This is a genomic window from Candidatus Didemnitutus sp., from assembly GCA_019634575.1.
GTDB lineage: Bacteria > Verrucomicrobiota > Verrucomicrobiia > Opitutales > Opitutaceae > Didemnitutus.
Genome location: JAHCAY010000001.1, coordinates 1091469 through 1149139, shown reverse-complemented (window position 1 = coordinate 1149139; position 57671 = coordinate 1091469). Strand labels below are relative to the sequence as shown.

The 57671-nt window shown below is 66.8% G+C and carries 50 protein-coding genes, 1 tRNA gene and 1 other RNA gene (2 of these 52 cut by a window edge); 32 read left to right on the top strand and 20 right to left on the bottom strand.

The window, feature by feature from the left end:
* Positions 1-54 carry the 5' portion of a heavy metal response regulator transcription factor gene (locus KF715_04755; GenBank protein ID MBX3735979.1) on the bottom strand. Its footprint begins 624 nt before the window's first position, so the window shows 54 of its 678 coding nt (coding positions 1-54); it begins with the start codon at positions 52-54; the stop codon falls past the left edge of the window.
* A 173-nt stretch (positions 55-227) separates the two neighbouring features.
* On the opposite strand from KF715_04755, the gene KF715_04750 reads away from it, so the two are divergent.
* The 11 genes from KF715_04750 to KF715_04700 all read left to right on the top strand — a co-directional run bounded on the left by KF715_04750 (position 228) and on the right by KF715_04700 (position 11818).
* Positions 228-815 carry a sigma-70 family RNA polymerase sigma factor gene (locus KF715_04750; protein ID MBX3735978.1) on the top strand — a complete coding sequence of 196 codons (588 nt, stop codon included), beginning with the start codon at positions 228-230 and terminating at the stop codon, positions 813-815.
* Positions 812-1108, top strand: coding sequence for a hypothetical protein (locus KF715_04745; GenBank protein MBX3735977.1), 297 nt, complete (start codon positions 812-814; stop codon positions 1106-1108). Before KF715_04750 ends, KF715_04745 begins: the two co-directional genes overlap by 4 nt.
* A complete protein-coding gene (locus KF715_04740; GenBank protein MBX3735976.1) occupies positions 1105-1605 on the top strand; it encodes a hypothetical protein in 501 nt (166 codons plus the stop codon). Before KF715_04745 ends, KF715_04740 begins: the two co-directional genes overlap by 4 nt.
* A 93-nt stretch (positions 1606-1698) precedes the next feature.
* Positions 1699-1797: signal recognition particle sRNA small type (ffs, locus tag KF715_04735), an RNA gene on the top strand.
* Positions 1798-1923: 126 nt separating this feature from the next.
* Complete coding sequence (dnaX, locus tag KF715_04730; GenBank protein ID MBX3735975.1) at positions 1924-3066, top strand: DNA polymerase III subunit gamma/tau; 1143 nt, start codon at positions 1924-1926, stop codon at positions 3064-3066.
* Positions 3067-3164: 98 nt separating this feature from the next.
* Positions 3165-3446 (top strand): hypothetical protein, encoded by a 282-nt coding sequence (locus tag KF715_04725; protein MBX3735974.1) that lies wholly within the window; start codon positions 3165-3167, stop codon positions 3444-3446.
* 187 nt (positions 3447-3633) lie between these two features.
* Positions 3634-5805, top strand: a complete 2172-nt coding sequence (locus tag KF715_04720) for a glutamine synthetase III (GenBank protein MBX3735973.1) — start codon at positions 3634-3636, stop codon at positions 5803-5805.
* Between the two features lie 277 nt (positions 5806-6082).
* A complete protein-coding gene (locus tag KF715_04715; GenBank protein MBX3735972.1) occupies positions 6083-7999 on the top strand; it encodes an O-antigen ligase family protein in 1917 nt (638 codons plus the stop codon).
* Between the two features lie 18 nt (positions 8000-8017).
* The gene (locus KF715_04710) at positions 8018-9091 is read left to right on the top strand and encodes a FecR domain-containing protein (GenBank protein MBX3735971.1); all 1074 of its coding nucleotides are present in this window, start codon (positions 8018-8020) and stop codon (positions 9089-9091) included.
* Positions 9092-9186: 95 nt separating this feature from the next.
* The gene (locus KF715_04705; GenBank protein MBX3735970.1) at positions 9187-11445 is read left to right on the top strand and encodes an adenylate/guanylate cyclase domain-containing protein; all 2259 of its coding nucleotides are present in this window, start codon (positions 9187-9189) and stop codon (positions 11443-11445) included.
* 103 nt (positions 11446-11548) lie between these two features.
* Positions 11549-11818 carry a 4-oxalocrotonate tautomerase family protein gene (locus tag KF715_04700; protein ID MBX3735969.1) on the top strand — a complete coding sequence of 90 codons (270 nt, stop codon included), beginning with the start codon at positions 11549-11551 and terminating at the stop codon, positions 11816-11818.
* Positions 11819-11837: 19 nt separating this feature from the next.
* On the opposite strand, the gene KF715_04695 is transcribed toward KF715_04700, so the two are convergent.
* Both KF715_04695 and KF715_04690 read right to left on the bottom strand, forming a co-directional pair.
* Complete coding sequence (locus tag KF715_04695) at positions 11838-12461, bottom strand: superoxide dismutase [Mn] (protein ID MBX3735968.1); 624 nt, start codon at positions 12459-12461, stop codon at positions 11838-11840.
* A 133-nt stretch (positions 12462-12594) separates the two neighbouring features.
* Positions 12595-13125, bottom strand: coding sequence for a nucleoside deaminase (locus KF715_04690; GenBank protein ID MBX3735967.1), 531 nt, complete (start codon positions 13123-13125; stop codon positions 12595-12597).
* 121 nt (positions 13126-13246) lie between these two features.
* Between KF715_04690 and infA the strand changes: the two genes are divergently transcribed.
* Positions 13247-13513 carry a translation initiation factor IF-1 gene (gene infA, locus KF715_04685; protein ID MBX3735966.1) on the top strand — a complete coding sequence of 89 codons (267 nt, stop codon included), beginning with the start codon at positions 13247-13249 and terminating at the stop codon, positions 13511-13513.
* Between the two features lie 62 nt (positions 13514-13575).
* Positions 13576-14544 carry a site-specific tyrosine recombinase XerD gene (gene xerD / locus KF715_04680; protein MBX3735965.1) on the top strand — a complete coding sequence of 323 codons (969 nt, stop codon included), beginning with the start codon at positions 13576-13578 and terminating at the stop codon, positions 14542-14544.
* A gap of 75 nt (positions 14545-14619) precedes the next feature.
* On the opposite strand, the gene KF715_04675 is transcribed toward xerD, so the two are convergent.
* Entirely contained in the window at positions 14620-15903 is a 1284-nt protein-coding gene (locus KF715_04675) for an MHS family MFS transporter (GenBank protein MBX3735964.1), read from the bottom strand.
* A 132-nt stretch (positions 15904-16035) separates the two neighbouring features.
* Here KF715_04675 and KF715_04670 point away from each other — a divergent pair, with 132 nt between their 5' ends.
* The gene (locus tag KF715_04670; GenBank protein ID MBX3735963.1) at positions 16036-18483 is read left to right on the top strand and encodes an ABC transporter permease; all 2448 of its coding nucleotides are present in this window, start codon (positions 16036-16038) and stop codon (positions 18481-18483) included.
* Here KF715_04670 and KF715_04665 read toward each other — a convergent pair whose 3' ends face one another.
* A complete protein-coding gene (locus KF715_04665; protein MBX3735962.1) occupies positions 18484-19419 on the bottom strand; it encodes an AraC family transcriptional regulator in 936 nt (311 codons plus the stop codon).
* Positions 19420-19579: 160 nt separating this feature from the next.
* Here KF715_04665 and KF715_04660 point away from each other — a divergent pair, with 160 nt between their 5' ends.
* The 4 genes from KF715_04660 (at position 19580) to KF715_04645 (ending at position 26113) form a co-directional block, all read left to right on the top strand.
* Complete coding sequence (locus KF715_04660) at positions 19580-20341, top strand: SDR family oxidoreductase (GenBank protein ID MBX3735961.1); 762 nt, start codon at positions 19580-19582, stop codon at positions 20339-20341.
* Between the two features lie 173 nt (positions 20342-20514).
* On the top strand, positions 20515-22218 hold the full coding sequence (locus tag KF715_04655; protein MBX3735960.1) for a nucleoside kinase: 1704 nt from the start codon (positions 20515-20517) through the stop codon (positions 22216-22218).
* Between the two features lie 120 nt (positions 22219-22338).
* On the top strand, positions 22339-25191 hold the full coding sequence (gene rapA / locus KF715_04650; GenBank protein ID MBX3735959.1) for an RNA polymerase-associated protein RapA: 2853 nt from the start codon (positions 22339-22341) through the stop codon (positions 25189-25191).
* An 88-nt stretch (positions 25192-25279) separates the two neighbouring features.
* Entirely contained in the window at positions 25280-26113 is an 834-nt protein-coding gene (locus tag KF715_04645) for a purine-nucleoside phosphorylase (GenBank protein MBX3735958.1), read from the top strand.
* A gap of 222 nt (positions 26114-26335) precedes the next feature.
* Here KF715_04645 and KF715_04640 read toward each other — a convergent pair whose 3' ends face one another.
* On the bottom strand, positions 26336-26641 hold the full coding sequence (locus KF715_04640) for a hypothetical protein (protein ID MBX3735957.1): 306 nt from the start codon (positions 26639-26641) through the stop codon (positions 26336-26338).
* A gap of 133 nt (positions 26642-26774) precedes the next feature.
* Between KF715_04640 and KF715_04635 the strand changes: the two genes are divergently transcribed.
* On the top strand, positions 26775-28667 hold the full coding sequence (locus tag KF715_04635) for a gamma-glutamyltransferase (protein ID MBX3735956.1): 1893 nt from the start codon (positions 26775-26777) through the stop codon (positions 28665-28667).
* A gap of 148 nt (positions 28668-28815) precedes the next feature.
* Positions 28816-31044, top strand: coding sequence for a hypothetical protein (locus KF715_04630; GenBank protein ID MBX3735955.1), 2229 nt, complete (start codon positions 28816-28818; stop codon positions 31042-31044).
* Positions 31045-31234: 190 nt separating this feature from the next.
* Here the strand turns inward: KF715_04630 and KF715_04625 are convergent, their stop codons facing one another.
* Both KF715_04625 and KF715_04620 read right to left on the bottom strand, forming a co-directional pair.
* A complete protein-coding gene (locus KF715_04625) occupies positions 31235-32587 on the bottom strand; it encodes a sigma-70 family RNA polymerase sigma factor (protein ID MBX3735954.1) in 1353 nt (450 codons plus the stop codon).
* A gap of 8 nt (positions 32588-32595) precedes the next feature.
* Positions 32596-33009, bottom strand: a complete 414-nt coding sequence (locus tag KF715_04620; protein ID MBX3735953.1) for a hypothetical protein — start codon at positions 33007-33009, stop codon at positions 32596-32598.
* A gap of 233 nt (positions 33010-33242) precedes the next feature.
* On the opposite strand from KF715_04620, the gene KF715_04615 reads away from it, so the two are divergent.
* The 3 genes from KF715_04615 to KF715_04605 are packed head-to-tail and all read left to right on the top strand — an operon-like array spanning position 33243 to position 34606.
* A complete protein-coding gene (locus tag KF715_04615) occupies positions 33243-33662 on the top strand; it encodes a DoxX family protein (protein MBX3735952.1) in 420 nt (139 codons plus the stop codon).
* 28 nt (positions 33663-33690) lie between these two features.
* Complete coding sequence (locus tag KF715_04610) at positions 33691-34221, top strand: SRPBCC family protein (GenBank protein MBX3735951.1); 531 nt, start codon at positions 33691-33693, stop codon at positions 34219-34221.
* A gap of 22 nt (positions 34222-34243) precedes the next feature.
* Positions 34244-34606, top strand: coding sequence for a DUF1428 domain-containing protein (locus KF715_04605; GenBank protein ID MBX3735950.1), 363 nt, complete (start codon positions 34244-34246; stop codon positions 34604-34606).
* Positions 34607-34757: 151 nt separating this feature from the next.
* On the opposite strand, the gene KF715_04600 is transcribed toward KF715_04605, so the two are convergent.
* Positions 34758-36188 carry a hypothetical protein gene (locus KF715_04600; GenBank protein MBX3735949.1) on the bottom strand — a complete coding sequence of 477 codons (1431 nt, stop codon included), beginning with the start codon at positions 36186-36188 and terminating at the stop codon, positions 34758-34760.
* Between the two features lie 82 nt (positions 36189-36270).
* On the opposite strand from KF715_04600, the gene KF715_04595 reads away from it, so the two are divergent.
* Both KF715_04595 and KF715_04590 read left to right on the top strand, forming a co-directional pair.
* Positions 36271-36927 (top strand): hypothetical protein, encoded by a 657-nt coding sequence (locus KF715_04595; GenBank protein MBX3735948.1) that lies wholly within the window; start codon positions 36271-36273, stop codon positions 36925-36927.
* A gap of 216 nt (positions 36928-37143) precedes the next feature.
* The gene (locus KF715_04590; protein ID MBX3735947.1) at positions 37144-37983 is read left to right on the top strand and encodes a ParB N-terminal domain-containing protein; all 840 of its coding nucleotides are present in this window, start codon (positions 37144-37146) and stop codon (positions 37981-37983) included.
* Positions 37984-38179: 196 nt separating this feature from the next.
* Here KF715_04590 and KF715_04585 read toward each other — a convergent pair whose 3' ends face one another.
* From KF715_04585 to purL, 4 genes are all read right to left on the bottom strand, one after another.
* Positions 38180-38974, bottom strand: coding sequence for a class I SAM-dependent methyltransferase (locus KF715_04585; protein MBX3735946.1), 795 nt, complete (start codon positions 38972-38974; stop codon positions 38180-38182).
* A 12-nt stretch (positions 38975-38986) separates the two neighbouring features.
* The gene (locus tag KF715_04580) at positions 38987-40156 is read right to left on the bottom strand and encodes an isovaleryl-CoA dehydrogenase (protein ID MBX3735945.1); all 1170 of its coding nucleotides are present in this window, start codon (positions 40154-40156) and stop codon (positions 38987-38989) included.
* A gap of 149 nt (positions 40157-40305) precedes the next feature.
* Positions 40306-40911 (bottom strand): DUF4339 domain-containing protein, encoded by a 606-nt coding sequence (locus tag KF715_04575; GenBank protein ID MBX3735944.1) that lies wholly within the window; start codon positions 40909-40911, stop codon positions 40306-40308.
* Between the two features lie 87 nt (positions 40912-40998).
* Positions 40999-45072: a phosphoribosylformylglycinamidine synthase gene (gene purL / locus KF715_04570; protein MBX3735943.1), complete on the bottom strand. Its 4074-nt coding sequence runs from the start codon at positions 45070-45072 to the stop codon at positions 40999-41001.
* Between the two features lie 272 nt (positions 45073-45344).
* Between purL and KF715_04565 the strand changes: the two genes are divergently transcribed.
* Both KF715_04565 and KF715_04560 read left to right on the top strand, forming a co-directional pair.
* Positions 45345-47258 carry an amidophosphoribosyltransferase gene (locus tag KF715_04565; GenBank protein ID MBX3735942.1) on the top strand — a complete coding sequence of 638 codons (1914 nt, stop codon included), beginning with the start codon at positions 45345-45347 and terminating at the stop codon, positions 47256-47258.
* An 84-nt stretch (positions 47259-47342) separates the two neighbouring features.
* On the top strand, positions 47343-48449 hold the full coding sequence (locus tag KF715_04560) for a phosphoribosylformylglycinamidine cyclo-ligase (GenBank protein ID MBX3735941.1): 1107 nt from the start codon (positions 47343-47345) through the stop codon (positions 48447-48449).
* A gap of 62 nt (positions 48450-48511) precedes the next feature.
* On the opposite strand, the gene KF715_04555 is transcribed toward KF715_04560, so the two are convergent.
* A complete protein-coding gene (locus tag KF715_04555) occupies positions 48512-48940 on the bottom strand; it encodes a transposase (protein MBX3735940.1) in 429 nt (142 codons plus the stop codon).
* A 159-nt stretch (positions 48941-49099) separates the two neighbouring features.
* On the bottom strand, positions 49100-50266 hold the full coding sequence (locus KF715_04550; protein ID MBX3735939.1) for a threonine synthase: 1167 nt from the start codon (positions 50264-50266) through the stop codon (positions 49100-49102).
* Positions 50267-50519: 253 nt separating this feature from the next.
* On the opposite strand from KF715_04550, the gene KF715_04545 reads away from it, so the two are divergent.
* The 3 genes from KF715_04545 to KF715_04535 all read left to right on the top strand — a co-directional run bounded on the left by KF715_04545 (position 50520) and on the right by KF715_04535 (position 53521).
* Entirely contained in the window at positions 50520-52313 is a 1794-nt protein-coding gene (locus KF715_04545; protein ID MBX3735938.1) for a DEAD/DEAH box helicase, read from the top strand.
* 19 nt (positions 52314-52332) lie between these two features.
* Complete coding sequence (locus KF715_04540) at positions 52333-52842, top strand: cupin domain-containing protein (protein ID MBX3735937.1); 510 nt, start codon at positions 52333-52335, stop codon at positions 52840-52842.
* Positions 52843-52903: 61 nt separating this feature from the next.
* Positions 52904-53521: an HNH endonuclease gene (locus KF715_04535; protein MBX3735936.1), complete on the top strand. Its 618-nt coding sequence runs from the start codon at positions 52904-52906 to the stop codon at positions 53519-53521.
* A gap of 205 nt (positions 53522-53726) precedes the next feature.
* Here KF715_04535 and KF715_04530 read toward each other — a convergent pair whose 3' ends face one another.
* The 5 genes from KF715_04530 to KF715_04510 are packed head-to-tail and all read right to left on the bottom strand — an operon-like array spanning position 53727 to position 57205.
* Positions 53727-53927, bottom strand: coding sequence for a hypothetical protein (locus KF715_04530; protein ID MBX3735935.1), 201 nt, complete (start codon positions 53925-53927; stop codon positions 53727-53729).
* A complete protein-coding gene (locus KF715_04525) occupies positions 53924-54250 on the bottom strand; it encodes a cupin domain-containing protein (GenBank protein ID MBX3735934.1) in 327 nt (108 codons plus the stop codon). Before KF715_04525 ends, KF715_04530 begins: the two co-directional genes overlap by 4 nt.
* A gap of 17 nt (positions 54251-54267) precedes the next feature.
* Complete coding sequence (locus tag KF715_04520; GenBank protein MBX3735933.1) at positions 54268-56016, bottom strand: GAF domain-containing protein; 1749 nt, start codon at positions 56014-56016, stop codon at positions 54268-54270.
* A complete protein-coding gene (locus KF715_04515; protein ID MBX3735932.1) occupies positions 56006-56359 on the bottom strand; it encodes a four helix bundle protein in 354 nt (117 codons plus the stop codon). The genes KF715_04520 and KF715_04515 overlap by 11 nt, the downstream gene beginning before the upstream one ends.
* 45 nt (positions 56360-56404) lie before the next feature.
* The gene (locus tag KF715_04510; GenBank protein ID MBX3735931.1) at positions 56405-57205 is read right to left on the bottom strand and encodes an ACT domain-containing protein; all 801 of its coding nucleotides are present in this window, start codon (positions 57203-57205) and stop codon (positions 56405-56407) included.
* 152 nt (positions 57206-57357) lie between these two features.
* Between KF715_04510 and KF715_04505 the strand changes: the two genes are divergently transcribed.
* Positions 57358-57433, top strand: a tRNA-Gly gene (locus KF715_04505).
* A 116-nt stretch (positions 57434-57549) separates the two neighbouring features.
* On the top strand, positions 57550-57671 hold the 5' portion of the coding sequence (locus KF715_04500; GenBank protein MBX3735930.1) for a UDP-N-acetylglucosamine diphosphorylase. 559 nt of this gene lie beyond the right edge of the window; 122 of the gene's 681 nt are visible here — the first part of the coding sequence; the start codon lies at positions 57550-57552; the stop codon falls past the right edge of the window.

Sequence of the window (57671 nt, the reverse complement as noted above, 5' to 3'; positions counted from 1 at the left end):
ACGCTGGAGAAACGCGGCCGCCTTGGGCTCGTCCTCGACGATCAACGCTCGCACGTCGCGGAACGTGGCGCGGTCCACGCGGTTTGGCAAGCGGGCGGCGAATTCGCTTGGTGCGTGCGGCGCCGTGGGTTACGGGTCGAGGGTGGCCGGAATCAAGGTCCAGATCGTAACTGCGCGGGAGGGCTGCGCGTCTCCGATGACGTGCATTTTCCGCTCCCATGCTCCTCATGGCTGACGAAACGTTCGATTTGGCTGGTTGCCTCGAGCGCGTGCGCGTGCGCGACCAGGCGGCGGCGCGTGAGCTCGTCGAGCACCTTTACCCGTTGGTCATCCGCATCGTCCGCTCGCACCTCCCGCGCCGCGTGGCCGAGGAGGATCTCGCGCAGGATGTCTTCCTGAAAATGTTCACCCGCCTCGCACAGTATCAGGGCAACGTGCCGTTCACCCACTGGGTGTCGCGCATCGCCGTGACCACGTGCATCGACCAGCTCCGCGCGCAGAAACGCCGCCCGGAGTTCCGCTGGGCCGATCTGTCGGAGAATGAAGCCGAAGTGCTCGACAACGTCCTCAGCGACACGACCGCCGAGACGCCGAGCGACTCGATGGCGGCGCGCGAACTCGTGGGCAAGCTCCTCGACCAGCTTTCTCCCGCCGACCGCACCGTTATCCAGATGCTGGATTTGGAGCAGAAGTCGGTCGCCGAGATCTCGGCCCTGACCGGCTGGGGCCAGTCGATGATCAAGGTCCGCGCCTTCCGCGCACGTCGGAAGTTGCAGAAACTCTTTCAAGAACTCAGAACACAGGAGAAGTCATGAACCCGCACAATCAGCAATGGCTGCGCCTCATCGCCGCCGCGCGCTCAGCCCCCAACGATCGCGATGAATCCGCGCCGTTCGGCTTTGCCACGCGCGTCGCCGCGCTCGGCCTCATGGCTCCCGCCGCGGTGCTGCCGCGCGCGGTGTTCGAGAAGTTCGCGTTGCGCGGACTGTTCGCGGCCTGCGCGCTCAGCGCCGCCGCGGCGGCCTTCGGCTATTCGGCTTTCACGAGCGAACAGGAGACCGAGGCGGTCGCCGGCGATACGGTCACCGAGGTCCTCGCCCAGTCATGACCGACAAGCCTTGGAAACTCGTCCTGCTCCTGACCGGCATCTTCCTCGCGGGCGGTGTGGCGGGCGGCTTCGTGACGCTCGAGGTCGGCAAGAACATGCTCCGCAAGCGCCTCGCGCCCGAAACGTGGGGCCCGGCGCGACTGAAGAAACTCGAGGACCAGTTGAATCTCACGCCCGAGCAGATCGAGCGCCTCAAGCCGATCGTCCGCCGCGACGTGGAGGACATGGGGCGATTGCGGCAGCAGGGTTTCATGGAAACGCGCCGCATCCTCGAACGCATGGAGAAGGACATCGCGGCGGTGCTGACGCCCGAGCAGAAGGTGAAATTCGAGAAGCTCAATGAGGAGATGCGCGAACGCGCACGCCGCCTGATGGAACGCCGTGAACGCGGCGAGAAAGGCGAGCGCCGCGGCCCGCCGCCGGAGGGGAAAGACGGCCCGCCGCCACCGCCGCCGGAGGGCAAGGGCCCGGGCGGCGATGAAGCTGCCGAAGAGTGATTTTTGCGCCTGCGCTGAGTCGCGGGCGCGTTTGTTTCCGGCTCCGGAGATTTATTGGTTGCGCGACGAAGGGTGCGACCTACGGTCCGCCTTGGCCAGGTGCCATGCATGGGCAGGCGCGTGAACCCCGCCAGGACCGGAAGGTAGCAACGGTGACGACGTTCTCCCAGTGCCGTGGAGTGCCTGGCCACTTTTTTTGTCTTCGCCGACGATCGGCGAAAAAACCCAGAGCAGGGAGTCCAGAGCTGAGAGAACATCGGGTCGGCGGAATTTTGCTTTTCTCTCAGCTCTCAGCTCTCAACTCTCAGCTCCTCTTCCATGTCCGGCGCCTACCAAGTCATCGCCCGCAAGTGGCGGCCCCAAACCTTCGACGACGTCGTCGGCCAGGAGCACGTCGTCCGGACGCTGAAGAACGCCATCGCCCGCCAACGCATCGCGCATGCGTATCTGTTCGTCGGCCCGCGCGGCACTGGCAAGACGAGCACGGCGCGTATTTTCGCCAAGGCCCTCAACGTCACCAACGGCCCGAAAGCCGATTTCGATCCCGAAGATCCGATCGCGAAATCCATCGCCGAGGGATCGTGTCTCGACGTGATCGAGATCGACGGTGCCTCGAACAACGGCGTCGAGCAGGTCCGCGAGCTGCGCGACACCGTCCGCTACGCGCCGGCGCAAGGGAAGTTCAAGGTCTACATCATCGACGAAGTGCACATGCTCTCGGCCGCGGCGTTCAACGCCCTGCTCAAGACCCTCGAAGAGCCGCCGGAGCACGTGAAATTCATCTTCGCCACGACCGATGTGCAAAAGGTGCTCCCGACGATCATCTCGCGTTGCCAGCGCTTCGACCTGAAGCCGATCCCGACCGAGCTCATCGTCCAGCGCCTCAAAAAAATCGCCGGCGCCGAGAAGATCAAAGTCAGCGACGAAGCGCTGCACAGCATCGCCCGCATGGCCGACGGCGGCATGCGCGACGCGCAGTCGATCTTCGATCAGATGATTTCGTTCTGCGGCACGGAAATCGGCGAAGCCGACGTGCTCGACGTCTACGGTCTCGTTTCCGCCGCGACGATCGCCGACCTCGGCAGCGCGCTCGCGGCGGGCGACCACAAGAAGATCGTGCGCATCGTCGACGAGTGCGACGAGAACGGCCGCGATCTTTACCGCATGCTCGTCGACTTGCAGGCGCACCTGCGCACGGCGCTGCTCGATGCGATCGCGAAGGGCGGCTCGAGCGAGGCGCTCGGCACGCCGATGTCGACGGAGCAGCTCACGCGCTTGCTCGACGCGCTCCGCGAAGGCGAGGGTGGCGTGAAGCACGGCCTGTCCGAGAAGATCAATTTCGAAGTCGCGCTCCTCAAGGCCGTCGAGGCCAGCCGCGCGCGCGCCATCGACAGTCTGATCAAGGAAATCGCCACGCTCGCCGAGAGCCTGCCGGACGACCCGGTAAAAAAAAACGACTGAGGCCCGCGCCTGACGGCGTTGCCGCGCCAGCGGTCAGCGATCAGCGGGCAGCGGTCAGCTCGTCGGGTGGGGAAGAGGACGCGCCCGCCAGTAGTGTTTTGACTGAGAATCCCGGCGCGCCCGTCGACGACGGCGCGCCGGTCGGCCCGACCGACGGCGAAGAGGCTTCGTTCATTGCCGAGCAACGCGAACAGGGCTTCTCCGCGCCCGCAGCGGCACGTGCGGCCCCCGCCGCCGAGCCGGACGACAAGTCGCCGCTCCCGCCGCTCGACGATCTCGTGAACCGCATCCCCGCCGCGACCCGCGAGCTGATGGACGAACTTTTCCGGGCGAAGTTCATCACCGTGAAGCGGGTGCCGCGCAGCGCGTTGAAGAATTGACCCTGCATCGCTGGCCGGAGAGCGGCACCTCAGTGACCGGCCGGATGAGCCGCGCGTGTCACCTGCACATATTTCTACCGTCGCCGAACGAGGCTGGCACGGAACCCGCTTTCTACGCGCGCGAGCACCCGCCGGTTTGGGCGGGCGTTCACCGACACAAAACTACCCTGCGTTCCCATCCCACACTATGAGCGTTAGTCCCTCTCGCCTCGCGGCGATCTCTGCGGCCAACAATTACCGCACGACGAAGACCGTGGCTTTCAATGAAAGCCACTCTGCCGGCCTCTTCGGCAAAAACGTCTTCAACGACAAAATCATGCAGCAGCGCCTCCCGAAGGCAGCCTACAAGTCGTTGAAGAAGACCATCGACACCGGCGCGACCCTCGAGGCTGGCGTGCTCGATATCGTCGCCACCGCGATCAAGGACTGGGCGCTCGAGCACCACGCCACGCACTACGCGCACGTTTTCCAGCCGCTCACCGGAATCACCGCGGAAAAGCACGACAGCTTCCTCGAACCCGACGGCCGCGGTGGCGCCATCGCCGAGTTCTCCGGCAAGCAGCTCGCGCAAGGCGAGCCCGACGCCTCGTCGTTCCCCTCCGGCGGCATCCGCGCGACTTTCGAAGCCCGCGGCTACACCGCGTGGGACGTCACCAGCCCGTGCTACCTCGTCGAGAACGCCAACGGCGTCACGCTCTGCATCCCGACCGCGTTCGTCTCGTGGACGGGCGAAGCGCTCGACCTCAAGACCCCGGTGCTCCGCTCGATGAAGGCGCTCGATCAGCAAGCGCGCCGCATCCTGAAGCTCTTCGGCCACTCCCAGATCGCGATGGTCACCGCCACCGCCGGCCCCGAGCAGGAATACTTCCTGATCGACCGTAATTTCTACCTCAGCCGCCCCGACCTCCTCACCGCTGGTCGCACGCTGTTCGGCGCCAAGCCGCCGAAGGGCCAGGAGTTCGAAGACCAATACTTCGGCGTCATCCCGGACCGCGTTCTCGCGTGTATGCACGAGTGCGAAGCCGAGCTCTACAAGCTCGGCGTGCCGGTCAAGACCCGCCATAACGAGGTCGCGCCGTCGCAATACGAGATCGCGCCCATTTACGAGAACGCGAACATCGCGGCCGACCACCAGCAGCAGGTCATGATCACGCTGAAGCGCGTCGCGCGGAAGTATGGTCTCGAGTGCCTCCTGCACGAGAAGCCCTTCGCCGGCGTCAACGGTTCCGGCAAGCACCTCAACTGGTCGCTCGGCAACGCCACGCAGGGCAACCTGCTGGAACCCGGCAGCACGCCGCACGCGAACATGCAGTTCCTCGTGTTCTGCGCCGCCGTCATTCGCGCCGTCCACAAGCACGGCGCCCTCCTCCGCGCGATGGTCGCCTCCGCTTCCAACGACCACCGCCTCGGCGCCAACGAGGCCCCGCCCGCCATCATCTCGATCTTCCTCGGCGAGCAGCTCGCCGACGTGTTCGAACAGCTCAAGAAGGGCAAGGCCAAGTCCTCCAAGTCGGCCGGCACGATGCACCTCGGCGTCGACACGCTGCCGCTCCTCATGAAGGACGCCGGCGACCGCAACCGCACTTCGCCGTTCGCCTTCACCGGCAACAAATTCGAATACCGCGCCGTCGCCGCCAACCAGTCCATCGCCGCCCCGCTGGCCGCGCTGAACACGATCATGGCCGAGTCCCTCGACTACATCGCGACCAAGCTCGAGAAGGCGCCGAAGTCCAAGAAGTTCGAGGATGTCGTACAGGACGTGCTGACCGAAATCGCCAAGGAGCACAGCGCCGTCATCTTCAACGGCAACGGCTACTCCGAAGAGTGGCACAAGGAAGCCGCCAAGCGCGGTCTCCCGAACCTCCGCACCTCCGTCGACGCCATTCCGGTGCTCGCCGCGAAGTCCACGATCGCCGCCTACGAAGCCTACGGCATCCTCACGAAGCGCGAACTCGAGGCCCGCCGCGACATCGCCTTCGAGCAATACGTCAAGGCCATCGCCGTCGAGGCCAACGTCGTCACGGAAATGGTGAACACCAAGTTCATCCCGACCGCGATTTCCTACCAGACCGCGCTCGCGCAGAACGTCGCCGCCCTCCGCGCCGCCGGCGCCAAGGCCGACACCGGTCTGCTCGACAAGGTCACCGGCATCCTCGACCAGCTCACCGCCGAACTGGCGAAGCTCGAAGAGATCCGCGCCGATCACGTCTCCGGTCTCGAAGCCGAGGCCGCGCACATGTGTCACGAAGTGCTTCCGCAGCTCCTTGCCATCCGCAAGGCCGTGGACGCGCTCGAGGCCGTGTGCCCCGACGAGTCGTGGCCGCTGCCGACCTACGAAGAGATGCTCTTCATCCGCTGATTTTGGGGTAGAACGCACACCAACAACGCCCGGCCCGCGCAAGCGAGCCGGGCGTTTTTTTCGCATCGGCTCCGCCCGATGCGAATCCGCCGTAGCTCGCAGAGCGAAGGCGAATCAAATGCGTTCGCATTCAGCATCTGCGACCAGTGGGCAGCGCGCTCGCGCGCGCTGGTCCGTCCGTTTCGAAAACGTCGAGGCGCGCGCAAGCGCGCTGCCCACCGCCTGCGGTCGCACTTTCGTGTAGCGCACGGCGGCGCGTTGCGGTTGAACGTCCTCAATGCCGAACGCCTCCGCCAACGCGCCCGCCGCCGAATCTCCGGCGGTGGCGCGCATCGCCGATACGGGCGAATGGCTGCTCACCCTCGGACTCGCGGTGACGCTTGCGTGGACGACGCTTTGCCTCGGCGGCTACCTGGCGGGGACCGTGCTCTGGTCGGCGCGCGCGACGTGGGGACTGGTGGCGTTCGCGTCGCTGTTGCTCGTGCTGCGGCCACGGCCGCTCGATGGGCGGGCGTTGCTGCCGGTGCCGTTTCTGTTGTTCGCCCTGGCGAGCGTGGTCTGGATCGCGCCGGCAAAGTGGCTGGCTTGGCGCGAGTGGCTGTTGTGGTTCCAGATGTGGCTGTGGTTCGTGCTCGCGCTGCATTTTGCGCGGTCGCGTGCGCAGACATGGACGCTGGTCGGCACGGTTTTGACGTTGGCGCTGACGGGCGTGGCAATGGCGGCCTATCAGCGTTTCGTCGACCCGAAGTGGATCATGCTTGGCCGGACGCAGGCGGAGCAGTTCTGGACGCGCTCGGCGGGCATGTTCGGCATCCCGAACAGCCTCGCGTGTTTGTTGGAATTCTCGCTGCCGTTTGGGCTGGTGGTGCTCGGTGCGAGGTCAGTTTCGGTTACGGCCAAGATTCTGTGTGGCTGGCTGACGCTCGTGTTTCTGTTCGGCCTCGTGCTCACGGGCAGTCGCGGCGGGTGGATCGGCGCGGCCGCGGCGCTGGCATTGTGGCCCGTGTTGACGAGTCGCACTGTGCGTCGCGGGGCGTTGGGCGCGGTGGCGGTGTTGGCGATTTTCTGCGGCGCGCTTGTGACGCTCTATTTCTCCAGCCCAGCGGCTCGCCAGCGCATCGAGCCGTTTCTGACCGGGGAACTGGAGTCGAGCCGTCCGATTCTGTGGCGTGCGGCTGTGCGGCTCTGGCAGGAGGCGCCGTGGCTCGGCACGGGCGCGGCATCCTACAATGTCATCTTCGATCGCCTCCGCCCGCGTGGCTTCATCGACGAGCCGGATTGGACGCACAACGACTACCTCAACACGTTGAGCGACTACGGCGCGGCGGGCTTTGTCTTGTGGGCGGGGGCGGGGGCTGCGGTGCTGATTCTCGGGTGGCGCGGGGTGCGGGCGGCGAGGCGGGAGACGGCGGGCAACGCGTCCTTATTTTTCTTCGGCTGGCGCTGGCGGCTCGCCGGCTGGCTGGGTCTGGTCGCGTTCGCGGTGCACTTGTTTGTGGATTTCCACACGAAGATTCCGGCTCTCGCTTATCTCGCGGGCTTGGTCGCGGCGTTGGTCTTGCGGAAACCGGAGGGCGGCGATTCGCCGGGCGTCCGGTCACGCATCGGGAGCGCGGTGCTCGCTCTGGGCTTGGTCAGCGTGGTGGTCTGGTGCGCGTGGCGCGGCGAACGCCTCTATCGTGCCGAAGCGTTGCGTTTCGATGCGCGGTGGGAGGTCGACCATGTGGCGCTGGGCAAGGGGCGGCTCGCTGACGCGGTGCCGTTCGCGCTCCTGAATCTTCAAGAAGCGGTAAAAGTGGATCCCACCAACGGCCGGGCTTGGGCGGACCTTTCCTACGTCCAAGGGCTGTCTTGGCACGTGACGCGCGGCAATGCTGTCGCCACCGGTCGGCGGGCCGCGGAGTCGGCCGCGCGCGCGATCGCGTTGTGCCCGCTCGTCGCGGAATCTTGGGTGCACCAAGGTGTAGCGCTCGACATGCAGGGGCGGAGCGCGGAGGCGGAGCCGTCGTTCGATCGCGCGATCGAACTCGCGCCGACCGTGGCGCGGTGGCGCTTCTATCGCGCGTTTCACTTCAGCATCGACCCGGGCCGGAAGTCGGAGGCGTTGGCGGAGCTCGAAACCTGTTTATCACTTGACCCCTATTTTGCCCAGGCGAAGGCTCTGCGCGCCCGCCTGAGCGCGGGACGTCAGTAGTTTTCACCCCCGGCCACCATGAAATCTTCGGTCCTTCGTTTTGTTTTCAGCGCGCTTTTTGCCATCGGTTTGTGCCTGCAAGCCGTCGCGCAGGGCGCGGCGCCGGCCGGGACGATGAAACCGGGCGCGATCAAGGTCGGCAAAGTGCAGGGCAAGGTGACGCGACTGGCCGCCGATTCGCAGACGAGCGTCCTCAAGGTCGGCGACACGCTCATCGAAACCGACACCGTCAAGACCGATGCGGGCGCGCTGGTCGTCCTCGTTTTCGCCAACGGCGCGTCGATCAAACTCGGCAGCGCCACCGAGATGAAGATCGAGGAGTTCAAGATGGACCCCTTTGAAAAACCGATCGAGGTCGCCAAGTTGGAAAACGAACCCACCACGTCGCGCACGCGGTTGACGCTCCATCGCGGCGAAATGATCGGTGACGTGAAGCACCTGAACAAGGACGGCGGCTCCAAGTTCGATATCTCCACGTCGGTCGGCGCGGCCGGCATTCGTGGCACCCAGTTCCGCATCGTGTTCACGCCGTCCGGCGACGGCAAATCGTTCACCTTCCAACTGCAGACGGCCGACGGACACGTCGTGTTTACCGGCCAGGGTCAGACCGGCGGCGCCGCCGCCGTCGACGTGTTGAGTCAGAAGGAAATCGTCGTGACGGCCGAGGCGACCGTCGATCCGAACACCGGCTCCGTGACCGTGACCAAGGTGGACGTTCCGGCCACGACCACCACGATGTCGACCGAGCAGACGGCGGCGATCAAGCAGACCGTCACGGAAGTCATCGTCGACGCGGCGAAAAACACGACCATCACTCCCGAGGAGCAGCAGCAGGCCGCCACCACTCCGACCAACACGGACACGAGCGGGAGCTCCGGCACCTCCGGCAGCAGCGGCAGCGGCGACACTTCCGGCAATAGCGGCACATCGGGCAACACCGGCGGCACTTCCGGTGACACGAAGGACTCCACTTCCGGCCAGAGCGGCACCGGCACGGGCACCGGAACAGGTTCGGGCACCGGCACCGGAACGGGCGGCAACCCGGGCACGACTCCTGCGGCACCGCGCACGACCAACGGCGCGGGCGGCTGAGCGCCGTTTCTCCCACCGTTCCGCACGGCGCCCGGTTTTCACCGGGCGCTTTTGTTTTCCCTTCCCACGCTGCGCTCGCGCACTACGCTGCCGCCGTGGCCAAGAAGGCGAAACTCGACTGGCGGATGCTGCTGTTGCTGCCGATCCCGCTGCTGTGGGCGCTCGCCGGGCATTTCGGCTACCTGCGCGTGGCCGAGGATCTGACGCTCAGCTGGCGCTACCGCTTCCGCGGCGAGCGCGCCGCGCCGGTCAAGATCGTCTACGTGGACATCGACTCGCGCTCGATCGGCGACCTGAAGAACTTCCCGTGGCCGCGCTCCTATTTCTCGGAACTCGGTGCGGCGTTGATCGGCGAGGGCAGGGCCCGCGCGGTCGGCGTCGACGTGGTGTTTTCGGAAAAGGGCATGTCCGCCGCCTACGATGCCAAGCTCTGGCGGGAGGCGAACATCGAGTTCTACCGCTACCTCCTGACCGACCCGCCGATGGTGTTCGCGGCGTCGTATTCGGCGGCCGAGTATCGGGAAGCCAACCAGGAGCTGAAGGTGCGCGAATTGCCGCTCATCCGGAAAGGCCTGCCGCCGCTCGACCAGATTCCCACGCCGGAAGTGCTCGAGCTCGAATTGCGGCGCGGCATGTTGTGGAGCCCGCCACGCATCGCGCTCATCGACACGCTGAACGGCGGCACGCAATGGGTGCCGCTCTTCGTGCCCACCTCCACGAACACGGTGCAGCGTTTCGACCACATGGCCCTGGCGCTCGCGCTGACCTACTGGGGCGTGCCTGGTGAGAACGTGAAGATCACGCGGGACGCGATCGAGGTGCCCCGCGCGGATGGTCAGATCATCGCGCACATTCCGCTCACCGATCAGCAGATGCTCGAAGTGAACTGGTTCTCACGCTGGCTCTCGCCCCAGAACCCGCGGGTGAGTTTTTCGGTCGCACTGGGCCACGCGCTGTCGTTGCGGGAAGGCACGGAGGAGGAGAAGAAGGCCGCGCGCGAGTTCTTCGCGGAGTTCCGCGACGCCATCGTGCTCATCGGCCCGGTGGATCAGCTGTTGCAGGATCTTGCGACCACGCCGTTCGACGACCAGCCGGTGCCGAAGGTCGGCATCCACGGCAATCTCCTCAAGACGATCATCAGCGGCGACTACCTTCATCGTCTGCCGCTGTGGGCGCTCTACGTGCTGACGTTCGTGCTCGCGGTCGCCGTCACGGCGCTGGCGGTCCTCGGTGGCGCTCGCGGCCTGTGGTCGAAGGCGGCGGCGTTGCTCCTGCTACTCGGCTACGGCGCGCTCGCCTTCGTGCTCTTCAAGACTTCGCATGTCGTGCTGCCGTTCGCGGCGCCGCTGGGCGGGGCGTTCACCATGGCGTTCGCCGGCATCGGCTGGCAGCTGATCGTGGAGGAAAAGCAGAAGGGCCGCATCAAGGGCATGTTCTCCGCCTACCTCGCGCCCACGGTCGTCAACAGCCTGATCGATTCCGGCAAGGAACCCGAACTCGGCGGACACGAGGAGACGATCACCGCGTATTTTTCGGACATCCAGGCGTTCTCGACCTTCTCGGAAAAGATGACGCCCGCGCGGCTCGTCGAGTTGATGAACGAGTATCTCACCGCCTGCACCGACATCGTGCAGGAGGAGGGCGGCACGCTCGACAAGTATATCGGCGACGCCGTCGTTGCGATGTTCGGCGCGCCGCTGCCGCTGCCGGATCACGCCTATCGCGCGTGCGTCGCCAGCATCCGCGTGCAGAAGAAGATCGAGGAACTCCGCCAGAAATGGCGCAGCGAGGGCGAGAAGTGGCCGCCGGTCGTGCATAACCTCCGCGCGCGCCTCGGCCTCAACTCCGGCCCCGCCATCATCGGCAACATGGGCAGCCGCACGCGTTTCAGCTACACCATGATGGGCGACAACGTGAACCTCGCCGCTCGCATGGAGTCCGGCGCGAAGCTCATGGGTGTCTACACGATGGTCACCGACACGACGCGCGCCGATTGCGAGAAACACGGCGGCGACCGCATCGTGTTTCGCTTCCTCGATAAGATCGTGGTGAAAGGCCGCTCGCTCCCGGTCGGCGTGCACGAAGTCGTCGGCTTAAAGGCAGACGTCAGCTCGCAGACGCTCGAGTGTCTCGCTTTGCACGCACAAGCCATCGCGCGTTACCACGCGCAGGATTGGGCGGGCGCGATCGCGCTCTTCGCGCAGGCCGCGAAATTGGAGCTCCACCAGCCGGACAAGGCGCTCGCGATCGAGAGCAATCCCTCGCTGATCATGACCGAGCGCTGCCGCTACATGGAGGCCCATCCGCCCGGCGCGGATTGGGACGGCGTGTTCGTGATGAAGGAAAAGGGCTGAGCGATTTTTGTCCGGCACGTGCCGCACAATTCGCCGGAAAATTCCCCGGTCAGTGCCGGGCGCGGGATTTGCGCGCTCCGCAAAGCGCGCTACGGTCCGGCGCATGCCTTACGTCAACGTGCAGATCACCCGCGGCGCCACGCGCGCTCAGAAACAGCAGCTCGTGGCCGACATCACACGCTCGCTGCAGCAGCATCTAGGCAAGAAGCCCGAACAGACGCACATCGTCATCGATGAGATCGACACCGACAACTGGGGGTTCGCCGGGATGCTGACGACGGATTACCTCGCGCAGATGAACGCGGTGAAAGCCTCGTCGCGGATTCCGGGCAAGAAAAAGCCGCGCGGCACCGCGCGGCTCGAAAGGAAGTGAGGCGTGCGCTGCGGCGCGCTCAGGCGCCGTAGTTCTTCGCGGCGGCGTCCCAGTCCACGACGTTCCAGAACGCCGTGACGTAGTCCGGGCGGCGGTTCTGGTAGTTCAGGTAATAAGCGTGCTCCCAGACATCGAGGCCGATGACCGGTGTGCCTTCGACGCCCGCGACGGCCTTGCCCATGAGCGGGCTGTCCTGGTTCGCGGTCGAACCGATCGAGAGCTTCTTGTCGGCGCTGACGAGCAGCCAGGCCCAGCCGGAGCCGAAGCGGCCGGCGGCGGCCTTCGCGAACTCGGCCTTGAAGGCGTCGAACGAGCCCCAGGTGGCGTTGATGGCGTCGGCCAGCGCGCCTTTCGGTGCGCCGCCTTTGCCCGGGCCCATGATCGTCCAGAAGAACGAATGATTGCTGTGGCCGCCGGCGTTGTTGCGGAGGACGCCGCGGATGTTTTCCGGGACCTTTGCGAGGTCGGCGATGAGCGCGTTGACGTCGAGCGCGGCGAGGGCCGGGTGGTCCTTCAACGCGTTGTTCGCGTTGGTCACGTAAGCCTGGTGGTGCTTCGTGTGGTGGATTTCCATCGTGCGCGCGTCGATGTGCGGCTCGAGGGCGTTGTAGGCGTAGGGCAGTTTCGGGAGTTCGTATGCCATGTTCGTGGTGGGTGAAAAGGAGCGGTTCCAAGGTGCACGCGGGGCGCGTCGCGTCAACTTTGGCGGCCTAATATGTTTTTCGATTCTGCATTAGTTGCACTCGCGCGGTGTCGCACCGTGTGCCCCGGCGCGCTCAGACCTCGCGTCGCTTCAGCTGGAAGTAGGCTTGGATGAGTTTCAGGCACGGTTCCTCGAGCACGCCGCGTGTGATGGTGAGGTGGTGGTTCACCTGCGGCAGCGCGTTGAGGTCGGTCGCTCCGCCGAGACAGCCCATCTTCGGATCGGCGACAGCGTAGACGACCCGCTTCACGCGCGACATGAGCGTCGCGCCTGAGCACATCGGGCACGGCTCCTTGGTGACGTAGAGTGTGGCGTCGTTCAGCCGCCAATCGCCGATCGCGCGCGCGGCCTGGCCCAGGGCGATGATCTCGGCGTGCGCGGTCGGGTCGCGCGTGCTGTCGCGCTGGTTGTGGGCCGCGGCGACGACCTCGCCGCCGAGCTCGATCACGGCGCCGATCGGCACCTCGTCCGCGCGCCAGGCGTCGATGGCTTGGTTGTAGGCGAGCCACATGAAAAACGCGTCGTCGCGCACGAGTTGCGACGGGTGGACTTTGTCGAACGGGCAGGGGAGCGCGGTGCGTTGCTCTGAAAAGGAGTCGGCCATCGGTGTTTTTCCTGAGTGACGCGGCGGCGGCGCCAGAGGGAAAGCCTTGACTACGGGGCGCTTTTCCCGGTTACAAGGGGCTTTTATTGCATGACCCAATCCTCCAGCCCGCACCTCCACCATGTCTGACGGCAAATCGATCGAAGTAGAAGGTAAGGTCGTCGCCGTCCTCCCGGGCACGATGTTCCGCGTTCAATTGACCAACGGCCACGTGGTGCTGGCCCACATCTCGGGCAAGCTGCGCAAGCACTTCATCAAGATCGCAGCCGGCGACACGGTGAAGATGGAGATGAGTCCCTACGATCTCGAGAAGGCGCGCATCACCTACCGTGTGCGCGAGCTGAACCCCAATCCCGGCCCGCGTCCAGGCGGTTTCCGTCGCCGCTGAGCGCGGACCCACGATTTTGCCGAGCGCGTTGACCCCAACGCGCTCTTTTCGTTTCTGGAGGCATGTCCGTCGCTCGTTCCCGCCGCTCGCAGCCGAAAGACGCGCCCATGCCACCGGCGCCGGCGGCGTTCGCGGACGAAATCGACGCTTTCATCAGCACGCTCGAACTCGAGCGCGGCCTCTCGCGCAACACCTCGCAATCCTACGAAAAGGATCTCGTGCAAGCGGCGCACTTCCTCGCCCGCCAAGGCGTCGCCGGTTGGCGCGCCGCGACGACGGACAATCTCTCCGCGTGGCTGCACTGGCTCGCCGACGAGAAATTCACGGAGTCCAGCCAGGCGCGGAAACTCAGCGCGATGCGGATGCTCTTCCGCAAGCACCTCGTGCCGTCCGGCGCGCGCAGCGACGACCCGACGGAGTTGCTGAGCGGACCGAAATTCCGCCGTAAACTCCCGCAGGTGCTCTCGCCCGGCGAAATGGAAAAACTGCTCGTCGCTCCGACCGGTGCCGACGCCTACAGCGTGCGCGATCGCGCGATGTTGGAACTGTTTTATTCGAGCGGCCTGCGCATCTCTGAGCTCTGCGCGCTCACGCTGCAGCAAGTCGACCTCGAGCACGGCTTCGTGCGCGTCTTCGGCAAAGGCAGCAAGGAGCGCGTCGTCCCGCTCGGCGAAAAGGCGAAGGACGCCGTCGTCGCCTATCTCGGCTCCGGTCGCCCGCGTCTCGTGAAGCCGCGCACCGGCAGCGAACTGTTCCTCTCCGAGCGCGGCAAAGCCATCTCGCGTAAAACCGTCTGGGCTATCGTCAAAACCCACGCGCAGCGCGCCGGCATTTCCAAGCACGTAAAGCCGCACCTGCTGCGCCATTCGTTCGCCACGCACCTGCTCGGCGGCGGCGCGGATTTGCGCGCGATTCAGGAGATGCTCGGCCACGCCAGCATCGGCACGACGCAGATCTACACCGCGGTCGAATCCTCGCGCCTGCTCGACCAACACGCGAAGCATCACCCGCGCAACAAGCTGAGGGAGTAGCGCAGGCTTCCAGCCCGCAACGAACGTCGAAGCAGTCCGGAGGTCTGCGCGACACGAGTTCCCCGCAGCGTCGCCTTAATGCTCCGCGTCCCGCGTCTCGTGACTCAGCAGGATCGCGCCGAGCGTGATCGCCGCGACGATGGCCAGATAGTGCCCGACCGCCGGCAAACCGTGATGCGTCGCCAGCCAAGTCGCCGCATACGGCGCGAGCGAAGCGCCGAGGATGCCCGCGAGATTGAAGGTCATCGACGCGCCGGTGTAGCGCACCGCCGTCGGAAACAGCTCCGACAGCATCGTGCCCAGCGGTCCGTAAGTCAGGCCCATCAGCGTGAAGCCCACGATCATCGCCGCGAACGCTCCGCCCGTGCCCGCGCTGAAAATCGGCCCGAGCACGAGCCCGAACATCACGATCGCCGCCGAGACGAGTGCGAGCGTCAGCTTGCGTCCGCGCCGGTCGGCCACGACGGCCGAGACAGGAATTGCGACGCCGAAGAACAGCACGCCGGTCATCTGGATCAGCAGGAACTTCTCCCGCGTGAACCCGAGCTTCGTCGTGCCCCAGCTCAGACAGAAAACCGTCAGCAGATAAAACAGCGTGAACGTCGCCACCGCCCCGAGCGTGCCGAGCACGAGCGCGCGGGTATGCGCCGTCACGACCGTCATGATCGGCACCGCCACGCGTTTCTCCTCCGCCATCGCCCGCGCGAACGCTGGTGTCTCGCTGATCTTGAGTCGCACCCACAAGCCGACGAGCACGAGCGCCGCGCTCGCCAGAAACGGCAGGCGCCAGCCCCAGGCGAGGAATTGCGCGTCGGTCATGGTCTTCGACAACACGACGAAAATTCCGCCCGACATCAGGAACCCGATCGGCGCCCCCAGCTGCGGGAACATGCCATACCACGCCCGCTTTCCGGGCGGTGCGTTCTCTGTGGCGAGCAGCACCGCGCCGCCCCATTCACCGCCGAGCCCGAAGCCCTGTCCAAACCGGCATAGCGCCAGCAGCAACGGCGCCGCGATGCCGATGCTCGCATGCGTCGGCAGCAAACCGATCGCGACGGTCGAGAGCCCCATCGTGAGCAGCGCGGCGACGAGCGTGGCCTTGCGCCCGATGCGATCTCCGAAGTGCCCGAACACCGCCGAGCCCACGGGGCGCGCGAAGAACGCCAATGCGAACGTCGCGAACGATTGCAGCGTGGCTGCCGCCGGCTCCGAGGCGGGGAAAAACAGTCGCGGAAACACCAGCACTGCGGCCGTGGCATAGATGTAGAAATCGAAGAACTCGATCGTCGTGCCGGCGAGACTGGCCAGCAGGACGCGGCGGGCGGAATTGGGGCGTGGTTCAGAGCCGGGGTCGCTCATGCGTGCGTGCGGTTATGCGGGACCGGCGCGCCGCGTCAACTGGCCTCCGTCACATACGCCTTGGGCGCGAAAGGGGCGGGATTCCGCGCAACTTTGCTGTAACTCCGGCGCGGCTCCCCGGGTTGTGGGAGCGTGAGTTCTCTGTTTTCGGCCAACGCCCTGCGTCAAACTCTCCGCCGGCTCGTGCACGAGCGCGGCTTTACGACCACCGTCGTCCTCACCCTCGCGCTTTGCATCGGCGCCAACGTCGCGATCTTCGCGGTCGTCGACGCCGTGCTGGTCCGCGCGCTGCCCTTTCCGGAGCCGGACCGTCTCGTCATCGCGGTGAATGCCTATCCCGGCGCCGGCGTCGAGCGCGCGGGTGCCTCGTTGCCGAACTACTACGATCGCAAGGCGGCCATCAAGGCGTTCGCCTCGACTTCGATTTTCCAGGGCGGCACCGCTATCGTCGGCGATGCCGGCGCTCCCGTGCGCGTCGAGCGCGGCCGGGTGTCGCCGGAGTTCTTCGCGACGCTCGGCGTGCCGCTCGCCATGGGCCGCACGTTCACCGAGGCGGAGACATTCTACAAGGACGCGCGCGTCGTCATCCTCACCGATGCTTATTGGCGCACGCATTTCCAGGCCGATCCGAATGTCCTCGGCCGCAAGATCACGCTCAACAGCGAGGAGTTCGAGGTCATCGGCGTCTTGCCGCCGGGCTTCCGCTTCCTGTCGGAAAAGGCGCAGTTCTTCACCCCCGCCGCCTCGAATCCCGAGGACCGGAAACCCGACCGCCGCCACTCCAACAACTACCTGCTGTTCGCGCGCCTCGCCCCCGGGGAAACGGTGGCGACGGCTCAGGCGCAGATCGACGCCTTCAACACCGAGCAGGCGAAGGACGATCCCTTTGCCCACCTGATCAAGGGTGCCGGCTATCGCACGAACGTCTTCGGCCTGCACGCCGACCACGTCCGCGAAATCCGGCCTGTGCTGCTCCTGCTCCAAGGCGGCGTGCTCTTCCTGCTCCTCATCGGCGGCGTGAATCTCGTCAACCTGCTCCTGATTCGCGCCAGCGGTCGCGCCAAGGAGATCGCCGTGCGGCAGGCGCTCGGCGCCAGCGGCCGCGACATCGCCGGCGGCGTGCTGCTCGAGACGGTGCTGCTCGGCGTGATCGGCGGCTTGCTCGGTCTCGCGGTTGGCGCGACCGGCATCAAGCTCCTCGCGGCCTTGGGCACGGAACAGTTGCCGCTCGGCGCCACTGTCGCCTTCGACGGACGCGTGGCGCTCGTGGCTTTTGCCGGCTCCGTCCTCGTGGGTTTCGCCCTCGCGGTGCCCGTCGTCTGGTTCAACTCCCACACGCGGCTCGCCCCTGTGCTGCAGGCGGAGAGCCGCGGCGGCACCGTCACCCGCTCGACGCAGAATCTCCGCCACGCCTTCATCGTCACGCAGGTCGCGCTGGCGTATGTGTTGCTGGCGGGCGCGGGCCTGCTCGGCCTGAGTCTCCAGCGCGTGCTCGCCACGAAGCCCGGTTTCAATCCCGACCAGGTGCTGACGGGTCAGATTTCGCTGCCCTACAAAAACTACCCCGACGAGAAACCGCGCCTCGCCTTCGTCGAGCGTCTGCTCGGCGAGCTCCGGGCGCAGCCCGGCGTGACGGCGGTCGGGTTGAACACGAATCTCCCGATGACGGGCGACACGAACAACAACGCCATCGCCATCGAAGGCATCGAGATCAAGCCGGGAGACACGATCCACGCGCACTTCACTTCCGGTGTCGCGGGCGACTACTGGCGCGCGCTGAACATCCCGCTCGTCGAGGGCCGCCTGCTCGAGGAGGCCGACAGTCACCGCGAGCAACGCGTGTGCGTCGTCGACGTGGATTTCGCGCAGCGCTACTGGCCCGGCCAAAGCGCGCTCGGCCACCGCTTGGTGAACGGGCCGACTTTCAACGAAAAGGAGGCTTTCACCATCGTCGGTGTCGTCGGCAACGTGAAGCAGACGAGCCTCGCCGAGACCTTCGCGCAGGGTGCGCTGTATTTCCCGTATCAACACTACTCGTCCTCCACTTTCGCGCTGACGGTGCGAAGCAGTCTGCCCGCCGCCACCCTCGCGCCTGCGCTCCAGAAGACCGTGCTCGCGTTGGACTCCACGCTGCCGGTGAACGACATCAAGCCGATGCAGGCGTGGATCGACGAGTCGGTCGTCTCGCGGCGCTCGCCGGCGATTCTCGCGGGCATCTTCGCGGGTGTCGCGCTCGTGCTCGCGGCCATCGGCACCTACGGCGTGCTCGCCTACGCGGTGAACCAGCGCCGCCGCGAAATCGGCGTGCGCATGGCGCTCGGCGCGCAACCGCAGCAGGTGCTGGGGCAATTCCTCGGGCTCGGCGTGAAGCTGCTGTTTGCCGGGACGGCCCTCGGACTCGTGGGCGCCTGGGGGGCGGGGCGCGCGATGAAGAGCCAGCTCTTCGGCGTCGAGACATTGCATTTCGGCGTGCTCGGCGCGACGGCGGCGGTCCTGCTGCTTGTCGTGCTCGCGGCGACATTCGTGCCGTCGCACCGTGCGTCGCGCGTGTCGCCGATCGACGCGTTGCGCGACGACTGATCAGGCCAGTCGCACCAGCGCTTCGCGCAGCTGGCCGGCAGCCGCGGCGGGCGTGGCGCCGAACAGGCGTTTGAATTCCCGACTGAACTGCGAAACGCTCTCGTAGCCGACGCGGTGCGCGGCGCTGCTGGCGTTCAGGCCGTCGTGCACCATCAGGAGGCGCGCCTTGTGCAGTCGCAGCGCCTTGAGATACTGCACGGGCGAGGAGGAAGTGATCTGCTTGAACCGCGCGTGAAATGTCGAGGCGCTCATCCCGGCCTCGCGGGCCAGTGTCTCGATCCCGACGGGCTGGGCGAAATCGGTATGCAGCCGGTGCAGCACGCGGCTGATCTGGCCGAAATGCGAGTCCGGAGCCGCCAAGGCGCGGAGGCTGCCGCCGAGCGGTCCGCGCAGCGCGCGGTAGACGATCTCGCGCACACCGTGCGGCGCGAGGATGCGCGCATCCTCGGGTTCGCGGAGGTTGGCGACGAGACGCTCGGCTGCGCCGATCATGTCTGCGTCCAGCGGCGCAGTCTGGACCGCCACGGCGTTGCTCGACCGCTCGTCGCCGGGATTCATTTGCAGCAGCAACTCGGCGATCAGAGCCGGAGGCACGGTGACGAAAAGTCCGAGCACCGGCTGCCTGGCGCTCCCGCGCGTCTCGCATTCGAACGGCGTCGGTGCGGCGAGCGCGAGATAGTTGTGCGCGTCGTAGACCACGCGTCGCTCGCCGAAGTGTCCGATCTTCGTGCCCTGCGCGATGAGGCAGAGGCCGGGATCGTAGGCGATCGGCGAGCGCGGCACATGAATCGTCGAGCGCATGAATCGCACGCCCGGCAGCCGCGACGCCGAAAATCCCTCGCCGGTCGCCAGCTCAGACAATAGTTCGGCCAGCCGGCGCGTGGCGACATCAGCGGAGGGAGCGGCGGAGCCAGGCAGCGAAGTCGCGGTGCGCATGGCGAGGAATAGGCAAGCCGGTCGGTGTAGGACGCAACGGCATTCCCGCCCCGCCGGAGGAATGGGCAAGGAATCGCGAGCCCCGGGTATTTCGGGATCGCGGTGTCTGCGCTAGGATGGTGGTGCGCACGACGTTCTTCGCGATGCGCCTTTTCCTCTCATGAAACACACCGAAAAAATCGCCCTCGTTACCGGCAGTTCCCGCGGCCTCGGCCGCGCCATTGCTCTCCAGTTGGCGCGCTCCGGCGCCGACCTCGTCGTCACTTATCGGCAGCGGAGGGACGAGGCGGAGACGGTCGCCGCGGAGATTCGTGCGCTTGGGCGCCGGGTGGTCGTGCTGCCGCTGGATGTGGCGCGCCCGGCAACCTTCGCGGCGTTCGCGGCGGAGCTGGCGGCTGTGTTGCGCGACACATGGCAGCGTGAGACGTTCGACTTCCTCGTGAACAACGCGGGCGTCGACCGCGCCGCGCCGTTCGCGAACTTCACCGAGGCGGCCTTCGACGAGCTGTTCATGGTGCACTTCAAGGGCGTGTTCTTCCTTACCCAGCGCCTGCTGCCGCTGCTCGCGGATGGCGGCCGGATCGTGAACACGTCGACCGGACTCGCGCGTTTCAGCGTCCCGGGCTACGCGGCCTATGCTTCGATGAAGGGCGCGATCGAGGTCTTCACCCGCTACCTGGCCAAGGAACTCGGCGCGCGGCGGATCAGCGCGAACGTCGTGGCGCCCGGAATCATCGAGACGGATTTCACGCACGAAGCGCTCTCGCGACCCGGGGCACGGGAATTTTTCGCCCAACACATCGCGCTGGGGCGCGTCGGCGTGCCGGAGGACATCGGCGGGGTGGTGGACTTCCTTTGCAGCGACGCGGGGCGCTGGGTGAACGCCCAGCGCATCGAAGCCTCCGGCGGAATGCTCCTTTGAGGCGGCTGCGTTCGGTTTCGCCGGCATGCGCTGGCGCAGCGGCCTGATCGGCCCCTGCGCCGGGAGCGGGGCCGTGGTTTTTACTTTGAAGCCGGGGCCGGTTTGCGCCGATATCTTCCTGCTGTGCGGTGCATTCGCGCCGCCCGCCTGCTGTCGAAGCCCTATCGTCTCCCATGTCCGAGCCCTGTTTTGTTCCCCCGAGCGAGGTCGTTGAATTCCATCTGCCCGACGGACGCGTCATGCGCGGCGCGCGCGGCGAGTCGCTCGAGAAACTGCTCCAGCCGCTGCGTCCGGTGTGGCCGTCGCGGATCGTGGGTGCGATCGTCAACGGCGAGTTGCGCGAGCTGACGCACCGGCTCGAACTCGAGGCGCGGGTCCGTCCCGTCGCGATGACCGATGCGGACGGTGCGCGCATCTATCGGCGCTCGCTCACGTTTCTGCTCTGCACGGCGTTCAGCCGGCAGTTTCCGGGTGCCTCGTTGCATGTCGACCATGCGCTCTCCTCCGGCGGATACTATTGCGAGGTGCGCGGTCGCGCGCCGTTGAGCGCAGACGAACTCGCGCAACTCCGCGACGAGATGCGCCGCTTGGTGGCGCAGGATCTGCCGTTCCAGAACCGGCGGGTGCCGGTGTCCGAAGCGATCGAGGTGTTCGAGGCGCGTGGCGCGGCCGACAAGGTCCGCCTACTGCGTCATCGCAAGAGCCCGACGATCGATCTCTACCAAGTCGACGGCTACGTGGATTACCACCACGGATACATGGTGCCGTCGACCGGTTATCTGGAGTGGTTCGATCTGGTTGTGGACAATGGCGGATTCGCGTTGCTCTACCCGCGCCAGCACGCGCCGAAGCAGCCCAAGGGCATCGTGCCCACGCCGAAACTCCTCGCGGCCTTCCGCCAATACGGCGACTGGCTCGACCGGCTCGGCATCGGCGACGTCGGCGCGCTCGTGAACGCCATCCAGGCTAACCGCGCGCGGGAGATCATGCTCGTGTCCGAGGCGTTGCACGAACAGCACATCGCCAGCATCGCCCAGCAAATCGCCGAGCGCGGCGACGGCGGCCGCCTCGTGCTCATCTCCGGGCCGTCCTCCTCGGGCAAGACCACCTTCTCGCGCCGCCTCGCCGTGCAGCTGCTCGCACGCGGGCTCTCGCCGTTCGCCCTGGAGATGGACAACTATTTCGTCGAGCGCGAGCGCACGCCCCGCGACGCCGACGGCAAATTCGACTTCGAAACCATCGGCGCGCTCAACCTCGAGTTGCTCGCCGAACATCTCGCCGCGCTCCTCGAGGGCCGCGAGGTGCAACTGCCGCGCTACAACTTCGTGCGCGGACGTCCGGAGACGGGCGACGTCGTGCGGTTGCGCCCGGGCCAGATCGTGATCCTCGAGGGCATCCACGGCCTGAATCCCGCGCTCGTGCCGCCCGCGCTCGCGGCGCAGGCGTTCCGTGTTTTCGCCTCCGCGCTCACGCAGCTCAGCCTCGACCGGCACAACCGTCTCTCGACCACCGATACGCGCCTGGTCCGGCGCATCGTGCGCGACGCCCGCGATCGTGGCTACTCCGCGACGGACACGCTCTCGCGCTGGGAATCGGTGCGCCGCGGCGAAAAGCTGCACATCTTCCCGCATCAGGAAAACGCCGACGCGATGTTCAACTCCGCGCTCGTCTACGAACTCGCCGCGCTGCGCCCGATCGCCGAGCCGCTGCTCCGTCAGGTCCCGCACGGCACGCCGGAGCACGTCGAGGCCGTGCGCCTGCTGGCGCTGCTCCAGTGGTTCGCCCCGATCGACGCCGGCCAGGTGCCGGAGAACTCGATCCTACGTGAGTTCCTCGGCGGCTCGAGCCTGAGGGATTTCAAGGCGTGGGGCGGCTGAGCTGCGGTTAGGCGTTCCTCCGAAGGTGGGCGCCGGCTTGTGGCATGAGCATCGCGTCCGGCGCGCTCGTCGCCGCCAAATTGTTTTTGAAATGGCGCGCGACTCGCCCCTCATGGCGGCATGTCGCTTTCCGTCGCCGGCCAACGCTGCCTCAGTGAACGCGAGCCCGAACTCGGGCTCGGTGTCGTCGCGCAGGTCGATCGCGCCGCCAAGCGGATCGCCGTCGACTTCCCCGCCGCCGGCGAGCGCCGCCTCTATGCGTTGAACACGCCGGTGCTGAAACGCGTGCTGTTCCGCGTCGGCGAGGTCGTCGCCGCGCGCGCGGGTGCGCGGTTCACGATCGAACGCGTGACAGAGCAAGACGGCCTGCTGACCTACGCGGGCGAGGGACGCAGCGTGCGCGAGGACGAGGTGTCGGATGTCACGAGTGTCAGCCGTCCGCCGGAGCGCTTGCTCGCGGGGCAGGCGGAGCCGGGCGAAGTGTTCGACTTGCGGTTGCGCGCCTTGCGCTGGCAGGCGGCGTGGCGGCAGTCGGAAGTGCGCGGGTTTCTCGGGGCGCGCGTCGACCTGATCCCGCACCAGTTCTACATCCTGCAGGAAGTCGCCTCGCGCCGCCTGCCGCGCGTGTTGCTCGCCGACGAGGTCGGTCTCGGCAAAACGATCGAGGCCGGCCTGATTTTGCAGCGTCTGCTCGCCGTCGGCCAGGTCCGGCGCGCGCTGGTGCTCGTGCCGGAATCGCTAACGCACCAGTGGTTCGTGGAACTGCTGCGGCGATTCAACCTCTGGTTCAGCATCTACGACGAGGCGCGCTGCGCCGAATGCGAACGCAGCGAGCCGGAACAGAACCCCTTCCTCGCCGCGCAGCTGGCGCTTGCGAGCACGGATTTCCTCGCGGCCAGCGAGACGCGGCGCGAGCAGGCCGTGGCGGCGGGTTGGGACCTGCTGATCGTGGACGAGGCGCATCATCTCGAATGGCAACCGGACGCGGCCAGCGCGGGCTACCAGCTCGTCGAGCAACTCGCCGCGCGCACGCCGGGCTTGTTGTTGCTCACCGCCACGCCGACCCAGCTCGGGCTCGCCGGACATTTCGCGCGGTTGCGGCTGCTCGATCCGGCGCGCTATGCGGACTTCGCGCAGTTCACCGCCGAGGCCGACAAGTTCACCGCCGTCGCCGCGATCGCGGACAAGATCGTGGGCGAGCGCGCGCTGACGGCGAAGGATCACACGGCGCTGCGGCAGCTCTTCACGCGCGATCCGGCGCGGGTCGAGGAACATCTGGCGGCGCTGAAGGCCGGACGGGCGGGAGCGCGCGAAGCCTTGCTGCGCACGTTGCTCGATCAGCACGGGACGGGGCGCGTGGTCTTCCGCAACACGCGGGCGGGCATGACCGGTTTCCCGCGGCGGCAATTTTGCCCGGTGCCGTGCGATGCGATGGACGACACGACGTTGCTCGCACGCATCGCGCGCGAACTCGAAGCGGAGGAAACGGGCGGAGAGGCGGCGATCCGTTACTCGTTCCGTGACGATCCGCGCATCGCGTGGCTCGCGGAATTTCTGGCGGAAATGAAGCCGGCGAAAGTGCTTTTGATTTGCCGCTCGGCGCGGAAGGTCGCGGCGATCGAGGCGGCGTTGCAGGAAAAGGCCGCCTTCAAGGTCGGCCAGTTTCACGAGGGGCTGCCGCTGGTGCAGCGCGACCGGCAGGCGGCGTGGTTTGCCGAGCCCGATGGCGCGCAATTGTTGCTGTGCTCCGAGATCGGCAGCGAGGGCCGCAATTTCCAATTTGCGCACCATCTCGTGCTCTTCGACCTGCCGCTGAATCCCGGGCTCGTCGAGCAGCGCATCGGGCGCCTCGATCGCATCGGCCAGACGGAGACGATCCGCGTGCACGTGCCCTATGTGCGCGGCAGCGCCCAGGAACCGGTGGTCGAGTGGTATCACGCGGGGCTCGATGCGTTCGAAGCGCCGTTGCACGGCGGCGCCGATTATCAGGAGGCGTTTCGCGTGCCGCTGCTGACGCTGGCGACCGGTTTTTCGACGCGTGCGAGCGCACGGGAAAAGGAACTCGCGGCGCTCGTGGCGGACACGCAGGCGTTTCGGCGGGAGCGGGCGGCGCGCATTGAAAAAGGACGCGACCGGCTGCTCGAACTCAATTCCTTCAACGCCGCCGCCGCCGCGCGCGTCCTCGATGCGATCCGCGCCGCCGAGGCGGATCGTTCCGTGCGCACGCTGCTCCTCGATCTGCTCGATCACTTCGGCGTCACGGTGAAGGAGCACGAGGGCGTCGAGGTCACGCTCGATGCGAGCCACGCTTACGTGGAAAGCTTCCCGTCGATCCCGGCCGACGGACTGCTGGCGACCTTCGATCGCCGGCGCGCGCTGTCGCGCGAGGACATTGCCTTTCTCTCCGCCGATCACGCGTTGCTGCGCGACACCAGCGATCTGTTGGTGGACTCGCCCGCGGGCACCACGGCGTTCGGCACCTCCGTCGGCGACGCGCCGAATTTGTTCGTCGAGGCGGTCTATGTGCTCGAGCCCGTCGCCGAGGCGCGGTGGGGCGTGGATCGTTTCCTCGCGCCGCAACCGGTGCGCGTGGTCGTGGATGTGCGCGGCAACGATCTGACCGACGAGCGTGCGGCGGAGGACATCGCGGACACGTTCGAGGATGGTGACCTGCATCGCTTTCTCGAGCAGCCGGGCTTCAACGCCGCCGTGCTGAAGAAGCTAGTGAGCGCGGCCGGCGAAGAGGCCGAGACGCGCGCCGTGGAGCTGCGCCGCGCGGCGGCCGACCGCGCGGAAGCGATGCTGACCGCGGAGCGGCAGCGCCTGCTCGACTTGCAGAAGCTGAACGACCACGTGCGTCCGGAGGAAATTGCCCTGGTCGGCGCGCAACTCGAGCAGGTCCGCACCGCGATCGCTGCGGCGCGACTGCGCCTGGATTCGCTACGACTGGTGCTCGAGCGCCCGCGCGACTGAGGCGTTGCGAGCGAAGGCAGTGCGCGCGCGACGGAACGCGGCAAATGCAGGCTTCCGCCCGGCGCGCGGATTTCGTTAGGTTGCACGCATGACCGAACAGCAACAGCACGTCGAAAATGTCCGCCAGTCCGCCGCGAAGATCGCTGCCGCCTGCGGCTCCCTTGCTCCGAAAATCGCCCTCATCCTCGGCTCCGGCCTCGGCGGGCTCGCGGCGAAGGTGCAGGACGCGATCGTGATCGCGTATCGCGATCTGCCCGGTTTTCCGATCCTCACCGTCGCGGGGCACGCGGGACAGTTGATTGTGGGCAAGCTCGACGGCGTGCCCGTGATCGTGCTGAACGGCCGCAAGCATTTCTACGAGACCACCGACGCGTATCCGCTCAAGACCATGATCCGCGCCGTGAAGGCCGCCGGCGTGGAAACGCTGTTCCTCTCCAACGCCGCCGGCAGCCTGCGCGCGCACATCGGCGTGAGCCAGCTGATGCTCATCAGCGACCACATCAATTTCCTCGGACTGAACCCGCTCACCGGCCCGAACGACGAGAGCTTCGGTCCGCGTTTCTTCCCCGTCAGCGATGCGTGGGACCCGGCCCTGCGCGCGAAAATCAAGGCCGTCGCGCAACGCGAGGGTGTGACGCTGCACGAGGGCGTCTACGTGGCGTTCCGCGGGCCGTCGTTCGAGACGCCGGCGGAGATCCGCATGGCGCAGGGGTGGGGCGGCGACGCGGTCGGCATGTCGAGCGTGCCCGATTGCCTGATCGCGCGGCACTGCGGACTCAAGGTCGCCGGCGTGTCGTGCATCACGAACATGGGTGCAGGACTTTCCGACGAGCACCTCACCCATGCGCACACGCTCGAGAACGCCTCGCGCGGCGCGGCGGCGTTCGAGAAGCTAGTGATCGCGGCGGTGAAGGAGCTGTGAGCGCTCTTCGGCCGAGTTGCCGAACCGATTGCTGGCTGGCGCGGGCGACAGCTTACTTCGCTCTCCCCGGGTAGAGTAGGCAGCGAGCTCGCTCGCGCCTTTGCTCGGCGTGGCGCGACGAAGGGCGCGAGCGAGCTCGCTGCCTACTGGGCGGGAGGATTGCCGCGTTTGCGGACGCCGACGTCCGGGCGGCGACGACGCGCGCGCTTCCGGGCGGCGCACTCAGTTCTTCTTCGATTTCGAGAGATCGTCCTCGAACTTCGCCTGCTCGGCGCGCTGTTTCGCGCTCGAGTCGTAGAGCGGGTAGCTCTCGACCGAGTTGCCGAGGTTCTGCCAATCCTGCGACGCCTTCGCGGCGGCGTCGCCTTTCTTGAGGCCCATCTGTTCGTATTGGGCGGCGCGCCGGTCCATCCAGCGGTCGGCTTCGGCGGAGTTGCGCTGTGTCGCGGGCGAGCGGGCGGCCTGCGGTTCCTGACAGCCGGCCAACACGATCGTGAGAACGACGAGAGGGAATAGGCGCGTCTTCACGCGCAAGTTCATGCCGCGTCGTGGGCGCCGGCACAAGGGCGAACCCGGCTGCACTTCGGTCGGCTGGTTGACTTCATCGCTTGTCCGGCGAACGTGGTGCCGGCACGCCCCCACGCTTCAACCCCTCGTCTTCATGCGTCACTCCCGTTGCTTTCTCGCTGTCACGCTGGCCGTCGTCCTCGCGGCCGTTTCCTCTGCCCAGGCCCAGCGCACGAACAAGCCGATCCTCCACGGCAAGAACTGGGTCGCCGTCACCGGCAAGCCGCTCGGCGCCACTGCGGGCGCCATGATCTTCGCGAAGGGCGGCAACGCCGTCGACGCCACCTGCGCGATGCTCGCGGCGGTCTGCACGATGTGGGACACGCTTGGCTGGGGCGGCGAGACGCAGGCGCTGATCTACAACCCGCACACGAAACAAGTCATCGGGATCAACGCCCTCGGCGTCGCCCCCACCGGTGCGACGGTCGAGTTCTTCAAGAAAAACGGCTACGCCTATCCGCCCGAATACGGCCCGCTCGCGGCCGTGACGCCGGGCACGCCGGGCGGTCTGATGACGATGCTCGCGGAATACGGCACGATGTCGCTCGCCGACGTCCTCGCGCCCGCCATCGCGATGGCCGACGGCTACGCGATCGAGCAGCAGGCGGCCGACACGATCGAGCGCTTCCGCGGCGAAATCACAAAGTGGCCGTATTCGAAACAGGTTTTTCTGACGCACCTCGATGAAAAGGACTCGGCCAAGCGCGCCGCGCCGCGTGCCGGCGAGGTCTTTCACCAGCCCGACCTCGCCGCGATGCTGCGCCAGCTCGTCGCCGCGGAAAAGGCTGCGCTCGCCGCCGGCAAGGATCGCAAGGCCGCCATCATGGCCGCCTACGAGCGTTTCTATCGCGGCGACATCGCCGACGAGCTCGTGCGCAGCACGCGCGAGCAGGGCGGCTTGTTCACCAAAGAGGATCTCGCGAATTGGCGCGTGAAGATTGAGCCACCTGTCTCGACCAACTACCGCGGCATCGACGTCTACAAGCTCACCACCTGGACGCAGGGTCCGGCGCTGCTCCAGGCGCTGAACATCCTCGAAAACGCCGATCTCCGCGCCATGGGCTACAACAGCGCGCGCTACATCCACACCGTCTACCAGGCGATGAGCCTCGCGTTCGCCGACCGCGATTTCTACTACGGCGACCCCGATTTCCCGCCCGAGGAGCCGATCCGCGGGCTGCTCTCGAAGGACTACGCGAAGGCGCGCTTCCAGACGATCAACTGGACGAAGAACGACGCCAAGGCGCATCCGGGCGACCCGTATCCGTTCCAGGGCGGCACGAATCCGTTCACCGAGTTGCTGCAAAAGTGGACGCCGCAGCCACCCTCGAGCGCGACCAAACCCGCGTCGTTCCAAGTCGCCGCGAGCACGCCGCCGATTTTCACTGACGACGAGTATTTCAAGATGGGCACGACCTCGATCCAGGCGGCCGACGCCGAAGGCTGGGTCGTGTCCGTCACGCCGAGTGGCGGCTGGATTCCCGCAGTCGTCGCCGGCAAGACCGGCGTCGGTCTCTCGCAGCGCATGCAGAGCTGGGTGCTCGATCCGGCGGTGAATCCGTTCAACGTCGTCGAGCCCGGCAAGCGCCCGCGCGTCACGCTCACGCCGTCGCTCGCGCTCAAGGACGGCCAGCCGTTCCTCGCGTTTTCCGTGCAGGGCGGCGACACACAGGATCAAAACCTCCTGCAATTCTTCCTGAGCTTCGTCGAATTCGGCATGAGCGTGCAGCAATCCGTCGAGGCCGCCGCGTTCAACAGCTACCAGATGCAGTCGTCCTTCGGCGACCATCGCAGCGAGCCGGGGCGCATCCAGGTGCGCGCCGACACGCCGCCGTGGGTGCGCGCCGAGCTCACGAAGATGGGCTACAAGGTCGAGACGGCCGAGCGCACGTCGGGGCCGGTCACCGCGATCTACATCGATCAAGCGAACAAAACCTTCCAGGGCGCCGCGTCGGACTTCGGCGAAGACTACGGCATCGCATGGTAGCGTGTGGAGGGCCCGTCTCCCGACGGGCCGCAGGGAAGCGGGCCCTCCCGCTTCCGAAAGGTAGCCGCTACTCCCGCCCACATCTCGCCAACGCACGCGCACAGCTTGGGATTGCCCTCGGGTATGACACTGCTTTCCTAGCGCAACCGTGGCCAAAACACGCGTCGAGATCGTCCAGGAAAACCTTCTCCACTGGCTGGCGTCCGCCCCGACGCCGCTCGCTCGTCTCGAGGACGACGAACCGCTCGGAGCGCACACGACGCTGACCGCGAGACGGGCCCGTGAGATTTTCGAGGACCAACTCGCGAGCCGTCTCCTCGATGTCGCCGCGCGCGAGATGCGGAAGACGAACCAGTCCTTCTACACCATCTCGAGCGCTGGCCACGAAAACAACGCCGTCATCGGCGCACTGCTGCGCCTCGCGGACCCGTGTTTTCTGCATTACCGCTCCGGCGGGCTCATGATGGCGCGCTCGCGGCAGGCGGGCGACGTCGATGGCATCCTCGACACCATACGCTCGTTCTGCGCCTCGGCCGACGATCCGATTTCTGGTGGTCGGCACAAGGTCTGGGGCAGCAAATCGATGTGGGTGCCGCCGCAGACGAGCACCATCGCCTCGCACCTGCCCAAGGCCTACGGCATGGCCTATTCGCTGCGCCGCGCGCATCGGCTCGGCGTGGAAAACGGACTCGCTGCCGACTCGGTGGTGCTGTGCTCGTTCGGCGATGCGTCGGCCAACCACGCCACGGCGCTCGCGGGCATCAACTCCGCGCGCTACGCCGTGCGCCGCGGCGGCGAAGTGCCGCTCGTGTTTCTCTGCGAAGACAACGGCATCGGCATCTCCGTCGAGACGCCGGCGAACTGGATCCACGATAACTTCAGCGCGCTGCCTCACCTGCACTATGTCGAGCTCGATGGCACGATGGATGCGATCTGGGACCGCGCCGCCGCTGCGATCGAGCACTGCCGCCGCACGCGCAAACCCGTTTTCCTGCATCTGCACACGATTCGCCTGTGGGGTCACGCGGGCACCGATGCGGAGATTTCCTACCACTCCGTCGCCGAGATCGAGGCGACCGAGGCGCGCGACCCGTTGCTGGCGAATGCGCGGATGCTCGTCGCCACCGGTGCCGCGACGCCCGAGGAATTGCGCGAGCTGGTCGCTGCCGTGCAGACCCGCATCGAAGCGGCCGCGGCGCAGGTCGTCCGCGCGCCGAAGCTGACGAGCGTCGAGGAAATCGTCCGCCCGCTCGCGCCCTACGACGAGGCGGCCATCCGCGCCGTCGCCGCCGAGCAGGCGCAGCCCGAGGTGCGACTCGAGCATTTCGGCACGTTGCCCGAAAAGGAAACCGCGCCGCTAAAGCGCACGCTGTGCGCGCATGTGAATGCGGCGCTTGCGGACGAGATGCTGCGCTTCCCAGAGATCAGCCTGTTCGGCGAGGATGTGGGCCGGAAGGGTGGCGTCTACGGCGCGACACAGGGCTTGCAGAAGGCGTTCGGTCCGCACCGCTGTTTCGACACGCTGCTCGACGAGACGACGATTCTCGGCACGGCGCAGGGCGCGGCGACCGCCGGGCTGCTGCCGATCCCCGAGATCCAATACCTCGCCTACATCCACAACGCGCTCGACCAGCTCCGCGGCGAGGCGTGCTCGCTCCAGTATTTCTCCAACGGCCAGTTCGCCAACCCGATGGTCGTGCGCGTGCAGGGGCTCGCCTACCAGAAGGGCTTCGGCGGGCATTTCCACAACGACAACTCCATCGGCGCGCTGCGCGACATCCCGGGCTTGATCGTCGGCGTGCCGTCGCGCGGCGACGACGCGGCGATGATGTTGCGCGGCTTGATCGCGACGGCGCGGGCGTGCGGTCGCGTGGCGGTCTTCATCGAGCCGATCGCGCTCTATCACGAACGCGACCTGCACACCGACGGCGACGGTGCGTGGCTTTCCGATTACCCGGCACCCGAGCGGATGCTGCTGCCGGGCGAGGTCGGCGTTCATCACCCGAAGGCGAAGGATCTCCTGATCGTCACCTACGGCAACGGCGTGCGCCTCTCGCTGCGTGCGGCGAAGATGCTGGCGGAAAAGAAAATCTCCGCGCGGGTGCTCGATGCGCGGTGGCTGAACCCGCTGCCGCTCGACGCGATCAAGAAACACGCTGCCGCGTGCGGTCGTGTGCTCGTGGCCGACGAGTGCCGCGCCACCGCTGGCGGCATCGCTGACGCGGTGATCGCGGCGCTGGCGGAAAGCGGTTTCGACGGGCCGGTGGCGTCGGTGCGCGCGGTCGATACTTACGTGCCGCTCGCGGCGGCGGCGAATCTCGTGCTCATCTCCGACCGGCAGATCGCCGAGGCGGCGGAGAAGCTCTGCGGAAAATAATTCCGTGGAGGGCGCGGCTACTGCCGCGCCGCAGACGTAATGCCGGGTGCGCGGCAGACCCAGCGGTCCCGCCCTACCGCACGCTTCGCAGCGGGGGTTCGAGGTGGTCGCCGACGTCCCGGCGGCGACAAGAATGTCGGCACGCGCAGCGGATCTCCCAAGGCGCGAGATCCGTGGCGTGCGTTTTGCCTCAGTTCACTCCCGGCGACTCGCTGGCGCGTTCGACCATGCGGGCGAGGTATTGCTGTTCGGGGCCGACGTGCGCGAGTTGCAGCGCGCGGCGGAAGCTCGCGGCGGCGGCGCGGTGGTCTTTCAAGCGCCAGTGCAGTTCGCCCACGACGGCGTGGAGCAGGTAGAGGTTTTCGAGTCGGTCGCGTTGCTCGATCGCGGCGATCGCATCGAGACCGGCGCGCGGACCGTGGAGGTGCGCGACCGCCACGGCGCGGTTGAGCGCGACGATGGGGGACGGCTTCATCCGCAACAGTTCGTCGTAGTGGCTGAGGATGCGCGCCCAGTCGGTCGACGCGTAGTCGGGCGCGGTGCAGTGGATGGCGGCGATGCCGGCCTGTAGGTGGTATTCGCTGATCTCCGTGCCTTGGGCGGCGGCGACGAGCTCGAACAGGCCGCGCCCGATGAGTGGCGCGTCCCATTTAGCGCGATCTTGGTCGTCGAGGCGGAGCAGGTCGCCGTGTTCGTCGAGGCGGGACGGAAAGCGCGCCGCGGTCAGCAGCATCAACGCCAGCAGCGCGTGACTGCGTGGCGTGTCGCCGGCGGGGTGCGCGACGAGCAGCGTCGTGAGCCGGATCGCCTCATGGCAGAGATCCTCGCGGAGCAAGCGGTCGCCGGCGCTGGCCTTGTAGCCTTCGTTGAACAGGAGGTAGATGGTGGCGAGCACGCCGTCGAGGCGCGCGGCCAGTTCGGCGCCCGCCGGGATGTCGAAGCCGATGCCGGCGTCCGCGATTCGCTGCTTGGTGCGGGTGAGCTGTTTTTCGATCGCAGCGTCGCTGCTGAGGAAGGCGCGCGCGATCTCGCCGGTGCTGAAGCCGCAGAGGACTTTCAACGCGAGCACGACCTGCGCGTCGGCGGCGATCGACGGGTGGCAGCAAACGAAGAGCAGCCGCAGCGTGTCGTCGCGGATTTCCGGCGCGTCGGAGGAAGTGTCTTCCGCGGGCGAACGCGTCTGGTCGAGGAAGGTGACGATCGCGTCGGTCTTCTCGCCGGACATGCGCTTGTGGCGCAGCGCATCCTTCGCGAGGTTCATGGCCACGCGGGTGATCCACGCCGAGGGATTCGCCGGCACGCCGCCCATCGACCAGGTGTGCAGCGCCTTCATCATTGCCTCCTGGGCGATGTCCTCGGCCAGTGACATGTGGTTCACGCCGAGCAGGCGGATGAGCGCGCCGTGGAGTCGGCCGGTCTCGTGGCGGAAAAAGTGTTCGACCAGCTGCGCCGGTTTCGCGGCGGGCGGCGGCGGGTTTTCGGTCGCGGCACCGGCGCGCGGCAACGGCAGGGCGATGGCAGGAATGTCCTTCGGCGCAGGCATGCGCGGCATCAGGCTTTGGCGACGGCGGGTGCGGCGTTCGTGTTGACGCCGAGGTGGCAGTGCGGCGTGAGCTCGCGCACCTCGATCTTCATGCCGTGCTCGAGACCCGGATGGCATTGCGCGATGGCGGTGGCTTCGTCGAGCGAGCGGACGTGGAGTTTGACGTAGCCCGCGACGGCTTCCTTCGATTCGGCGTAGGGACCGTCCACGACGCGCGAGCCCGCGGCGCCGGACACGACGCGGATGTGCGTTTCCAGCGGCTGGCCTTCGCTGGCTTGGCCAGCGGCGACGAGGCCCTCGAACCAGTCGTTCCAGCGGGTGACGAGCTGCTGGCGCTGGTCGGGCGAAAGATGGGCGAAGACTTCCGGTCCGGTGTTGCGGAACAGAAGCATGTAGGTCGGCGGAAGGGCGGGAGTGCTCATGCGGGGAGGGGTTTCTTACCGTTACGACGAACGGCAGGGCGGCGAAAGGACAGAGTGCGTCCGATTTGCATGTCCGGGGAATCTCCCGCGGTCGGCGATTTTTGGCCGTGCGAAAGGGGAGAAGGATGATCAGCCTGCCGCGCGTTACCCGCATTCCACGCTATCCCCTGTCCGGGAGATTCCGGTTCGTTCGTCGAGAGGATGAACGTGCCTTCACGGCTCCGGATTTTACCATGACCACGCCTCCTTCGCCTTCCCGCTTCGCCCGCATCTCCGGGCTCGTCGCCCGCCTCCTGCTGGGCCTCGTCTTTTTCGTCTTCGGCCTCGGTGCGCTCCTGAACTGGTTTCCCTCACCTCCGCCCGAATCGCTCCCACCGAAGCTCGCCGCGTTCGATGCCGTCATGCGCGGCAGCTACTTGTTCGCTCTCGTCAAAGGCACCGAGGCGGCCATGGGCGCTTTGCTCCTCCTCAACCGCTTCGTGCCGCTCGCGCTCGTGATCCTCGCGCCGGTCATCCTCAATATCGCTTTAGTGAACGCCACCATGCTGCCCGCCGGCCTGCCGATGGTGATCATCCTTGTCGCGCTCGAGCTCTACCTCGCCTGGTTGCATCGCCGCGCGTTCACACCGCTGCTCACCGCGCGCTACGCCTGAAGTTTTTTTTCCGTAGATTACTCCCACCATGATCCTCAAAATCCTCCTCGGCCTCGTCGCCCTCCTCGGCCTCGTTTGCCTCGTCGCGGCCTTTCAGCCGTCGACCTTCCGTATCGAACGCTCGATCACCGTCGCCGCCGCTCCCGCGGCGCTCTTCCCGCGGTTGAACGACCTGCACCAAGTCCACGAGTGGGCGCCGTGGAAGGAAAAGGACCCGAATTGCACTTACGAATTCACCGGCCCGGCCGCGGGTGTGGGCGCCGCGCAATCGTGGTCGGGCAACAGCGACGTGGGCGCCGGCAAGCAGACGATCGTCGAGAGCCGCCCCAACGAGCTCGTGCGCCTGAAACTCGAATTTCTGAAGCCGTTCGAGGCCGTCTGCGCCGCGACCTATTCGCTCCAGCCGGCCGGCAACCAGACCGTCGTCACCTGGACGATGACCGGTGAAAACAACTTCGTCGGAAAGGTTTTCTGCCTGTTCATGAATCAGGACAAGATGGTCGGCGGCGAATTCGAGAAGGGCCTCGCCCAGCTCAAGCGCCTCGCCGAAACCAAATAACTCCCCTCGACCTCGTATCTCCATGCCTACCTACGTCGACGGATACCTGCTCCCGATCCCGAAGAAAAACGTCGCGGCCTACCGCAAGATGGCCGCCCATGCCGCGAAAATCTGGAAGCGCCACGGCGCGCTCAGCTATTGCGAGGCCGTGCTGGACGATCCGGGCGGCCAGTTTTGCGCGCCCTTCACGAAGATCGTGAAACTCAAGCCCGGCGAAACGCTCATCCTCGCGCATGTGACCTACAAATCCCGCGCGCAGCGCGACAAGGTGAACAAGGCCGTGATGGCCGACCCCGATCTGATGGCCGCCTGCGATCCGAACAAGATGCCCTTCGACGCGAAGCGGATGGCCTTCAGCGGATTCTCGGCGATCGTCGAGGCGTGAGGCGCGGCCACGGCGGAGCGCGGACACCGTTCCGCGCTCCCCAGCAGCTCCCAGCGTAGGCCGTGAGCTTGCTTGCGCCTTTGCCCAGCGGGAACGCGACCACCGTCGCGTCCCGCGAACCTGCACCGCACTCGTTTTCCCGGACCGGCTCTTAGCCGAACATCACCCGGCAGATCGTGACTGAGGCCACGATGCCGATGAAATCCGCGAACAGGCCCGCCGCGACCGCATGGCGCGTGCGGCGGATGCCGACCGAACCGAAGTAGACGGCGATGACGTAGAACGTCGTCTCCGTGCTGCCGTAGATCGTGCCCGCCATGCGCGTGACGAGCGCGTCGGGTCCGAGGCGTTGCACGAGCTCCGTGAAAAGCCCGGTGGTCGCGCTGCCGCTGAGCGGACGCACCAGCGCGATCGGCAACAGGTCCGGCGGGAAGCCGAGCGGTCCGAGCACCGGTGCGAGCAGACTCTTCATCGCCTCGATGCCGCCCGCGCCGCGGAACATGCCGATCGCGACCAGGATCGCGACGAGGAACGGGATGACGCGCAGCGAGACGTTGAAGCCCTCCTTTGCGCCCTCAACGAACTCCTCGTAAACCTTCACACCGCGCAGGAACGCGTAGAGCGGGAAGCACACGAGCAGGAACGGCACTGCGAGCAGCGAGAGCGTCGAGACCGCGCGGATCGGCAGCGATTGCGCGGACGAGCCGACGGCGGCCGGCGCGCCGACCTGCGGCGGGAAGATGGCGTGATGCAGGGAGGTCGTCGCCGCGTGGTAGTTCTCCGGCGCGAACGCGATCCAGGCGAACAAGCCGAGGAAAACGGCGATCAGTGCGCCAAACGCGAGGCGGCCGCGGCCGCTCATCGGCGCCGGCTCGACGGCCAGCACGGGCTCCGCGGCGGCGGCCGGTTTCGCGGCATCCGCCTGCGCCTCCGGTGCCGCCGCCTCGCTGCGGAACATGCGCCAGGTTTGCAGCCAGCGCACGGCGAGGAGCGCCGAAGTCGTGGCGCAGAAACTGGCGATCAGCGCGGTGCCGACGATCGCGGTGGGATTCTGCGCGTGCTGCGTGGCGAGGATGGCGATGGCGGTCGTGGGGATGAGTTGGATGCTCGCGGTGTTGATCGCGAGGAAGGTGCACATCGCGTTCGTGGCGGTGCCGGGAGTCTTATTCAGCGACTCGAGATCGCGCATGGCGCGCAGGCCGAGCGGCGTGGCGGCGTTGGCGAGGCCGAGCATGTTGGCCGCCATGTTCATCAGCATCGAACCCTGCGCCGGATGGTCGGCGGGCACGTCGGGGAAAAGCCAGCGCATCACGGGCCGCAGCCCGCGGGCGAGTTGTTGGACGAGCCCGCTTTTCTCGGCGAGGCGCATGAGACCGAGCCACAGCGCCATGATGCCGGCGAGAGGCAGCGCGATCTTCATCACCGCGGTTTCCGCCGCCTGGAACGCGGCGCTCGTGACATCCGGGAGGTGGCCGGTGGCGCCGCCGATGAGCACAGCCAACGCGACCAGAGCGAGCCAGAGGTAGTTCAGCATCGGGCGCGCAGTGTTGGTGCGGAGGATTTCGTCGGCGAGCGAAAACACCGGCCGGCACAGTGGACCATCGCCCGAGGCATACGCGGGCTTGGCGCTTTCCTTGCCGGCGCGGGCCGCTACAAAGCCCGCGATGAAGAACGTCGTCGAACTGCACCGCCTCGCCTCTCCGTTTCCGAAACCCCAGGCGCTTGGCGCCGACGGCGCCACGCTCTGGATGAGCTCGCGCCTGACGCGCAAGGTCTACGCGGTCGAACGCGCGACGTTGCGCGTGACGTGGGAGTGCGTCGTGCCCGGCAACGACACCGTGTGGGGTCTGACGAAGCACGGCGACGCGCTCTTCGCGGTGTGCGGCGTGGACGCGGTGGACGTGGACGAGCGGCGCATCCGGCGCATCGTGCCGCGGGAGGGGTTCGATCCGGCGTTCAGCGTCGCGTGTCCGGACGGCCTGGGTTCGCACCTCTCGCACGACGGCGCGACGCTCGTGCTCAGCCAGTGGTATCCGCAGAAACTGATCTCGATCGGCGCCGACGGGAAAGCCGGACGCGTGCTGCGCGCGCCGCATCAGGTGGTCGGACATTGTTTCGCGCAGAGCGCGTTTTTCCTCGCGACGACGACGGACGAGGAGAGCGACGAGTATTTCGTCGAGCGGCTCGACCCGGCGACGGGTGAGGCGCAGACGCTGGGGCGGCTCGGCTTTTCGGCCCGTGGGCTGGCGTTCGACGGGACGAACTTCTGGACGAACCACCGCGACGCCGATCAGATCGTGTGCTTCGCGTTGCCGGGCTGAGCGAAGCGCGACAAATCCGCGGATATCCGGAGGGCGCGGCTACGGCCGCGCCGCGGACGCTGCGCCAGCCTCGCTCCTCTACGCCGCGGCCGTAGTCGCGCCCTTCCGCGCGCCGTATGTTGGCTGACGTCGAGCGCGCGTGCGATTTTGCGGGCCTGCGCCGGCCTTTGACCTTGTGTGGGAGGCGGTGACGGTTGCAGAAACGGCGCCTTTTTCATGCAATCCCAGCTTCAGGAAATTCCTCTCGATAAGATCAATCTCTTCGGCGGCACGCAGACGCGCCTGAGGACCAACGACGATGCGGTCGAGAGTTACGCCGAGGAGATGGGCCGCGGAACGGTGTTCCCGCCCATCGACGTCTATTTCGACGGCAGCACCTACTGGCTCGCGGACGGGTTTCACCGCTACCTCGCCACGAAGCGCAACGGCACGCCCGCGATCGCGGCGAATGTGCAGCCGGGCGGACGCACGGAGGCCTTGCGCCATGCGCTCGGGGCGAACGCCACCAACGGCGTCTATCGCACCAACGGCGACAAGCGCAACGCGGTAGAAATCGCGCTGGAGGAGTGGCCCGAGCTGGCCAACGCCGCGCTCGCGGAGATTTGCAAGGTGTCGCATGAACTCGTGCGCACTTGCCGCCAGCAGATGGTCAAGGCCGGCCGCATCCCCGAGGTCATCACCGTGCAGGGCCGCGATGGAAAAATGTATCCCGGTGCGATCGAGCGCCAGCCGCGCGGGAAAAACGAGGGCGCTTCGAGCGAGAAAGGCGGCACCGGTGGCGGTGCCGGCGGGGGCGGATTCTCGAAAGGCAAGGGCGACGGCGGTGCGCTCGGCGGCACGTCCAGCGAACTCGAGACCGAGGCGCGCCAGATGATTCGCAACGGCGAGATCAATCCGTTCGAGCTGGCCAAGATGGCCAGCGCGACCCCGCTCGATTATGCGGTGACGACGATCAAGCTGCTCGAGACGATGCGGCGTGATCATCCCCAGCGGCGCGAGGGTTTGGTGAAGCTGCGCGATTGGATCGAGCGCGAGCTGCGCGGCGAGTCGGCCTGAGCGAGCCGGGCCAATCTCCGATTGGCTGATTGGATCGCGCGATGGCAGACAAGGCGCGCGTGACAGACTGAAGTTCGGACGGCGCGGCTACTGCCGCGCCGTCAATCTGCGTTGCCGACATCACGTTCGCGGCGCGGCGGTAGCCGCGCCCTCCAGCAGCGCGGGTGTTTCGCGGCAAGGCGCGCGCTGTGTCTTTTCAGATTCGTTCCGGTTTCCGCACGCGGATGTGGAGAAAATAGGCGACGACTTGGGCGTCTTGGAGCGCGGGGACGCGGCGCACGGTTTCGTCGTCGGGACGCGGTTCATTCAAGGCCTCGATCACGAAGCCCGCATCGAGGAGCAGTTTCGTCCACGCGGTGAGCGTGCGGTGGAAAACCGGAATGCGGAACGGCGGCAGCTGCGTCTTCAACGCCTGCGGCGCGGCGCCGAAGATCCACTCTTCGACGCGCGGCTTGTGGCCTTCAAAATAGTCGCCGACCTCGATGGCGCGGGTGCGGCCGAGCAGCGTGCGGCGGTTGTTCCGGTGCGGGGTGTCGAAGCAGGGATGTGAGATGGAGAATTGGAGGAAGCCGCCCGGGCGCAGCACGCGGTAGCTTTCGCGCAGCACCGCCTTCGCGTCGGGAATGTCCATCAACGCCATGAACGCCGTGGCGAAGTCGAACGACGCATCGGCGAACGGCAGCTCCACTGCACTCGCGCAGACGTAGTCGATGCCGAGGGGAGAGCGGTTTTCCTCGGCGCGGGCGTGGGTGATGAATTTCTCCGCAATGTCGAGGCCCGTGACGCGCGCGCCGCGGAGGGCGAGCTGGCGGGTGTTGTGGCCTTCGCCGCAGCCGAGATCGAGGCCGCGCCGCTCGGCGATGGGCGGCAGCAGTTCGAGAAAGGCCGGGGTGTTCAGATGGTCGCGGTAGACGTCGTAGCCGGCGCGCGCGAGGCGCGTCCAAGCGTCGGCGTTGGCCTGCCAGTATTTTCCCGCCTCGCGGTGGTCCATGCGGCGAGCACGTCAGCTCGCCGTTTCGTTGTAAAGCTCGCGGCCGATGAGGATGCGGCGGATCTCGTTCGTGCCGGCGCCGATGTCGTAGAGCTTGGCGTCGCGCAGCAGGCGGCCGGTCGGGTAGTCGTTGATGTAGCCGTTGCCGCCGAGGGCCTGGATGGCCTCGAGGGCGACCTTCACGCCGCGCTCGGAGGCGTAGAGGATGCAGGCGGCGGCGTCCTTGCGCGCGGCGCGGCCGAGGCCGGCGTCGAGCGAGCGCGCGACCTGATAGCTGAAGGCGCGGGCGCTTTGGAGCGCGACATACATGTCGGCGATCTTGCCCTGCATGAGCCCGAAGGTGCCGATGGCGGAGCCGAATTGTTTGCGTGCATGGACGTAGGGCAGCACGACGTCGAGCGCGGCCTGCATGATGCCGAGCGGACCGCCGGAGAGCACACAGCGCTCGGTGTCGAGGCCCTTCATGAGGACGCGCGAGCCGCCGTTGACCTCGCCGAGGATGTTCTCCTCGGGAATCTCACAGTCGTCGAAGACGAGTTCGCAGGTGTTCGAGCCGCGCATGCCGAGCTTGTCGAGTTTTTGGGCGGTCTTGAAACCCTTCATGCCGCGCTCGACGAGGAAGGCGGTCATGGCTTTCGAGCCGGCGTCCTTCGGCGCGGTGCGCATGTAGACGATGAGGACATCGGCGTCGGGGCCGTTGGTGATCCACATCTTCGTGCCGTTGGCGATCCAGCGTCCGCCGCGGCGCACGGCGCTGCACGCCATCGAGCCGACGACGTCGGAGCCGGCGCCGGACTCGGACATGGCGAGCGCGCCGACGAATTTGCCCGAGCAGAGCTTCGGGAGGTAGCGCGCGCGCTGGTCGGCGTTGCCGTTCAGGAACAGGTTGTTGACGCAGAGATTCGAGTGCGCGCCGTAGGCGAGGCCGACCGAGGCGGACGCGCGGGAGATTTCCTCCATCGCGACGAGGTGGGCGAGGTAGCCCATGCCGCTGCCGCCGAATTCCTCGGGCACGCTGATGCCGAGGAGGCCGAGGTCGCCGAGCTTGCGCCAGAGGTCGTGCGGGAAGTCGTTTTTCTCGTCGATGGAGGCGGCGCGCGGGGCGATTTCCTTGGCGGCGAAATCGCGGACGGTCTGGCGCAGGGCATCGATTTCTTCGGTGAGCGAGGGGGCGAGCTGCATGCGTGGGGGAGGTGCTCCCGAACAAAGGCACGCCTTTGTCATAAGCAACGGCGCCTCGACGAGCGGCGCGCGTTATCACAAACGCGAATGGCACATTATGAACGCCTCACGCCCGGAGTTTTCCCGAGGGAAAACGGCCGGCCGCGCGGTCAGTAGCGATCCATCACGCCATACATCGACCAGAGCAGGCCGAAGGTGAAAAGTCCCATGCCGCCGATGGCGAAGACGAGGCTGGTGAGGCTTTGCATGGCGATGCCGCCGCCGAGGAGCAGGGCGTTGCCGGCGATGAGCATGATCCAGAAATCCCGCGTGCGCCGCGACACGCGGAAGCGTTCCGGTTTCACCTCGTCGAGTCCGGCGTCGCGCTCCATCTGGCGCACTTCGTTGAGCATGGTCGTGACGTCGACCTTCTGGCCGACATCGGGCGCGGAGTTCACCCGCTCGAATTTCGCGGTGCCGAAACCGAGCGGGTTGCGCGAGGGGGCCGTAGCGGTGGCAGTGGCCGGCGCGCCCGGTTTGCCCCATGCGGCGGGCGCGGTGCGCTCGATGTATTTGGGGAACAGCGTCGCGAGCAGCGGCGTGGTTTTGATGGCCGTGAATTCGGGTTCGCTTTCGCGGCGAATCAGGGAGTCGGGCGTGAGTTGCCCGAGATAAGCGAGCGATTCGAGGCCTTCGAGATGGAAGGGGCCGCGGAGCTGGCCGTCGATTTGGACGAGGTAGCCGATGGTGTCGTCACCGGAAAGCTTGGGAGGCATGGCGAGTTGGCCCCTGGCCCGAGGGCGAACACGCAGCCAAGAGCGCGTGCGCGCGCGAGGCAAGGGGAGTTTGGCGGCGCGCGCCGATCAACCGACCCAAGTGCGAGCGTTGTGGAAGAGTTGCATCCACGGGCTCTCTTCGCCCCAGCCGACGGGGGCCCAGCTGTGGTTGAGCGTGCGGATGGTGCGCTCAGGGTGCGGCATCATGATCGTGACGCGGCCGGTGGTGGTCGTGAGCGCGGTCATGCCGAAGGGCGAGCCGTTCGGGTTGAGCGGATAGGATTCCGTCGGCGCGTGGAAGTTGTCGACGTAGCGGCCGGCGACGAGGCCGGATTCGTTGCAAGCGCGCGCGAGGTCAGCGCTCTTGAACTCGGTGAAGCCCTCGCCGTGCGAAACGACGACGGGGAGCACGGAGCCGGTCATGCCGCGGAAAAGCACGCTCGGGCTCGGCTCGACCTGGAGCGAGACGTAGCGGGCCTCGAAGCGCTCGGATTTGTTCTGCACGAAACGCGGCCAGTGACCGGCGCCCGGGATGAGAGAGTGGAGGTTGCTCATCATCTGGCAGCCGTTGCACACGCCGAGGGCGAACGCGTCCTCGCGGGCGAAGAAGGCGGCGAACTCGGCGCGGGCGCGCTCGTGGAAGAGGATGCTCTTGGCCCAACCTTCGCCGGCGCCGAGGACGTCGCCGTAGCTGAAGCCGCCGCAGGCGGCGAGGCCGCGGAAATCCTTCAGCGACACGCGGCCGCTGAGGATGTCGGTCATGTGCACGTCCACGGCGGTGAAGCCGGCGCGCGTGAACGCGGCGGCCATCTCGACTTCGCCGTTCACGCCCTGCTCGCGGAGGATCGCGACCTTCGGGCGGCTTTTTGTTTTCAACACAGAGGTCGCAGAGGACACAGAGGAACCAGCCTTCTCTGTGTCCTCTGTGCTCTCTGTGTTGAAAGGTTTGGGGCTGAAAGTGAGCTTCGGGGTGATGCCGGGGTTGGTGCGGTCGAGCTTGAGCTGGAATTCCTGCTCGGCGCAGGCGGGGTTGTCGCGGAGCGATTGGATGCGGCGCGTGACGTCGGACCAGAGCGCGCGGAGGGCGAAGAGGTCTTCGTCGTAGAGGACGCGACCGGCCTGGCGGATGACGACGCGGTGCGAGGCGTTGAGCTTGCCGATGAGCGAGGTGCAGGCCTTGAAGCCGTGCGAGCGCAGCGCGAGGAAGACGTGGTCGAGGTCGGAAGCGCGGACTTGGAGGACGGCGCCGAGTTCCTCGGCGAACAGCTGGCCGAAGACGCTCGGGGCGTTGTCGCTGAGCTTGATCGCGGCGGCGGGCAGATCGAGTTCGATGCCGGTGTGGCCGGCGAAGGCCATCTCGACCGCGGTGGCGAGCAGGCCGCCGTCGGAGCGATCGTGGTAGGCGAGGAGCTTTTGCTCGCGACCGAGCTGCTGGATGACGTTCCAGAAATTCTTCAGGTCTTCGGCGCGGTCGACGTCGGGCGCGTCGGCACCGGTCTGATTGAGGACTTGCGCGAGCAGCGAGCCGCCGAGGCGGTTCTGGCCGCGGCCGAGGTCAACCAAGAGGAGGACGGTGTCCTCTTCTTGGGAGTTGAAGTTGGAAGTTGAAGAGCCGTCGGAGTCGGCGGGTGCTTCGCTGCTGGGTAGGCTGCTTAAACTTAAACGCTCAACTGCAACTCGCTTCAGCGCCGGGCGCTGAAGCGCGGGCGTTAGCGTGAGGCGGACGTCTTCGACGGCGGCGAAGGCGGAGACGATGAGCGAGACGGGCGCGGTCATGCGCTTCTCGGCGGCGCCGTCCTTCCAGACGGTGCTCATGCTCATGGAGTCCTTGCCGACGGGGATCGTGATGCCGAGGGCGGGGCAGAGTTCCATGCCGACGGCCTGCACGGCGGCGTAGAGATCGGCGCCGTCGCTGCCGACGGCGGGCGCGGCCATCCAGTTGGCGGAGAGGTTGACTTTGCCCAGCGCGCCGACCTGAGCGGCGGCGAGATTGGTGAGGGCTTCGCCGACGGCGAGGCGGGCGGATGCGGCGGCGTTGTTCACCGCGACGGGCGTGCGCTCGCCCATGGCCATGGCCTCGCCGGTGGTGGCGTCGAACGCGGCGACGGTCACGCCGCAGTCGGCGACGGGAACTTGCCACGGGCCGACGAACTGGTCGCGCGCGATCAGGCCGCCGACGGAGCGGTCGCCGATGGAGATGAGGAAGGTCTTGTCCGCGACGGTCGGGTGGGAGAGCACGCGGCGGATCGCCTCGGCCAGAGTGACGTCGCCGAGCGTGAGCGGCTTAAGCGCGCGAGAGGCGCTCGTCGTCTTCCGGTGCATGCGCGGCGGTTTGCCGAGCAGGACGTCGAGCGGGAGGTCGATCGGCTGGTTGCGAAAATGCGGGTCTTCGACCACGAGGCGTTTCTCCTCGGTGGCCTCGCCGACGACGGCGAACGGGCAGCGTTCGCGATCGCAAAGGGCGGCGAAGATGTCGATGCGGTCCGCCGGCACGGCGAGGACGTAGCGCTCCTGCGACTCGTTGCACCAGAGTTCGAGCGGGCTCATGCCCGGCTCGTCGTTGGGGACTTTGCGGAGATTGAAGCGACCGCCGCGGCCGCCGTCGTTCACGAGTTCGGGCAGGGCGTTGGAGAGGCCGCCGGCGCCGACGTCGTGGATGAACGAGATCGGGTTGGCGTCGCCGAGCGCCCAGCAGCGGTCGATGACTTCCTGGCAGCGGCGCTCCATCTCGGCGTTATCGCGCTGGACGGACGCGAAATCGAGGTCCTCGGCACCGGCGCCAGTGGCCATCGAGCTGGCGGCACCGCCGCCGAGGCCGATGAGCATCGCGGGCCCGCCGAGCACGACGAGTTTGTCGCCGGGGTTGATTGCGCCTTTCTGGACGTGCTCGGCGCGGATGTTGCCCAAGCCGCCGGCGAGCATGATGGGTTTGTGATAGCCGCGGAGTTCGGTGCCCTTGGCGGCGGGGACCTCGGCCTCGAAGGTGCGGAAGTAGCCGTTGATCGCGGGGCGGCCGAACTCGTTGTTGAAGGCGGCGCCGCCGAGCGGGCCTTCGATCATGATGTCGAGGGCGGAAACGATGCGGCCGGGTTTGCCGAAGTCCTTTTCCCACGGCTGCACCGCGCCGGGGAGGCGGAGGTTCGAGACGGTGAAGCCGACGAGGCCGGCCTTGGGTTTCGAGCCGCGACCAGTGGCGCCTTCGTCGCGGATTTCGCCGCCCGAGCCGGTGGCGGCGCCGGGAAAGGGCGAGATGGCGGTCGGGTGGTTGTGCGTCTCGACCTTGCAGAGCACGTGGATGTCCTCGGGCGAGGAAACGTATTCGCCGGTCCGCGGGTCGGCGAAGAAGCGTCCGCCGCGCGAGCCGGCGAGGACGGCGGCGTTGTCCTTGTAGGCGGAGAGGATGCCGTCGCGGTGCAGCTGATAGGTGTTCTTGATCATCTGGAACAGCGAGCGGTCGCGCGGCTGTCCGTCGATTTCCCAGGAGGCGTTGAAGATCTTGTGGCGGCAGTGTTCGGAGTTCGCCTGCGCGAACATCATCAGTTCCACGTCGTGCGGGTCGCGCCCGAGTTTGGTGAAGGCGGCGACGAGGTAATCGATCTCGTCGTCCGCGAGCGCGAGACCGAGGGATTTGTTGGCGGCGACGAGGGCCGCGCGGCCTTGCGCGAGCACCGGCACGCTCGCGACCGGGCGCGGCGACTCGTGGCGGAAAAGGGCGGCGCAGGCGGCGAGGTCCGGGAAGACGACCTGCGTCATGCGGTCGTGGATGCGGGAATACAGTAGCGAGTAGCGAGTAGCGGGTAGCGAGTAGCCGGCTTCGAAGGCGAATGTGAAGGAGGTTACACGCTCGATGCGGGCGATCTTCGCCAGGCCGCAGATGTGGGCGATGTCGGTGGCCTTGGAAGACCATGGCGAAAGCGTGCCGGGGCGCGGGGCAACGACGAGCGTGAGACCGTTGACGCTCTCGGCGGCGCGGCTCGGGCCGTAGGTGAGGATTTTTCCGAGCACGTCGCGCTCGGCGGTGGTCAGGTCGGTGTTCGTCTCGATGACGTGCACGAATTCCGTTGCGATCGCGCGCACCGGCAGCCCGGCGGCGGTGAGATCCTGCAGCAGCTTCTGGAGGCGAAAATTCGAGAGGGCGGGGGAGCCGCGGAGCGTCAGCATGTGTAGAGGCAGGTTCGCCGTCGGGCGGGCGGCGTCAAGCGGCGGAACCGGCACAGCACAGTTTGTCGCGTCAAACTGTGCCGGTGCGGTGAAAGGTGGCCCGCGACCTCCGGACGCGGGGAAGGGGTTCGCGAGTCGAGCACCCGCGCCCGGAGGTCGCGGGCCACCCTTTGCTGGCGCGGCCCCGGCCTATTTTCCGAGCGTTTGACGCGGGAAACCGAGAAAGCCGTTGACCAATTCGCGGTCGCTCCAACTCTACGCTTTCCCACCCGATGAGCGAATTTCTCTCCCACGAATGTGGCATCGCCCTGATCCGGCTCAAACAGCCGCTCTCCTATTATCAGGAGAAATACGGCACGCCGCTCTGGGGCCTCTACCAGCTGTTTCTCCTGATGGAAAAGCAGCACAATCGCGGGCAGGACGGCGCGGGCGTGGCGTGCGTGAAGTTCGATGTGCCGGCGGGCGAGCCTTACATGTTCCGCGAGCGCAACGTCGAGTCGAACCCGCTCGACAAGATCTTCCAGCCGATGATCGCGCGCTACAACCAGCTCGTGGGCGAGGGGACGGTGCATCCGGAGTTTCCCGAGACGGCGAAGAAGAATTTCGATTTCTGCGGCGAACTCTATCTCGGACACCTGCGCTACGGCACCTCGGGCGGCTACAATCTCAGCGCATGCCACCCGTATTTTCGCCGCAGCTCCTGGCCGACGCGCAATCTGGTCCTCGCGGGTAATTTCAACATGACCAACACGGCGGCGCTCAACGCCGCCCTGACCGCGACCGGCCAGCACCCGATCTTCGCCACCGACACGCAGGCACTGCTCGAAATGCTCGGCCACGGTCTCGACGAGCACCACGAGGAGCTCTACCGCGCCTTCAAGGCCCGCAGCCTCCCGGGCACCGAAATCTCGCGCCGTATCAGCGAGGACATGGACCCCGCCGCCGTGCTGCGCGAGGTCTCCGCGCAATGGGACGGCGGCTACACGCTCATTGGCGCACTGGGCAACGGCGATGCCTTCGTCACGCGCGATCCGTCGGGCATCCGCCCGTGCCACTGGTTCGAGGACGACGAAGTGGTGGCGTTCGCCTCCGAGCGCGCGCCGCTCTGCACGGTTTTCCATCGCCAGCCGAGCGAGGTGCGCGAGCTCGAGCCCGGCACCGCCGTGGTCGTGAAAAAGCGTGGCACCGTCCATGTCGAGCGCGTGAAGCCTGCGTTGCCGCGCGCGCAATGCACGTTCGAGCGCATCTATTTCTCCCGCGGCAACGACGCCGACATCTACCGCGAGCGCAAGGCCCTCGGTGCCGAGCTCGCGACTCCGATCCTCAACGCCATCGACCGCGACCTCGAGCACACGATCTTCTCGTTCATCCCGAACACCGCGGAAGTCGCCTATCTCGGCCTGATGAGCGAGCTGCGCTTCCGCCGTCGCGCGGAGGTGAAACAGGACCTGCTCGCTCGCGCCCGCGCCGGCACGCTCGATGAGGCCGCCGTCGACGATCTCATCCTGCGCAACTGGCCGCGCGGCGAGAAGATCATCTCCAAGGACGCGAAGCTCCGCACGTTCATCGGCCAGGAAAAGTGGCGCAACACGCTCGCGTCGCACGTCTACGACGTCACCTACGGCATCGTCGCGCCCGAGGACAATCTCGTGTGCATCGACGACTCGATCGTGCGTGGCACCACGCTGCGCCGCTCGATCCTGCGCATCCTCGGGCGGCTGAATCCGAAGAAGATCATCATCGCGTCGACCGCACCGCAGATCCGTTACCCGGATTGCTACGGCATCGACATGTCGGAGGTCGGCAAATTCATCGCGTTCGAGGCCGCCATCGCCTTGCTCAAGGAACGTGGGCAGCAGCCGCTGATCGAGGAGGTTTACCGCCTTTGTCGCGCCGAGGTCGATTCGCCGACCGCCGAGCCGGTCAATCACGTGCGCAAGATCTACGAGCCGTTCACGGCCGAGGAGGTTTCGAAGAAGATCACCGAACTCGTCACGCCGAAGGGCACCGAGTGGAAGGGCGAGGTCGAGATCATCTTCCAATCGATCGAGAGCCTGCACCGCGCGCTCCCGCACCACACCGGCGACTGGTATTTCACCGGCAAGTATCCGACGCCCGGCGGCTACCGCGTCGCGAATCAGGCCTACGTGAACTATTTCGAAAAAGCCGAAGGCCGGGCCTACTGAAAATTTGCCCACGGAATACACGGAACACACTGAAATGTCCTATCGCTCTTCCGTGTATTCTGTGTGTTCCGTGGGCCCTCACTCATGTCTCTGAGCTACGAATCCTCCGGCGTTAACTACGACCAGCTCGACGCGTTCAAGCGCGCCTGCCAGCGCGCGGCGAAAACGACGGCGACCGCCCTCACGGCGCACGGCTACGCCGAGCCGGCGAGCACTCGCGGCGAGAGCGCCTACCTCATCGAGGCCGCCGACCACTACCTCGCGCACGTCGAGGAAGGCCTCGGCACCAAGAACCTCGTCGCCGACGCCGTCTACGCGCAGACGGGGAAAAATTTCTACCGCGAGATCGCCATCGATACGGTCGCGACGATCGTGAACGACCTCGTTACCTGCGGCGCGTTGCCGATCTCGGTCGCGATGCACGCGGCCGTGGGCGAGTCCGCTTGGTTCGCCGACGCGGCGCGCATGCAGGCGCTCGTGGACGGCTGGGCCGACGGCTGCCGCCAGTCCGGCGCCGTCTGGGGCGGCGGTGAGACGCCGACACTCCGCGGCATCGTCGAGAAGGACGCCATCGTGCTCGCCGGCTCCGCCATCGGCAAAATCGCGCCGAAATCCCTCCGCATCACCGGCGACGTGCGCGACGGCGACGCGATCATCTTCCTCGCCAGCTCCGGCGTGCAGACCAATGGTCTTTCGCTCTGCCGCCTCATCGCCTCGAAGCTCCCGCAGGGCTACCAGACGCCCATCGGCCACGGCGACCCGCGCACGTATGGCGAGGCGCTGCTGGCGCCATCGGTGATCTACGTCGCCTTCGTGCGCGAATGCCAGCGGCGCGGCCTGAAACTCAACTACGTCGCGCACGTTACCGGTCACGGCTGGCGCAAGCTCATGCGCCTCGACGAGTCGTTTGTCTACGAGATCACGACGCCGCGCGAGCCGCTCGCGCTGTTTAAGTTTCTCGAGCAAGCCGGACCGATCTCGCGCCGCGAAATGTATGCGACCTTCAACCAAGGCGTCGGCTTCGCCGCCTACGTCGCGCCCGAGACCGCCGAGGCCGTGGTCGCCGCGGCGCGTGCATCGGGCTACGACGCCTGGCTCGCCGGCCGGGTGAAGAAGGAAGGCGCACGCAAGGCCGTCGTCATCCCGTCGCTCGGCCTCGAATACGACGGCAGCACGCTGCAGGTGCGGTGAGTCAAGGTAGGGCGGACAGCGTGGGTTCGATGTGGGAGCGAGCTTGCTCGCGACGGCTGCCACTATGGCAACCCGGACAACCATGCCGGCTCGGGCAAACCTTGGTTCAGCGTGGGCATGAACCATCTCTCGTCCTCGATTCCGCACACGAACCAAGGCCATTTGTCTTCCGTGGCAACCAATCCGGCGCGATATGGGTTCAGGAAAACGTAGTGAAAATACCCGATCTGCTCTTCTCGCGGACGAAGACGGTGATCAAAGTAGCCTTGCTGCCAGCTTAACCCGGATTGGCGTAGCGCGGACGCGGTTCTGGCCTTTAGTCGGGCCATGGCGCGGCCAAGCGGCAGTCGGTCTCCCAGCGTCGCGAGCAGATGCACGTGATCGGGCATGATGGTCGCGCAACGGATCGCCCAAATGCAGTCACGCTCCATGAGTTTCAGCTTCTTCGACGATCTCTTGGGCGAGTTCGGCGCGGTGCAGCCCTGGCGCACGCTCAGCAGTGCAGAAGGTCAGGAAGTATGACTCGCCGGTCGCCGAGAAGCGGCCAGTCCGAAGCGCACGGTAACCCTTGGCTGGGTCGGTGGACATGTTGCACGGTTACGAATGCGCTGCGTCGCGAGCAAGCTCGCTCCCACAAGATGGGCGGGGCTTCATCCGCCGTAGCACTCGAGGTATTTCACGCCCGCGCCGGTGTTGAAGAGGACGACGGATTCGTCGTGTCGCACCGTGCCGCTCGCGAGGAGGTGTTTGAGCGCGGCGTAGGTCGCGGCTCCTTCCGGGGCGACGAAGAGGCCTTCGGACGCGCCGACTTCGCGCGTGCAGGCAATCATCTCGTCGTCTGGCACGGCGACCGCACCGCCGCCGGACGCGCGCAGGATGTCGAGCATGATGAAATCGCCGATCGCCTTCGGCACGCGCAGGCCGGACGCGCGCGTCTGCGCGCCGACGTGCTCGGCGGCGAATTTCTCCCCGGCCTGAAAAGCGCGGACGATCGGCTGGCAGCCGGTGGCTTGCGCGCTGAACATCCGCGGACGTCTTGAGTCGATCCAGCCGAGACGCTGCATCTCGTCGAAGGCCTTCCACATGCCGACGAGCCCCGTGCCGCCGCCGGTGGGATAGATCACGACGTCGGGCAGTTGCCAGTCGAGTTGTTCGGCGAGTTCGTAGCCGAGGGTCTTCTTGCCCTCGACGCGGTAAGGCTCCTTCAGCGTCGAGACGTCGAACCAGCCTTCGGCGGCCTTGCGCTTCGCGACTTCCGCGCCGCAATCGGTGATGAGGCCGTTGATGAGCGTGACGTGCGCGCCGAGTTCACGGCACTCGATGATGTTGGCCTTCGGCGTGTCGGCCGGCATGAAAATGTGCGCCTCCATCCCGGCGCGGGCGGCGTAGGCGGCCATGGCGCCGGCGGCGTTCCCGGCGGAGGGCACGGCGAGTTTTTTCAGCCCGAGCTGCTTCGCCATCGAGACGGCGGCCGACATGCCGCGGGCCTTGAAGCTCTGCGTCGGATTCTGCGACTCGTCCTTGATCCAGAGTTGGCCGACGCCGACGCGGGCCGCGAGACGCGGCGCGGGCAGGAGCGGCGTGAAGCCTTCGTCGAGCGTCACGATGTCGGCGTCGGTGCGCACGGGCATGACCTCGCGGTAGCGCCACATCGAGGCGACGCGGCCGCGCAACGCGTCCTTGGTGAGCGTGCGCGCGGCGGCGGCGAGATCGTAGGCGGGGTAAAGCGGCTTGCCGCAGCAAGGGCTGACGTTTTGCGGGCGGCCGGCGTCGTGCTTGGCGCCGCAGGCGGTGCAAACGAGGTGGGTGAGGTGCACATGCGGAGCGCAGCAGAATTTTTCCAGTGGCGGAAGCCGGAACGCGCCGCGGCCGTTCGGCTGGGCCGCCCGACGCCGCGGCGCTGGGTTTGCTCGGGAGAGCCCCGGGGATTGTCACGTATTAAGTGACAATCCCCGCGGGCATGGCGTGGGCGGGGCGCGCGGCGAAGTTGCCGACTAATCGACTTTGCCTTGGGTGGGAGCGGATGAGTTTGCGCTGTGCATGCGGGCCGCTTGCGGGCACGCTGCGGCCATGGAAAAACGCCCGTTTAGCGAACTCGGCCTCTCGCCGGAAATTTTGAAGGCCGTCGACAAGATGGGCTTCGAGGAGGCGTCACCCATCCAGACCGCGGTCATCCCCCACGCTCTCACCGGGCGCGACGTGGTCGGCCAGTCGGCGACGGGCTCGGGCAAGACGGCGGCGTTCGCCATCCCAACGATCGAAAAGGTCGATGCGTCGAAGCGCGGCGTGCAGGCGCTGGTGCTTTGCCCGACGCGCGAGCTGGCGGTGCAGGTCGCCGAGGAGGTGGGCAAACTGGGGTCGTTCAAGAAGGGTCTGCTCGAGCTGCCGATCTACGGCGGTCAGAGCTACGAGCGCCAGTATCGCGGGCTCGCCGCCGGGGCGCAGATCGTCATCGGCACGCCGGGCCGTGTGATGGATCACATGGAGCGAGGTTCGCTCAAGCTCGACGGCTTGCGCGTCGTCGTGCTCGACGAGGCGGACCGGATGCTCGACATGGGTTTCCGCGACGACATCGAACGCATCCTCAGCGCGGTGCCGGAGACGCGGCAGCTGCTGTTCTTCTCGGCGACGATGCCGCGGCTGATCCAGGACATGATCAAGCGCTACAGTCGCGATCCGGCGTGGGTGCGGATCGAGGCGCACGCGGCGAACGCGCCGCAGGTCGAGCAGGTGTTCTACGAGGTCGACCGCCGCTCGAAGGGCGAGGCGCTCACGCGGCTCATCGACCTGCACGATTTCCGCTACGGCATCATTTTTTGCAGCACGAAGGTGATGGTGGACGAGCTCGACGAACAGCTCCACTCGCGCGGCTACGCGGTGGATCGGCTGCACGGCGATCTCAGCCAGATGCAACGCGACCGCGTGATGGACAAATTCCGGCGGCGCGGTTTCGAGTTTCTCATCGCCACCGACGTTGCGGCCCGCGGTCTCGACGTCGACGATCTCGAAGTCGTCTTCAACTACGACCTGCCGAACGACGCCGAGGATTACACGCACCGCATCGGCCGCACGGGGCGCGCGGGCAAGACGGGCGTGGCGATGACCTTCGTGAGCGGACGCGAGATCTACAAGCTCCAGAGCATGGCGCATTACGCGCGCCTGAAGATCGCGCGCGGCCGCATCCCATCGCTCGACGAGGTCGAGGAGGCGAAGGAGGAGGCGTTCGTCGAGAAGCTGCGCCGCGTGCTCGACGCGAAACAGTTCCGCTCGCACGAGCGCGTCGTCGACGCGTTGCTCGAACAGGGTTACGCGAGCACGGACATCGCGTCGGCCGTGATTCATTTGCTCAAGGGCGGAGCAGTCGAGGCGGTTGGGGCGGATGAGCCTGCCCCATCGAAACCCGCTGCCGCGACGACCGCCGTGAAACCACCGCCCGCTTGGGTGGCCGCGGCGAAAGCCGAGAAGGTGGCGCGCGTCGAACCCGAAGCGCCCAAGGAGGCCGCCGCCAAACCCGTTGCGCCAACCCCGCCCCGTTCGGCCGAACCGGAAGGCGGCGCGCGATCGATGGAAAAACCCAAGAAGCGCGGCTACGAGCGCAAGCCGCGCACGGGACGCGAACCGGGCTACACGGTGGTTTCGCTCAACGTCGGCGCGCAGCACGAGATCACGCCGGCGGATATCGTCGGCAAGATCGCGGGTGTCACGCGTCTGCCGGCCGCGGTGGTCGGGGCGATCGACATCCATGAGGGCCATTCGCATGTCGATGTCGCCGCCGAGGTGGCCGATACGGTCGTGAAAAAGCTCGAGGGCATCCGCCTGAAGAACGTCGCGCTGCATCCCGCCGTCGTGGTGCCGGAGAGCTGATCCGCGCGCGCTTGGCGGCATGAAATCGAGTCCGCTTTCGCCCGAGACGCACACGGCGGAGGACGTCATTCGCCTGCTGAACCTCGCGCCGCTGCCGGGCGAGGGCGGATGGTTTCGCCGAACGGCGGAGTCGGAGTTGCGTGTGATGGGTGGCGGGCGGCGCGCGTGTTCGGCGATCTACTTTCTGGTCACGCCCGAGGTTTTTTCAGCGCTGCATCGGGTCGATGCCGTGGAGACGTGGTGCTTCCACGTCGGCGATCCAATCGAGTTGCTCGTGCTCGATGCCCAGCCCGGTGCGGGCCGGCGCGTCGCGCTCGGCCTCGATTTCACGGTCGGGCAGGTGTTGCAGGAAATGGTGCCGGCGGGCGCGTGGCAGGGGGCGCGGTTGAGGGCGGGCGGGCGCTGGGGACTGGTCTCGTGCGTGGTCGCGCCGGAGTATGTGGAGCGCGGTTTCGCGCTGGGTGTTCGGGCGGAGTTGACGGCGAGCCATCCGGCTTTTGCGGCGGAGATCGCGGCGCTGACGCGTTGAGCAGATTAGCCGGACGTGCCGCTTGACAGAGGTTATTCACACCCGTAACCCATTTGCCGTCATGCTTACCGCGCTCGATCAGCCGGTGTTGGTGCTCAACCGCCTTTGGCAGGCGGTGAACATCATCGGCGCGCGCCGGGCCTTCGCGCTCCTGGCTCGCGGGCATGCGCAGGTCGTCCACCAGACCGACGACGCGTTCAAGACCTTCTCGCTGATGGATTGGGTCGATTTCTCGACCTACAATCCGCCGATCGATGCGCTCGAAACCGTGCACACGATCAACCGCTCGATCCGCCTGCCGCGCGTGATCCTGCTGACGTTTTTCGACAAGCTGCCCTGCAAGGAGCTGAAGCTGACGCGCAACAACGTCTTCGAGCGCGACGGCGACCGCTGCCAGTATTGCGGGAGCGTGTTCGACCGCGAGCAACTCAACCTCGACCATGTCATCCCGCGCCACTACGGCGGCAAGACGACGTGGGAGAATATCGTGTGCTCGTGCATCAAGTGTAACACGAAAAAGGCCAACCGCCTCCCGCACGAGGCGCACATGCGCCTGATGCGCAAGCCGGTCCGCCCGAAGTGGCGCCCGGTGATCTCGCTCGTGCTCGGCAACCACGGCCACGAAAAGTGGAAGGATTTCCTCGACCTCGCGTATTGGAATGTAGAGCTCGAGGAATAGTGGCACACCCCGCCATTGCGTTAGCTACCCCAAGCAAACCCGAAAACGGCCGGCCCACGCACCGGCCGTTTTTGTTTTTGCGGCGAAAGGTGCCGCGCCGCGCGCTGCGGCTCCCGGGTGACCCGACCTCTCAGAAGGCGGGCCGGGGAGGCGACCCCCGAGTCCCGCGCCCGGAGGTCGCGGGCTACCGGCACGGCAGGCGAGGTTACTTGGCGAAACGCGCGCGCAGGGCGCCGATGCTCCAGATCAGACCGAGCAGGGTGAAGATCGCGAAGTAGGCGCGGAAACGCGGCGGCGTGCCGCGGAAAACCACGAGCACCACGACGCACGCGAGGAGCCAAGCTAGCATCACGAGCGCGGCGGCGAAACGTGAGCGGCGCGCGGAGTTGTCGGTGCCGTTGCTCAAACGCGGTAGTCCTCGCGCACGGGAGCGAACACGTCGAGCACGCGCACGGGCGTTAGGGTTTTGCCGCCGTGCAGGACATTCGCTGGGATGATGGCCGCCATGCCGGGTTCGAGGACGGTCGTCTCGCCGCCGACGGTGAACTCGAAGCGCCCCTCGAGCACGTAGGTGAACTGTTCGTGCGGGTGCTGGTGGACAGGCACGAGGGTGTTGGCGTCGAGATGCACCTCGCCGCAGGTGCTGCGCTCGAGGTGCGCGTAGTGGCCGCGAATCGTGCCGTTGAAGATTTCCTTGGCGGGCAAGGAGGCGAGCCGGGCGAAGGGCATGGGGCGGGTGGGGAAAATCAGGAGCGCAGCGGCAGCGTCACGCGCATCGTGGTGCCTTGCGGGCTGGTGCTCACCAGGGAGAGCTCGCCATGGTGATCCTTCACGATGCGTTGGGCGATGCCGAGGCCGAGGCCCGTGCCGTCGGCGCGGCCGGAGAGGAAGGACTCGAAGATGCGCGTGCGGATCGCTTCCGGGATGCCGGTGCCGCTGTCGGTGAAGTCGATGTGCACGACTTGGCCGACGGCGCCGGCGGCTTCGGTGAAACTGACGGACAGCGTGCCGCCGTGCGGCATGGCTTGGACGGCGTTGAGCGCGAGGTTGAGGAAAACCTGTTGGAGCTGACCCTTGTTCGCCTCGACTTGCAGCGGGCGTGGCGGCGGGGTGTAGCGCAGTTGCACGCCGGACTGGCCGAGCTTCGCGCGCAAGAGGAGCAACGTGTCCTCGATGATGCCGGCGAGTTGCCAGCGCGAGTGAATGACGCCCGGCGTGCGGGCGAACGAGAGCACCCGGGCGACGATGCCTTCGAGTTGCTCGATTTTTTCGGTGATGACCTGGAGGTCGCGACGGCGCGGATCATCGGGTGCGAAATCCGTGCCGAGCGCGCCGTGGAGGAGCTTGATGACGGTAAGCGGATTCCGGATCTCGTGGGCGATCTCGGCGGCGAGGAGGCCGAGCGTCGTGAGCGTTTGGGCCTTGCGGAGGGATTCCTCCGATTGAAAGACGCGCGCGTAGAGCCGGGCGTTGTGCAGCGCGACCGAGGCGAAGCTGGCGAGCGCGGCGAGCAGGCGCTTTTGCGCGTCGGAAAAGCGGTGCGGGCGGTTCGTATAGATCGCGAGGACACCCGTCGGCGCGCCGTCGACGAGGAGCGGCGCAGCGAGCATCGAGCAGAGCTCCGGATCGGCGGGCAGGTCGACCGCGCCGTGTCCGGCGGTGCCGGTGAGTTCCTGGAACTCGACGACCTTCCCGACGCGCAGGGCGGTGGCGATGAGCGAGTGCTCGGCGCCGAACGGCTCGCGGCGGAGCGCGGAGTCCGAGAATGTCATTTCGCTGCTCCACGCCTGGAGTTCGAACATGCGTTGCGACGGGTCGCAGGCGTGCAACGTGCAGAGGCGGGCGTCGAAGAGGCTGCGGCCGGAGCGGGTGAGGGTGGTGAGGAGATCGCTTTCCTCGAGGCGGGCGACGAGCGAGTGGCCGAGTTCGACCAGCGTCTCGAGCTGGGCGGACTCGCGCTGGAGGCGGTCGAGTTGCCAGATGCGATGGAGCGTGCGGCCGGCTTGGGCGGCGAAGCGCGCGAGGCGTTTGAGATCCTGCTCGGTGAAGGCGTGCGGGTGATCCGAGTCGAGGTTCAGGCAGCCGATGGCCTGCTCTTGGTAGATAAGCGGTGCGGCCATTTCGCAGCGCACGGTGGCGCGCGCGGCGATGTAGCGCGGGTCGCCGACGACGTCGGGCACGAGCAGCGGTTCCTTGTGCAACGTGGCCCAGCCGGTGACGCCTTGGCCGAGCTTGAGGGCGAAATTGCCGGTGTCGGTCGGCAGGCCGTGGTGCTTGGAAATCTCGAGGTAGCCCGTGTGCGGATTGAGCAGGCAGAGCGAACCGCTGTCGGCGGGGAAGGCCCGCATGAGTTCGCTCAGGAGCGCGTTTTCGGCGGCGGCGACGGATTCGTCCTCGGACGCCAGCGCGGCGATGCGATAGAGGACCGCGAGGTCGGCCGCGGAATCGTGGATACCGGAGACCGGAGAGTCGGAAAGGTTAGGGTTAGCGTCCACGTCGAGCGGTTTTGATCGAAGCTACGACAATCGAGAGGATTTCATCGCCCTCGCGCTGCAGGTCGGCGCTGCGAGCCGCGGGCAGACGCTTCGTGTCGATGAGTGTTTCGAGCCAGAAGAGGGTTTCGTCGCACTCTTCCTCGACGATCGCCATCTTGGCGATGAAATCGGCTCGTGATTTGCCCCGCACGGCAGCCCGGTAATTGGCCGCGACCGATGTGGAGCAGCGGACGAGCTGGCGGACGAAGACTTGCGAAATCGGGTCACTCGGCAGCGATTCGGCCACGGATACGGCCCGCAACGCAAAGGCTTTCGTGCGAGCCTTGAACTCTTCGCGCGTCATGCGCGGCCAGTCTATCCGGTTTACGCGATCCGCAATCCGGTTTTCTCAGCTCAATGCCGCACCGGCGGCGACGACGAGAGTGTCGCGGAGGATTTTCAGGCGTGGGGCGTCGACGGGGCGCGCGTCGGACGGTTCCAAGTGGAAGGCGTCGATCGCGAGCCCGCGCTCGGTGTGCACGCGGGCGGCGGTGAGATTGAAGCCCTGGTCGGCGATCACGTGGCCGACGCGGTAGAGCAGGCCGAAGCGGTCGGCGGCGTGCACCTCCACGATCACGCGCGGCGTGGCGATCTCGAGATAGACTTCGACCACCGGCGCATCGAGCGACGAGGCGGGCGAGGCGAACTTGGCCGCTTGGGCGCGGATGGCGGGGGCGAGGTCCTTGTTGCCGACGAGAGCGGACTCGACGGTGCGGGCGAAGACCTCGCGCGCGATCTCGTCCTGCACGGCGCCGTGCGCGGCGTCGGTGACGATGAAGCTGTCGATCGCGATGTGGTCGGTGCGCGTGGTGATGCGCGCGGAAAGGATGTTCAGGCCCGCGACGCTGAGGGCGCCAGCGAGCTTGTAGAACAAGCCCGCGCGGTCCCACGTGACGACGTGGGCCACGCTGCAGCCGCGCTCGGGCAGGTCGCGCCACTCGATCACGGGGCGCAGCGAGCCGAGGGAGTCGGCGGCCGAGATGTTGTGGAGCAGGCGATTGACCATGCCGATGTGCAGGGCGACGTCGGCCTCGTCCGTCTGGGCGAAATAGCGCTCGGGGAGGAGATTGAAGTGCGCGGCGATCTCCTCGGCGCTGACGCCGGAAACGGTCTGGGCGATGTGCTGTTGGCTGATCAAGTGTCGCTTCATGGATGCCGGAACCGTGCCAAGGATTTTGGGAATTTGACGCGAAATGCGGCACCGGCGAGAGGGATTTTTCGCGGTTTCCGGGCGGCGCGACGGCTTCTGAAAAATTCTCGTTGACGGCGCTGCGCGCGCTCCCTTTGTTCGGCCTCTCTCTCGCGGGTGTAGCTCAGTTGGTAGAGCACCACCTTGCCAAGGTGGACGTCGAGAGTTCGAGTCTCTTCGCCCGCTCCATTTTGAAAAGGCCGCCGGAATCAACCCCGGCGGCCTCTTCTTTCCCGGAACGACAAACGCAGGGAGACTTTCAAAAACCGCTGGTTTCCAGCGGCTTTTTTATTAATCCTCGGCGCGTGAACGCCTCCGAGTTCTTCGCCCTGCCGCCGTCGTTGGCGCGTTTCGCCCCGTTTTTTCCGGCCGAGGTGCCGCCGTGGGAGTGGCTGAAGCAGATCGGCGCCGCGCTCGGCTCCGTGGA

Bases quoted from the DNA above. Each gene is read 5' to 3' on its own strand.
- xerD (MBX3735965.1), top strand. From the start codon at position 13,576: ATGTCCGTCGCTCGTTCCCGCCGCTCGCAGCCGAAAGACGCGCCCATG.
- KF715_04545 (MBX3735938.1), top strand. From the start codon at position 50,520: ATGGAAAAACGCCCGTTTAGCGAACTCGGCCTCTCGCCGGAAATTTTG.
- KF715_04695 (MBX3735968.1), bottom strand. From the start codon at position 12,461: ATGGCATACGAACTCCCGAAACTGCCCTACGCCTACAACGCCCTCGAG.
- KF715_04655 (MBX3735960.1), top strand. From the start codon at position 20,515: ATGTCCGAGCCCTGTTTTGTTCCCCCGAGCGAGGTCGTTGAATTCCAT.
- KF715_04575 (MBX3735944.1), bottom strand. From the start codon at position 40,911: ATGCCTCCCAAGCTTTCCGGTGACGACACCATCGGCTACCTCGTCCAA.
- KF715_04595 (MBX3735948.1), top strand. From the start codon at position 36,271: ATGAAGAACGTCGTCGAACTGCACCGCCTCGCCTCTCCGTTTCCGAAA.
- KF715_04620 (MBX3735953.1), bottom strand. From the start codon at position 33,009: ATGAGCACTCCCGCCCTTCCGCCGACCTACATGCTTCTGTTCCGCAAC.
- KF715_04675 (MBX3735964.1), bottom strand. From the start codon at position 15,903: ATGAGCGACCCCGGCTCTGAACCACGCCCCAATTCCGCCCGCCGCGTC.
- KF715_04560 (MBX3735941.1), top strand. From the start codon at position 47,343: ATGTCTCTGAGCTACGAATCCTCCGGCGTTAACTACGACCAGCTCGAC.
- KF715_04740 (MBX3735976.1), top strand. From the start codon at position 1,105: ATGACCGACAAGCCTTGGAAACTCGTCCTGCTCCTGACCGGCATCTTC.
- KF715_04565 (MBX3735942.1), top strand. From the start codon at position 45,345: ATGAGCGAATTTCTCTCCCACGAATGTGGCATCGCCCTGATCCGGCTC.
- KF715_04580 (MBX3735945.1), bottom strand. From the start codon at position 40,156: ATGCAGCTCGCCCCCTCGCTCACCGAAGAAATCGATGCCCTGCGCCAG.
- purL (MBX3735943.1), bottom strand. From the start codon at position 45,072: ATGCTGACGCTCCGCGGCTCCCCCGCCCTCTCGAATTTTCGCCTCCAG.
- KF715_04645 (MBX3735958.1), top strand. From the start codon at position 25,280: ATGACCGAACAGCAACAGCACGTCGAAAATGTCCGCCAGTCCGCCGCG.
- KF715_04515 (MBX3735932.1), bottom strand. From the start codon at position 56,359: ATGACGCGCGAAGAGTTCAAGGCTCGCACGAAAGCCTTTGCGTTGCGG.
- dnaX (MBX3735975.1), top strand. From the start codon at position 1,924: ATGTCCGGCGCCTACCAAGTCATCGCCCGCAAGTGGCGGCCCCAAACC.
- KF715_04540 (MBX3735937.1), top strand. From the start codon at position 52,333: ATGAAATCGAGTCCGCTTTCGCCCGAGACGCACACGGCGGAGGACGTC.
- KF715_04510 (MBX3735931.1), bottom strand. From the start codon at position 57,205: ATGAAGCGACACTTGATCAGCCAACAGCACATCGCCCAGACCGTTTCC.
- KF715_04615 (MBX3735952.1), top strand. From the start codon at position 33,243: ATGACCACGCCTCCTTCGCCTTCCCGCTTCGCCCGCATCTCCGGGCTC.
- KF715_04750 (MBX3735978.1), top strand. From the start codon at position 228: ATGGCTGACGAAACGTTCGATTTGGCTGGTTGCCTCGAGCGCGTGCGC.
- KF715_04665 (MBX3735962.1), bottom strand. From the start codon at position 19,419: ATGCGCACCGCGACTTCGCTGCCTGGCTCCGCCGCTCCCTCCGCTGAT.
- KF715_04745 (MBX3735977.1), top strand. From the start codon at position 812: ATGAACCCGCACAATCAGCAATGGCTGCGCCTCATCGCCGCCGCGCGC.
- KF715_04660 (MBX3735961.1), top strand. From the start codon at position 19,580: ATGAAACACACCGAAAAAATCGCCCTCGTTACCGGCAGTTCCCGCGGC.
- KF715_04525 (MBX3735934.1), bottom strand. From the start codon at position 54,250: ATGCCCTTCGCCCGGCTCGCCTCCTTGCCCGCCAAGGAAATCTTCAAC.
- KF715_04625 (MBX3735954.1), bottom strand. From the start codon at position 32,587: ATGCCTGCGCCGAAGGACATTCCTGCCATCGCCCTGCCGTTGCCGCGC.
- KF715_04605 (MBX3735950.1), top strand. From the start codon at position 34,244: ATGCCTACCTACGTCGACGGATACCTGCTCCCGATCCCGAAGAAAAAC.
- KF715_04535 (MBX3735936.1), top strand. From the start codon at position 52,904: ATGCTTACCGCGCTCGATCAGCCGGTGTTGGTGCTCAACCGCCTTTGG.
- KF715_04635 (MBX3735956.1), top strand. From the start codon at position 26,775: ATGCGTCACTCCCGTTGCTTTCTCGCTGTCACGCTGGCCGTCGTCCTC.
- infA (MBX3735966.1), top strand. From the start codon at position 13,247: ATGTCTGACGGCAAATCGATCGAAGTAGAAGGTAAGGTCGTCGCCGTC.
- KF715_04610 (MBX3735951.1), top strand. From the start codon at position 33,691: ATGATCCTCAAAATCCTCCTCGGCCTCGTCGCCCTCCTCGGCCTCGTT.
- KF715_04585 (MBX3735946.1), bottom strand. From the start codon at position 38,974: ATGGACCACCGCGAGGCGGGAAAATACTGGCAGGCCAACGCCGACGCT.
- KF715_04690 (MBX3735967.1), bottom strand. From the start codon at position 13,125: ATGGCCGACTCCTTTTCAGAGCAACGCACCGCGCTCCCCTGCCCGTTC.
- KF715_04715 (MBX3735972.1), top strand. From the start codon at position 6,083: ATGCCGAACGCCTCCGCCAACGCGCCCGCCGCCGAATCTCCGGCGGTG.
- KF715_04710 (MBX3735971.1), top strand. From the start codon at position 8,018: ATGAAATCTTCGGTCCTTCGTTTTGTTTTCAGCGCGCTTTTTGCCATC.
- KF715_04700 (MBX3735969.1), top strand. From the start codon at position 11,549: ATGCCTTACGTCAACGTGCAGATCACCCGCGGCGCCACGCGCGCTCAG.
- rapA (MBX3735959.1), top strand. From the start codon at position 22,339: ATGTCGCTTTCCGTCGCCGGCCAACGCTGCCTCAGTGAACGCGAGCCC.
- KF715_04590 (MBX3735947.1), top strand. From the start codon at position 37,144: ATGCAATCCCAGCTTCAGGAAATTCCTCTCGATAAGATCAATCTCTTC.
- KF715_04720 (MBX3735973.1), top strand. From the start codon at position 3,634: ATGAGCGTTAGTCCCTCTCGCCTCGCGGCGATCTCTGCGGCCAACAAT.